Raw genomic sequence first — 57,671 nt, forward strand, 5'->3', positions numbered from 1 at the left:
GGATCAGCCCTTATGGACCTGCTGAACACGCTGGTGGACAAGGGGCTGCGGCGCGAGCTGCCGAGCCGTGAAGAAGCGCTCGCCGTATTGGCGACCTCCGACGACGAACTGCTCGATGTGGTGGCCGCGGCGGGCAAGGTGCGCCGTCAGTGGTTCGGGCGGCGCGTGAAGCTGAACTACCTCGTCAATCTGAAGTCGGGGCTCTGCCCCGAGGACTGCTCGTACTGTTCCCAGCGGCTCGGCTCGACGGCCGGGATCCTCAAGTACAGCTGGCTGAAGCCGGACGAGGCCTCGCAGGCCGCGGCCGCCGGTGTCGCGGGCGGGGCCAAGCGGGTCTGCCTGGTGGCGAGCGGCCGCGGTCCGACGGACCGGGACGTCGAGCGGGTCGGCAAGACGATCGAGGCCATCAAGGAGCAGAACGAGGGCGTCGAGGTCTGCGCCTGCCTGGGGCTGCTCTCGGACGGCCAGGCGGAGCGACTGCGCGAGGCGGGCGCCGACGCCTACAACCACAACCTGAACACGTCCGAGGGGACGTACGGGGAGATCACCACCACCCACACCTACGCGGACCGGGTGGACACCGTGCAGAAGGCGCACGCCGCCGGTCTGTCGGCCTGCTCGGGGCTGATCGCGGGCATGGGCGAGAGCGACGAGGACCTGGTCGACGTCGTCTACGCGCTGCGCGAGCTGGACTCGGACTCGGTGCCGGTCAACTTCCTGATCCCGTTCGAGGGCACTCCGCTGGCGAAGGAGTGGAACCTCACCCCGCAGCGCTGTCTGCGGATCCTGGCGATGGTCCGGTTCGTCTGCCCGGACGTCGAGGTCCGGATCGCGGGCGGGCGCGAGGTGCACCTGCGCTCGATGCAGCCGCTCGCGCTGAACATCGCGAACTCGATCTTCCTCGGTGACTACCTGACGAGCGAGGGCCAGGCCGGCCAGACGGACCTGGACATGATCGCGGACGCGGGCTTCGAGGTGGAGGGCGCGGGCACGACCACGCTGCCCGCCCACCGCGCGGACGCGCTCGCCGCGGCGGGCGTGACGGCCGGTGCGACGGCCGGCGGCTGCGGCTCGGCGGCGTCGGCGGGCTGCGGCTCACACGCGGAAGCGGGTGCGGGTGCGGCGGCCGGTGGCGGCTGCGGCTCGCACGCCGAGGCGGGCGGCGGCTGCGGTCCGTGCGGCGGCCACGCGGCGGTCGCCACGGAGGCCCCCGCCGAGGTGCCGGGCGCACGGACCGACCTGGTGGCCGTACGCCGTCGTGGCGCCGGAACGGACGTCGCGCCGAATGCGTAACGAGGAGCTGCTGGCCCTGGACCGGGCGCACGTGTGGCATCCGTACGGCCCCATGCCGGGCCGTGCGGAGCCGCTGGTCGTCGAGTCCGCGTCCGGGGTACGGCTCCGGCTCGCCGAACCGGCGCACGGGCAGGCCGAGTTGATCGACGGCATGTCGTCGTGGTGGTCCGCGATCCACGGCTACAACCACCCGGTGCTCAACGAGGCGGCGCGGGGGCAGCTGGACCGGATGAGCCATGTCATGTTCGGCGGGCTCACCCATGAGCCGGCCGTCCGGCTCGCCGCCCGGCTCGTGGAGATCACGCCCGAGCCGCTCCAGCACGTCTTCCTGAGCGACTCCGGTTCGGTGGCCGTCGAGGTCGCGATCAAGATGTGTCTGCAGCACTGGCGCTCCGTGGGCAGGCCCGAGAAGCGCCGGCTGCTGACCTGGCGCGGCGGCTACCACGGGGACACCTGGCAGCCGATGGCGGTGTGCGACCCCCAGGGCGGCATGCACGACCTGTGGTCGGGCGCGCTGCCGAAGCACTTCTTCGCCGACCCGCCGCCCGCCGCATACGAGGAGTCGTACGCGGAACATCTGCGGGAGCTGATCGGGCGGCACGCGGACGAGCTGGCCGCGGTGATCGTGGAGCCGGTGGTTCAGGGCGCGGGCGGCATGCGGTTCCACTCACCCGACTACCTGCGCGTGCTGCGGGAGGCGTGCGACGCCCACGACGTGCTGCTCGTGTTCGACGAGATCGCGACCGGCTTCGGCCGTACGGGCGCACTGTTCGCCGCGGACCACGCGGGGGTCTCCCCCGATGTGATGTGCGTGGGCAAGGCGCTGACCGGCGGCTATCTGTCGATGGCGGCGACGCTGTGCTCGGCGCGGGTCGCCGACGGAATCTCGCGCGGCGAGGTCCCTGTCCTGGCCCACGGGCCGACGTTCATGGGCAACCCGCTGGCCGCCGCGGTGGCGAGCGCCTCGATCGACCTGCTCCTGTCCCGGGACTGGGCGGTGGAGGTCAAGCGGATCGAGGCCGGTCTGCGCGAGGGGCTCGCGCCCGCGGCCGCGCTGCCGGGGGTTCGTGACGTACGGGTGCTCGGCGCCATCGGCGTCGTCCAGCTCGACCACGACGTCGACATGGCCGCGGCGACCGAGGCAGCGGTCCGCGCGGGCGTCTGGCTGCGCCCGTTCCGCGACATGATCTACACGATGCCGCCGTTCGTGACGGGCGACGACGACCTGGCGCGGATCTGCGCGGCGGTCCGCGCGGCGGCCGCGGCGGGCTGAGGCCGGCACACACCGCGGCGGGCTTGAGAGCGGCACACCACACGGCACGGCCACGACGGGCCGGAACAGAGAGGACACGCACACACCATGAGCGTCATCGTCGTCAGCGGTACGGGTACGGAGATCGGGAAGACGATCGTCACCGCCGCTCTGGCCGCCGTGGCCACGCTCCAGGGACGGTCCGTCGCCGTGCTCAAGCCCGCGCAGACCGGGCTCGCGCCGGGTGAGCGCGGGGACGCGGACGAGGTCGTCCGGCTCTCCGGGGCCGCCGCCTCGGTCGAACTGGCGCGGTTCCCCGAGCCGTTGGCGCCCGCGACCGCCGCCCGGCGGGCCGGGATGCCCCCGGTCGGCCCGCACGAGGTCGCCGAGGCGGCCGCGAAGCTGGCCACCGAGTACGACCTGGTCCTCGTGGAGGGCGCGGGCGGGCTCCTCGTCCGCTTCGACCACGAGGGCGGCACGCTCGCCGACGCGGCCCGGCTCCTCGGGGCGCCGGTCCTGGTGGTGACGCCCGCCGGTCTCGGCACGCTCAACTCGACGGCGCTGACCGCCGAGGCCCTCGCGGCGCGCGGCATCGAGCAGCTCGGCGTCGTGGTCGGCAGCTGGCCGGCCACGCCGGACCTCGCCTCGCGCTGCAACCTGGCCGACCTCCCGGAGGCGGCCGGTGCGCCGCTCCTCGGGGCCGTACCGGAGGGCGCGGGCGGTCTCGACCCGGCCGAGTTCCGGACGCGGGCGAGCGAGTGGCTGGCCCCCGCGCTCGGCGGGGTCTGGGCGGCCGGGGCGCTCTGATCTCCGTAGGCTGGTGTCATGCGCGCACAGGTAGCGGAGATCGTGTTCGACTGCGGTGACCCGGCTCGTCTGGTCCGGTTCTGGGCCGAGCTCCTCGGCGGCACCCCGGTCGACCGCAGCCCCGACTGGTCGTACATCGAGCCGCCCGGCTTCGTCCGGATCGCGTTCCAGCAGGTGCCCGAGGGCAAGGTCGCGAAGAACCGGCTCCATCTGGACCTGCACGCGCCCGACGTGAGCGCGGCGGCCGACGAGGCGACCACCCTCGGGGCCACCCGCTCGGGCGGGCTCGTCACCGACGACGAGGGGGACTTCCAGGTGATGCTCGACCCCGAGGGCAACGAGTTCTGCTTCGTGTCGGGCTGAACGGGTCGGAACGGGGCAGAATCACCCCGTCCGCGTGTCGGAGGAGGCCCCGATGTCATCACGTACCGCCCGGGTCCCCCGGGACGCCGTCCACCACCCCCTCTTCGCCCGCTTCTACGCCCGGTTCAGCGTCTCCGCCGATACCAAGGGCGGTGTCGGCCGCCTGCGCGCGGAGTTGCTGACGGGTCTGTCCGGCCGGGTCATCGAGATCGGCGCGGGGAACGGGCTGAACTTCGCGTACTACCCCGCGGCGGTGTCCGAGGTCGTGGCGATCGAACCGGAGCGCCATCTGCGCCAGTTGGCCGCCGAGGCCGCCCGGGGCACGGACGTGCCGGTGGATGTCGTGCCGGGCGCCGCGGAGGCGCTGCCGGTGAAGAGCGAGGCCTTCGACGCGGCGGTCGCCTCACTGGTGCTGTGCACGGTTCGGGACGTGCCGCGTGCGCTCGCCGAGACGCACCGGGTGCTGCGGCCGGGCGGCGAACTCCGCTTCTTCGAGCACGGGGTGGCCCCGTCGCCGGGGATGGCCCGGACCCAGCGGGCCCTGGACCGCACGGTGTGGCCGCTGCTCTTCGGCGGCTGTCACTCGGGCCGTGACCCGGTGGCGGCGATCGAGGCGGCGGGCTTCGAGAACGTCACGTACCGCAGCTTCGTCGTCCCGGAGAGCGGGCCGCGTCTGCCCAGCTCGTACTGCGTGCTCGGCACGGCGCGAAAGAGCTGAGCGAGACGGAGCCGGACGGGACGGAGCCCACGGGGGCGTGTCCCCTCAGCGGCTCCACTGGCGCAGTTCGTCGGCGATGGCCCGGACGTCCGCCTCGCCCTTCTTCACCAGCCGCGCCAGATCCCTGACCTGTTCCGGCGAGGTGACGACCTTCAGGCCGCTGGCGACGAGGTAGCCGTAGGCGACGGCCGAGGCGAACATGGCGTTGGAGTGCTCCAGGGCCGGGACGTGCAGCAGGAGTTGGAGCAGGGCGGCGGCGCGGGCGTGCGGGTCTCCGTAGACCGGCACGCCGAAGATCTCCGCGTCGTGCCGGCCGACCGCGGCGACGAGGGCGCCCCAGTCGGTGACCTGGGGGTCGCCGGGTGTCTGGTGTTCGGCCACCATGAGCAGCCAGGAGAGGTCGACCGTGAGGCTCATGCGGTGCGGTCGCGCTCCGTCCCGAACTCCTCGGTGAACACCGATTCGTACTGCTTCATGAAGTCGGCGGCCGCCTCGACGAAGGCGCGCCCGGACTCCCCTGCGTCCTGCTGGACGAGTTCCTCGATGTACCGGTTGACGCTCACGCCGCGCTGCTGCGCCCGCCGGCGGGCGGTGTCGGCGGTCGTCTCGTCCACGCGGACGTTCAGCTGGGTCTTGGCCACACGACCACGCTAGCGCCGGGGCGCTAGCACCGGCAAGCGATCCCCCGCGACTGTTACGCGCAGGCCGGGCAGAGCCCCCGGTACGTGACCTCGGCGGCCGAGACCGTGAAGCCGAAGCGCTCCCCCGCCGGGAGGTCGGCCAGCGGGTCGCCGTGCGGATGGACGTCCCGGATGGTGCCGCAGCGGGAGCAGACGAGGTGCTGGTGGGGGTGGTGGGCGTTCGGGTCGTAGCGCTTGGCCCGGCCGTCGGTGGAGACCTCGACGACCTCGCCGAGGGAGACCAGCTCGCCCAGCGTGTTGTAGACGGTCGCCCGGGAGATCTCCGGCAGCCGCTCGGCCGCGCGGACGTGGACCTCGTCGGCCGTCAGGTGCACGTGATCGCCGTCGAGGACCTCGGCCACGACACGCCGCTGGGAGGTCATCCGCCAGCCACGTCCACGCAGTCGCTCCAGCAGGTCGCTCATATCGGTTCACCCATTCAGCTTGGATTTCGGCGGGACACACGACGTTCACCCAGGGATGCCAGGCTGTCCGATCGGGTAGAGGGTTGGCGTGCTTCTTGACTTGGACTCTGTCCATCGTAGGATCGGTTCCGGCAATAGCCAAGGGACAACATGGCTCCGGTCGGGCGGCACAACCGCCCTCCCGGGCCACCCGCCCCGGCTGAGCAACGTGATCCGCCCCGTCCGGAAGGATTCCCATGTCCGAGAACCACGACGCCATCGTCACCGACGCGAAAGCCGAGGGCGCGGGTGGCTGCCCGGTCGCGCACACCGGGCGCGCCGCTCACCCGACCCAGGGTGGCGGCAACCGTCAGTGGTGGCCGGAACGGCTCAATCTGAAGATCCTCGCCAAGAACCCCGCCGTGGCGAACCCGCTGGGCGAGGAGTTCGACTACGCCGAGGCGTTCAACGCGCTCGACCTGCCGGCCGTGAAGCGGGACATCGCCGAGGTGCTCACCACCTCCCAGGACTGGTGGCCGGCCGACTTCGGCAACTACGGCCCGCTCATGATCCGGATGGCCTGGCACAGCGCCGGTACGTACCGCATCAGCGACGGTCGCGGTGGCGCCGGGGCGGGCCAGCAGCGCTTCGCGCCGCTGAACAGCTGGCCGGACAACGGCAACCTGGACAAGGCCCGCCGCCTGCTGTGGCCGGTCAAGCAGAAGTACGGCCAGTCCATCTCCTGGGCCGACCTCATGATCCTCACCGGCAACGTGGCCCTGGAGACGATGGGCTTCAAGACCTTCGGCTTCGCCGGTGGCCGTGCCGACGTGTGGGAGCCGGACGAGGACGTCTACTGGGGCCCGGAGACCACCTGGCTGGGCGACGAGCGCTACACCGGTGACCGCGAGCTGGAGAACCCGCTCGGCGCGGTCCAGATGGGTCTCATCTACGTGAACCCGGAAGGCCCCAACGGCAACCCGGACCCGATCGCCGCGGCCCGCGACATCCGCGAGACCTTCCGCCGCATGGCGATGAACGACGAGGAGACCGTCGCCCTCATCGCCGGTGGCCACACCTTCGGCAAGACCCACGGCGCCGGCCCGGCGGAGAACGTCGGCGCCGACCCCGAGGCCGCGCCGATGGACGCGCAGGGCCTCGGCTGGGCCAGCACGTACAACACGGGCAAGGGCGCCGACGCGATCACCAGTGGCCTGGAGGTCACCTGGACCACGACGCCGGCCCAGTGGAGCCACGACTTCTTCAAGCACCTCTTCGAGTACGAGTACGAGCTCACCCAGAGCCCGGCCGGTGCGCACCAGTGGGTGGCGAAGAACGCCGAGGCGATCATCCCCGACGCGTACGACGCGTCGAAGAAGCACCTCCCGACGATGCTCACCACCGACCTGTCGCTCCGCTTCGACCCGGTCTACGAGCAGATCTCGCGGCGCTTCTACGAGAACCCCGAGCAGTTCGCGGACGCCTTCGCCCGCGCCTGGTACAAGCTCACGCACCGTGACATGGGCCCGGTCGTGCGCTACCTCGGCCCGGAGGTCCCCGCGGAGGAGCTGCTCTGGCAGGACCCGCTGCCGGCGCGCCAGGGCGAGCAGATCGACGCCGCCGACATCGCCTCCCTCAAGGAGAGCGTCCTCGGCTCGGACCTCACGGTCACCCAGCTGGTCTCCGCCGCCTGGGCCGCCGCCTCCTCCTTCCGGGGCAGCGACAAGCGCGGTGGCGCCAACGGCGGCCGCATCCGTCTGGAGCCGCAGCGCAACTGGGAGGTCAACAACCCGGACGAGCTGGCCCAGGTCCTCCGTACGCTCGAGGGCATCCAGGAGTCCTTCAACGCCGCCGGCGCCAAGAAGGTCTCGCTGGCCGACCTCGTCGTGCTCGCGGGCTCCGCGGCCGTCGAGCAGGCGGCCAAGGACGGCGGCTTCGCCGTCGAGGTGCCCTTCACGCCGGGCCGTGTCGACGCCGCGCAGGAGCAGACGGACGTCGAGTCGTTCTCCGCGCTCGAGCCGGCCGCCGACGGCTTCCGCAACTACGTCGGCAAGGGCAACCGCCTGCCGGCCGAGTACCTGCTGCTCGACAAGGCGAACCTGCTGACCCTCAGCGCGCCCGAGCTGACGGTCCTCGTCGGTGGTCTGCGCGTCCTGGGCGCCAACCACGGCGGGTCCAAGCACGGCGTTCTCACGAACAAGCCGGGCACGCTGTCCAACGACTTCTTCGTGAACCTGCTCGACCTGGGCACCACGTGGAAGTCGACGTCCTCGGCGCAGGACGAGTTCGAGGGCCGCGACGCTGCCACGGGCGCCGTCAAGTGGACCGGCACCCGTGCCGACCTGGTCTTCGGCTCGAACTCCGAGCTGCGCGCGCTCGCCGAGGTCTACGCGAGCGACGACGCGAAGGCGAAGTTCGTGAAGGACTTCGTCGCCGCGTGGGTCAAGGTCATGGAGCTGGACCGCTTCGACCTCGTCTGATCCAGCCGGACGCCGTCCTGTCGTGACGTCCAGGCCCGCCCTCGGGGGCGGGCCTGGACGTCCGTCGTTCCGCGTCCGCCGTCGGTCCGCGTCCCTGCTCGTTCCGCATGCCGAAACGCGGTCGACGGGCCGCGGAAGCGGTGGTGGGATTCCGGTCATGACCGCACCGCACATCCGGGCCGCCGTGCCGGCCGACCTCGACGCCGTCCTCGCCTTCTGGAAGACCGCGGCCGAGGGCACGAGCATCAGCGACGACCGCGACGGGATCGAGCGCCTCGTCGCCCGTGACCCCGAAGCCCTGATCCTGGCCGAGCGCGACGGCGAGCTCGTCGGCACGGTGATCGCCGGCTTCGACGGGTGGCGCTGCCACCTCTACCGCCTCGCCGTGCACCCGGACCACCGTCGCAGGGGCGTCGGCGGCGCGCTGCTCGCGGCGGCGGAGGAACGTTTCGTACGCCTGGGCGGGCGGCGCGCGGACGCCATGGTGCTCGACCGCAACACGCTCGGGCAGCACGCCTGGCGGGCCGCCGCGTACGGCCCCGAGGAGCAGTGGACCCGCTGGGTGAAGCCGCTGGCCGACGCCCCTCGCCCCTGATCCGGCGTAAACCTTCCTTTGCGTCTCCTTTACGATGGGTGATCCCATCCCAGCACGATCGAAAGGTGTGAGCGTCCGCCCATGGGCGAGCCTCCCAGTACCAAGCGAGCGATCTCTCCGTCCCTGACTGATCATGGAACGGAGGTGAACCGATGATCGAAGTGCTTCTGCTCGTGGTGGCGCTCCTGCTCTCGCTCGCCTGCGGTGCCTTCGTCGCGGCCGAGTTCTCGCTCACCACCGTCGAGCGGTCCGATCTCGAACGGGCCGCGGAGCGCGGCGAGCGCGGCGCGGCGAGCGCCCTCAAGGCCGTCAAGTCGCTCACCTTCCAGCTCTCCGGCGCCCAGCTCGGCATCACGGTGACCAACCTGATCGTCGGCATGCTCGCCGAGCCCTCGATCGCCGCCCTTCTGCGCGGCCCGTTCGAGGCCCTCGGCCTGTCCGCCTCCGTCGCATCCTCGGTGGCCCTGGTCGTCGGCACCGCCCTGTCGACCGTCGTCCTGATGGTCGTCGGCGAGCTGGTGCCCAAGAACTGGGCCATCTCCTCGCCGCTGGTCATCGCCAAGCGGGTGGCGACCCCGCAGCGGATCTTCACCGCCGCGTTCAGGCCACTGATCAGCCACCTGAACAACACCGCCAACCGGATCCTGCGCCGGCTCGGCATGGAGCCGACCGAGGAGCTGGCGTCCGCCCGCTCCCCGCAGGAGCTGGTCGCCCTGGCCCGCCACTCCGCCAAGGAGGGCGCCCTGGAGGCGGACACCGCCGAGCTGTTCGTACGGACCCTCAACCTGGCCGAACTGACCGCGGAGAACGTGATGACCCCGCGCGTACAGGTCACCGCGCTCGAGGTGCAGGCCACGGCCGAGGACGTCGCCAACGCGACCCGGGCGACCGGCCTGTCCCGCTTCCCCGTCTACCACGGCAACCTCGACACCGTCGTCGGCATCGCCCACATCAAGGACGTCCTGGCGATACCGGCCGACCAGCGCCGCCTGCGGCGCATCGGCGACATGCTCCGCGAGCCGCTGCTCGTCCCGGAGACGCTGACCGTGGACCGGCTCCTCGACCGGCTGTCCGGCAAGCAGACGATGGCCGTCGTCATCGACGAGTACGGCGGTACCGCCGGCGTCGCGACGCTGGAGGACATCGTCGAGGAGGTCGTCGGCGAGGTGCGCGACGAGCACGATCCGCACGAGACCCCCGACCTCGCCCGGGCGGGCGTGGACGCGGACGGGCGCGAGCTCTGGTCCGCCGACGGCGCCGCCCGCACCGACCAGCTGGAGGCGATCGGGCTGCGGATCCCGGACGGCCCGTACGAGACGCTGGCCGGTCTCATCGCCAATGAGCTGGGACGGATCCCGTCGGTCGGCGACCGCGTGGAGCTCGCCGGCTGGCAGCTCGACGTCGTGGACGCCTCCGGGCGCCGGGCGGCGCGGGTGCTGATGCACATGCCGCCGCACGTCGAAGAGACCGGTACGACCCCGGAGGCCGGCCGATGATCGCCATCCAGTTGCTGATCGGCGCGCTGACGCTGGTCGTGAACGCCTTCTTCGTCGGCGCCGAGTTCGCCATGATCTCCGTGCGCCGCAGCCAGATCGAGCCTGAGGCCGAGGCCGGGAACCGGCGGGCGCGCAGCGTCATCTGGGGCCTGGAGCACGTCTCGGCGCTGCTCGCCGCGGCCCAGCTCGGCATCACGCTGTGCACCCTGGTGCTCGGCATCGTCGCCGAGCCCGCCATCGCGCACCTGCTCGAGCCGGTCTTCGACGCGGTCGGCGTGCCGCACGGCCTGGTGCACCCGATCTCGTTCGTCATCGCGCTGGCGCTCGCGACCTATCTGCACATGCTGCTGGGCGAGATGGTCCCGAAGAACATCGCGCTCGCCGAGCCGACCCGCTCGGCGCTCGCCCTCGGCCCGCCGCTGGTCGCGATCGCCCGGGCGCTGCGCCCGGTGATCTTCACGATCAACGCCTTCGCCAACACGCTGCTCAGGCTGATGAAGGTGGAGGTGAAGGACGAGGTCTCGGCCACGTACTCGGACGCCGAGCTGGCCCGGATGGTGACCGACGCGGGCGTCGCCGGCCTGCTCGACGACCGGGCGGCGGAGCGGCTGCACGACGCCCTCGAGCTGGGGCGCCGCCCCGTGCGGGACGTCGTCATGGCCGTCGACAAGGTCGTGTACGCGGCGGTCGGGACGACGCCTGAGCAGCTGGAGGCGCTCTCCGCCGAGTCGGGCTTCTCCCGCTTCCCCGTGGTCGACACGGGCCGCGGGATCCTGGGCTACCTCCATGTGAAGGACGCCCTGGACGTGACGCCGAGGGACCTCCCCTTCCCGGTCTCGGCGATGCGGCCGATCGCCCGTGTCCGGGCGGCCACGCCCATGGACGACGTCCTCACGGCGATGCGCCGCAGCCGTACGCACCTGGCGGCGGTCCTGGACGAGGACGGCAAGCTGGCCGGCCTCGTCACGATGGAGGACGTGCTGCGGGAGCTGGTCGGCAGGCCGGCGACGTAACGTTTCGCGAAGACGGTCGGACGGACAGATCGGACGGGCTGCCGGACCGACTGTCGGACGGGCGAGGGCCCCGGGGTGCGCTGTGCGCCCCGGGGCCCTCGTCGTCAGGAGCCCTCCCGGGCTGCGGCTGAGCGACCGCATACCGCACGGTATGATCGCTTCCGCCATGGAGATGAATGCCACCTACACCAGTCTTGTCGCCGTCGGCGACAGCTTCACCGAGGGCATGTCGGACCGGCTGCCCGACGGTACGTACCGGGGATGGGCGGACCTCCTCGCGGCCCGGCTCGCCGCCCGCGCCCCCGACTTCCGGTACGCGAACCTCGCCGTGCGCGGCAAGCTCATCGGCCAGATCGTCGAGGAGCAGGTGCCCCTGGCCGCCGCGATGAAGGCGGACGTGGTGACTCTCGTCGGCGGCCTGAACGACACGCTGCGGCCCAAGTGCGACATGGGGCGGGTACGGGACCTGCTCACCGAGGCCGTCGAGACCCTGGCGCCCGCCTGCGGGCAGCTGGTCCTGATGCGCAGCCCGGGCCGCAACGGCCCCGTCATGGAACGCTTCCGGCCGCGCATGGAGGAGCTCTTCGACCACGTCGAGGCGCTCGCCGCCCGCCACGGCGCCGTGGTCGTCGACCTGTACGGCGCGCCCGCGCTCGGCGACCCGCGCATGTGGGACGTCGACCGGCTCCACCTGACCGGCGAGGGCCACCGGCGGGTGGCCGAGGCCGTGTGGCAGACGCTCGGCCTGGACCCGGAGCAGGACTGGCGGACGCCGCTGCCGCCGACGGCGCCCCCGGCTTGGCTCGCCCGCCGCGTCGGCGACGCCCGGTTCGCCAAGGAGCACCTCGGCCCGTGGATCGGCCGCCGTCTGACCGGCCGCTCCTCGGGGGACGGCCGACCCGCCAAGCGCCCGGACCTGCTCCCGTACGAGCCGCCGGGGGTCCGACCGGCCGATCACGGCCGGGGCGTGACGGACGGGGCGTGACGGACGTCTCGTAGCGGTCTCGTAGTAAGAGACGAACCCGGCCCTGGCGCTGGCCTGCAGAAATCGCCAGTAGAATTCGGTCACGTGACTGCTGTGACTGCGAAGCCCCGCATCCCCAATGTCCTGGCCGGCCGCTACGCCTCCGCGGAGCTCGCCGTCCTCTGGTCCCCCGAGCAGAAGGTGAAGCTGGAGCGCCGGCTGTGGCTCGCCGTGCTGCGTGCCCAGAAGGACCTCGGGATCGAGGTTCCGGACGCCGCCCTCGCCGACTACGAGCGCGTGCTCGACCAGGTCGACCTCGGCTCCATCGCCGAGCGCGAGAAGGTCACCCGCCACGACGTGAAGGCGCGGATCGAGGAGTTCAACGCCCTCGCCGGGCACGAGCACGTCCACAAGGGCATGACCTCGCGCGACCTCACCGAGAACGTCGAGCAGCTGCAGATCCGGCTCTCGCTCGAACTGATGCGGGACCGCACGGTCGCCGTCCTCGCCCGCCTCGGCAAGCTGTCCGGCGAGTACGCCGAGCTGGTCATGGCCGGCCGCTCGCACAACGTCGCCGCCCAGGCCACCACCCTCGGCAAGCGCTTCGCGACCGCCGCCGACGAGCTGCTCGTCGCCCACGGCCGCGTCGAGGAGCTGCTCGCCCGCTACCCGCTGCGCGGGATCAAGGGCCCGGTCGGCACCGCCCAGGACATGCTCGACCTGCTCGGCGGCGACGCCGGCAAGCTGGCCGAGCTGGAGAACCGGATCGCCGGTCACCTCGGCTTCGCGCACGCCTTCACCTCGGTCGGCCAGGTCTACCCGCGCTCGCTCGACTACGACGTCGTCACCGCGCTCGTGCAGCTGGCCGCCGCGCCGTCCTCGGTCGCCAAGACCATCCGCCTGATGGCCGGTCACGAGCTGGTGACCGAGGGCTTCAAGCCGGGCCAGGTCGGCTCGTCGGCGATGCCGCACAAGATGAACACCCGCTCCTGCGAGCGCGTCAACGGCCTCATGGTCATCCTGCGCGGGTACGCGTCGATGACCGGCGAGCTGGCGGGCGACCAGTGGAACGAGGGCGACGTGTCGTGCTCGGTGGTCCGCCGGGTCGCGCTGCCGGACGCGTTCTTCGCCCTGGACGGCCTCCTGGAGACCTTCCTGACCGTGCTCGACGAGTTCGGCGCGTTCCCGGCGGTCGTCGCCCGCGAGCTGGACCGGTACCTGCCGTTCCTCGCCACCACCAAGGTCCTGATGGGCGCCGTCCGCGCCGGTGTGGGCCGGGAGATCGCGCACGAGGCCATCAAGGAGAACGCCGTCGCCTCCGCCCTCGCCATGCGCGAGCAGGGCGCCGAGCGCAACGAGCTGCTCAACAAGCTGGCCGCCGACGAGCGGATCCCGCTGGACCGCGCGCAGCTCGACGCGCTGATGGCGGACAAGCTGTCGTTCACCGGTGCCGCCGCCGACCAGGTCGCCGCCGTGGTCGCCCGTGTCGAGGAGATCGTCAAGCAGCACCCGGAGGCCGCCGCGTACACCCCCGGGTCGATCCTCTGACCCGGTTCACCCCGCAGGAGCTCCAGGCCGCCCGCGACCGCGTCATCCCCGACGTGGCCGCGGGCGGCCTTTCGGTCCTCTTCTGCGGGATCAACCCCGGTCTGATGTCGGCGGCTACGGGCCACCACTTCGCGCGCCCGGGCAACCGCTTCTGGCCGGTGCTCGCGCGGTCCGGTTTCACGCCCCGGCTGCTGAAGCCGGCGGAGCAGGACGAGCTCCTCTCGTACGGTCTCGGCATCACGAACGTGGTCGCGCGGGCGACGGCGCGGGCCGACGAGCTGAGCGACGAGGAGTTCCGGGAGGGCGGCCGGCTGCTGACCGGCCGGGTGGAGCGGCTGCGACCGAGCTGGCTGGCGGTGGTCGGGATCACGGCGTACCGGACGGCGTTCGGTGAGCGGCGCGCGGTCGTCGGTCCGCAGGAGCGCACGATCGGCGCGACGCGGATCTGGGCGCTGCCCAACCCCAGTGGCCTGAACGCGCATTGGACCCTGGAGACGATGGCGGAGGAGTTCGCGCGGCTGCGGGAGGCGGCGGGGGTGCCCGACCGGCGCGCGGACCTCTAGCCGACCCGTGCCCGGACCCGTTGCCGACTGGTGTCCGGGCGGGCCTCGCCGCACTCCTGTCCATTGAGTAACATCCGGCACACATGTGCACGAGCTGGGAGGACACACGGTGGGGCGGCTGACCGGCGGGGATCCGTCGCTGCTGCGGCGGATCAATTCCGCGGTGGTACTCCATGCTCTGCGGGGCGCCGACGCGCTCACGCTCACGGACCTGACCCGGATCACCGGTCTCTCCCGGCCGACCGTCGAGGGCGTCGTCGAGGGGCTCATCGTCGGGGGCCTCGTCGTCGAGGTCGCGCCCGAGGAGGGCGAGGCGAGGCGGCAGGGCCGGCCCGCCCGGAGGTTCCGCTTCCGCGCGGAGGCGGGCCATCTGCTCGGCATCGAGATCGGCCCGCACCGGGTCGCCGCCCTGCTCTCCGGTCTGGACGGCCGGATCATCGGCGCCGGTTCCCGCGAGGTCTCGGAGACGGCCCCCGAGGACGAGCGCCTCGAACGGGTCCGCACGGTCGTCGCGGACGTGCTGCGCAGGGCCGGGGTCGCCCGGTCGAACCTGCGGGCGGTCGGCGTCGGCACGCCCGGGATCGTCGAGGCGGACGGCACCGTACGGCTCGGCACGGCGCTGCCCGGCTGGACGGGCCTGGCCCTCGGGGAGCGGCTGCGCCGGTCGTTCAAGTGCCCGGTGCTCGTGGAGAACGACGCCAACGCGGCGGCGGTGGCCGAGCACTGGAAGGGCGCGGCGACCGACTCCGACGACATCGTCTTCGTCCTCGCGGGGCTGAGCCCGGGCGCCGGGTCCCTGATCGGGGGGCGCCTGCACCGCGGGTACGGCGGGGCGGCCGGCGAGATCGGCGCGCTGCACCTCCTGGGGCGCGGGGTCACCCCCGAGCACCTGCTCTCGACCACGGACGAGCCGCTCCACCCGCTGGACGAGCAGGCGGTGGCGGCGGTCTTCGCGCTGGCCCGCGGGGGCGACGCGCGCGCCGAGGCCGCGGTGGAGCGCTTCACGCAGCGCCTGGTCCACGACGTGGCGGCGCTGGTGCTCGCGCTCGACCCGGAGCTGGTGGTGATCGGTGGCTGGGCGGCGGGCCTGGACGGCGTACTCCAGCCGCTCCGCGACGAACTGGCCCGCTTCTGCCTGCGCCCGCCGCGCGTGGTCCTGTCGATGCTGGGCGAGGCCGCGGTGGGCACGGGCGCGCTGCGCCTGGCCCTCGACCACGTGGAGGAGCAGCTCTTCGCGGTGGAGGGCACGGTCACGGCTCGGCGCTGAGGGTGGGGACTCGCCCCCGGCCGGGGGGCTCCCCCGGCGCTCTGACGCGACGAGCCCGGAGTGTGCTGCCGTGGCAGCTCACTCCGGGCTCGTGCTTGGGGTCTTTCGGTGGAACCTCGGTCGTCAGGAGGCCATGACCAGGTCGCCCGAGTCGCCGAAGGTCAGGCGGCAGGTGTCGGCGCGGTACGTGGCGACGGAGACCGCGGCCGTGCGGCCCTCGGAGAGGTAGCGGGTCGTGACGACGAGGACCGGGGCGCCGGGGAGGCGGTCGAGTTCCTTGGCGTCGTCCGCGCGGGCCGAGCCGAGCTCCACGGAGCGGTCCTGGCCGTCGAGGGCGAGGCGCTGGAGTTCGCGCAGGACGCTGCGCGCGCGGGCCGGGCCGTTGGGGGTGTCGATCGCGGTCAGCTCGGGGACCGAGTCGGACGGCACGTACAGCAGCTCGGCGGCGACGGGCTGGCCGTGCGTGACGCGCAGCCGGCGTACGACGTGCACCTGCTCGTCGGGGGCGAGCTCCAGGGTCCGCGCGACGGCGGCCGGGACCGTGTCGAGGGTGGCGTCCATGGACTGCCAGGTCTCCTCGGCGACGCCGGGCCAGACGTGCTGGGTCGTGGAGACGTCCACACCCACGCGCGGCGGGGCGACGGTCGTACCGACACCGCGGCGGCGCTGCAGGCGGCCCTCCAGCTCCAGCTGCTCCAGGGCCTGGCGGAGCGTGGCCCGGGCGACGCCGAAGCGCGCGGCGAGCTCCCGCTCGTTGGGCAGGATCTCTCCGACCGCGAAGTCGGAGTCGAGCGCCTCGCCGATCACGGTCTTGAGGTGCCAGTACTTCGGCTCCGGCACCGATTCCAGCTGCGTGGTCCCCACCCTGATCCTCCGCAATTCGCCGTGTCCCGCGGCGGTTTTCCGCGCCCTTGTTTATTAAAGGTTCCTGCACTAACTCTGCGACCATAGGACGGCGCACCCACTTGGTCAAGACCAATCCTGACCCGGATGCCCCCGAATGCGGGCCTCTGACGTAGATCGTTCACAGGACGTTCGCACCGTTGTGTGCCCTGCGCAGCAAAGTGCCCCGCCTCCGGGCGGAGGCGGGGCGGCGCGGGTCACGGCGCAAGCGGAACCGGGTCAGGCGGGCGCGACCGCGTGGAGCTTGTCGGGGTTGCGCACGATGTACACGCACTGGATGCGTCCGTCACGCACCTCGATCTGGAAGACCGAGTCCGGCTTCCCGTCGGCGAGGACGACAAGGCCGGGCCCGCCGTTCACCTCCGCGAAGCGGAACTCGAAGGCCGACTCGGCGCCCTCGGAGACGGCGAGCAGGAAGCGGCCGACCTTGTCGGCGCTGTCGATGACGCGGAGCGGAGCCTTGGACTTGCCGCCGCTGTCGCCGACGAGCTTGACGTCCGGGGCGAGCAGGGCCAGAAGCCCGGCCAGGTCGCCGCCGGCCGCCGCCGCGAGGAACCGCTCGGTGAGGTCGTGGCGTTCGGTCGGGTCGACGTCGTAGCGCGGCCTGCCCTCGTCGACGTGGCGGCGGGCGCGCCCCGCGAGCTGGCGGACGGCGGCCTCGGAGCGGTCGAGCGTGGTGGCGATCTCCCCGTAGGGGAAGCCGAAGGCCTCGCGGAGCACGAAGACCGCGCGCTCCAGCGGGGAGAGGGATTCGAGGACGACGAGAACGGCGAGCGAGACGGAGTCGGCGAGCATGGCCTGCTCGGCGGTGTCGGGGACGGCAGGACCGTAGTCGGTGAGGACGGGCTCGGGCAGCCACGGGCCGACGTAGGACTCGCGGCGCGTCTGGACCTGGCGCAGCCGGTCGAGGGCGAGCCGCGTGGTGATCCGTACGAGATAGGCGCGGGGCGTCCGGACGTCCTCGCGGTCCGCGGCGGACCAGCGCAGCCAGGCCTCCTGGACCACGTCCTCGGCGTCGGCGGCGCGGCCGAGCATGCGGTAGGCCACTCCGTGGAGCAGGGGCCGGTGTTCCTGGAAGACGTCGGTCAGTGTTTCGGTCACCACTCCCCCATCCCAGCCGACCGGCCGGGTCCTGTCCACTTCCTTTCCGCCGACTCCTTGCCGGGGCCCTTGAACTCGCATCTACTGAGCGGTAATTCTTGCTGACAGGGTGTCTAAGTCAAGGAGCGCGCGTATGTCCGCACAGATCTCGTTCTCGTTCGAGACCCCCGGGGGTCCGCGCACGTCCTCCGTGACGTACGAGCGCAGGGGTGCGGGCGAGCCGCTCCTGCTGCTGCACGGCATCGGCCACCACTGGCAGGCCTGGGAGCCGGTCATGGACATCCTGGCCACCGAACGCGATGTCGTCGCCGTCGACCTGCCGGGGTTCGGGACCTCCCCCGCGCTGCCGGAGGGCTGCGCCTACGACCTGTCGACGGTCGTGCCGATGCTCGGCGCCTTCTGCGCGGCCCTCGGCATCGAACGGCCGCACGTGGCGGGCAACTCGCTGGGCGGGCTCCTCGCCCTGGAGCTCGGCCGGGAGAAGCTGGTGCGCTCGGTCACCGCGCTCTCCCCGGCCGGCTTCTGGTCGGAGGGCGAACGGCGGTACGCCTTCGGGACCTTGCGCGCGATGCGGTCGATCGCCCTGTCGATGCCGGTGCCGATGATCGAGAGGCTGTCCCGGAGCGCCGCCGGGCGGACGGCGCTGACGAGCACCATCTACGCACGCCCCGGGCGCCGTTCACCCGAGGCGGTGGTCGCCGAGACGCTCGCCCTGCGGGAGGCCACCGGCTTCCGCGAGACCCTGGAGGCCGGCCGGAGCGTGGTGTTCGGCGACGACATCACCGCCGTGCCCGTGACCGTCGCGTGGGGTACGCAGGACCGGCTGCTCCTTCGCCGTCAGGGCGTCCGGGCCAAGCGCACCGTCCCGGGCGCCCGGCTCGTACGGCTGCCCGGCTGCGGGCACGTCCCCATGAACGACGACCCGGCTCTCGTCGCGCGGGTGATCCTCGACGGCAGCGGTCGCTGACCGCTCACGCCTCTTGAAGAGTCCGGTCCCGAGGGCCGCTCCGGCACCCACGAGAAGGCTGCCGGCGGCCTGCGGGAGGCCGAAGCCGCCGGTCGCGACCAGCACGGCGGTCAGAGCGGCGGCGACCGGGATGGCGCCGGTGAAGAGGGTGGCCCGCTCCATGCCGATCCGCTGGACGCCCATGTAGAAGAGCACGAATCCGACGACCGTGGCGAGGACGGCCTGCCACACCAGGGCGCCCGTCTCCACGGCCGTCGGCGTCCGCAGGAACGCGCCGCCGTCCACGACAAGGCCGAGCACCGCCGACTCGACGGCCGCGATCCCGCAGACGGCGGCGGTCAGCAGCTTCGGCCCGAGCGGCCGGAGCACGGGTACGGCGAGGACGGTGAACCCGACTTCGCCGGCCAGTGCTCCTACGGAGTAGGAGAGACCCGCCAGGTCGGTACGCCCCCACCCCTGGACGGTGAAGGCCCCGGCGGCGACGAGCAGGGCTCCATAGAGCACGGGCCGCGAGGGCCTGCGCCCTTCGAGGAGCGGTACGAGGACGGCCACGACCACGGGGGCGCAGCCCACGAGGACACCAGGCACCGCGGGTTCGGCGGTCCGCTCCGCGGCGAGCACCGCAAGGTTGAACCCGACCATGCCCACGGCGGCGAGCGCACCGAGCCGCACCCAGTCCCGGGCGCCCAGTGCGCGCAGCGGGGCGAGCCCGCCGGCCCCGAGCAGGGGCAGCAGCAGGAGACAGGCGGCGCCGTAGCGCAGGGCCTGGCCGCCCGCGTACGGATAGTCGCCGAGCAGACTGTTGGCGGTGAAGGAGGCGCCCACGAGCGCGTAGGCGACGGTCACGAGGAGAGCCCCTCGCAGGGAGTTCGCGTTCATGGTCCCGACGCTAGGAAGCCCGCCGGACCGGTTTAAGGTCCACTTTCATGACGAGTTCGGGGACCACTTCTGACCCCGCGGGCGGGCGGCCGGAGCCTTCGGCGGCCTGGGAGTTGTTGGTGTCCGCGGCCGACACGCCGGCCAGGGGGCGGGGGCGAGCGTTGCAGGAGACGTTGCGGGAGGCGGTGCGGGCGGGGCGGTTGACGGCCGGGACGCGGTTGCCGTCGAGCCGGGAGCTCGCGGCCGATCTGGGCGTCTCGCGGGGGCTCGTGACGGAGGCGTACGAGCAGTTGACCGCCGAGGGGTATCTGCGCAGCGACCGCGGTTCGGGCACCTGGGTCGGGGAGACGGCGCGGGCCGCTACTGGGCGGGGCGTACGGGATCTGGCGCGGGGCGTGTCGGGAGCGCCGGGTGTGTCGGGTGGGTCGGGTGCGGCAGGTGCGCCCGGTGTTCAGGTGGACTTTCGGCCCGGGACGCCCGATCTCGCGCTCTTCCCGCGTGCGGCCTGGGCGGCGGCCCAGCGGTCGGTGCTGTCCGCGCTGCCCCACCCGGCGCTCGGCTATCCGGATCCGCGCGGGCTTCCGGAGCTGCGGAGCGCGCTCGCCGGGATGCTCGCGCGGCGGCGCGGAGTGGTGGCCGATCCGGAGCGTCTGGTGGTCTGCTCGGGGGTGGCGCAGGCGTCGACGCTGCTCGGTTTCGTGGCGCGGGCGCGGGGGATGCGGACCGTCGGCATCGAGGACCCCGGCAGCCCCGAGCACGGGCGGCTGTTCGCCTCGACCGGCCTCGACACGCGGTGGCTGCCGGTGGACGAGGAGGGGCTGCTGCCCGGTCCGCTCGCCGCGTCGGGGGTACGGGTGGTGGTCACGACGCCCTCTCACCAGTTCCCGACCGGCATCGCGTACTCGGCGGGGCGGCGTGCCGCGCTCCTGGACTGGGCGCGGGCGGTGGACGGGTACGTCCTGGAGGACGACTACGACGGCGACTTCCGCTACGACCGGGCTCCGGTGGGCGCCCTCCAGGGCCTCGATCCGGAGCGGGTCGTCTACACCGGCTCGGTGAGCAAGTCGCTGGCCCCGGGGCTGCGGCTCGGTTGGATGCTCGTACCGCGCGAGCTGCACGCGGAGGTCGTGGAGCGGAAGCGGACGATGGACCTCGGGAACCCGGCCCTGGACCAGGCGCTGCTGACCGAGTTCGTGACGCGCGGCGCCTACGACCGGCACCTGCGCCGGTGCCGGCGTGCGTACCAGGAGCGGCGGGACGCGCTGGTGGCCGCGCTGACGGAGGCCTTCCCGGGGACGACGGTGAGCGGGATCGCGGCCGGGCTGCACATCATCGCGCGCGTGGACGCCCGTTACGGCCCCACGGAGTACTTCGTGGAGCGGGCCGCGTCCGCCGGGGTGGCGGTGCGCCCGCTGGAGGAGTTCGGCACGTCCCGGCCGGCCGACGGCGCCGTCCGGCTGGTCCTCGGCTACGCCCATCTGAGCCCCTCCGCCATCGCGCGTGGGGTGCGGCTCTTGGCGGATGCCCGCGGGAGGGCAGGGGTGGGCTGAACGGGGGGCGGCTCCGGGGTGTTCACCCCGGGTTCGTGTGCGCGCCGCCCCCGGCCGTTAGGGATGGGACGGCACAACGACCGCATCCGGCACCGCACTTGGAGGCCCTTCGATGTCCCACTCCGTCCCCGGACCGAACCCCGCCCGCCGCAGCGTGCTGCGCGGTTCCCTGGCCGCGTCCGCGGCGCTCGCCGTCGGCGGTGGCGTCGTCGGTTCGTCCGCTCCCGCGCTCGCGCTGTCGGGGCGGCCCCGGGCCGCCTGGGGCGTGCAGACGGGCGATGTCACGGCCTCCTCGGGCCTGGTGTGGGTCCGTTCGGACCGGCCGGCCCGCATGATCGTGGAGACCTCGGCGAGCGAATCGTTCCGCCGCGCGCACCGCCACCACGGGCCGCTGCTCGGCCCGGGCAGCGACTTCACCGGGACGACGGCGCTGCGCGGGCTGCCCGCGGGCGAGCAGATCCACTACCGGGTCACGCTCGCGGACCCCGACGACCCGCGCCGTACCGGCGAACCGGTCGTCGGCACCTTCCGTACCGCTCCGGCGCGGCGGCGGGACGGCGTGCGGTTCCTCTGGTCGGGCGACATCGCCGGGCAGGGCTGGGGCATCAACCCCGACGTCGGCGGCTTCCGCGCCTTCGAGGAGATGCGCCGGCTGAACCCGGACTTCTTCCTCTGCAGCGGCGACACCGTCTACGCGGACGGCCCGCTGCAGCCGAGCGTCACGCTGCCCGACGGCCGGGTCTGGCGGAACCTGATGACCCCCGAGAAGGCGAAGGTCGCGGAGACCCTGGACGAGTACCGGGGCCAGTTCCGGTACAACCTGCTCGACCACAACGTGCGGGCGTTCAACGCGCAGGTCCCCTCGATCGTGCAGTGGGACGACCACGAGGTACGGAACAACTGGTACCCCGGCCAGATCCTGGAGGACGCCCGCTACACGGAGAAGAACGTGGACGTCCTCACAGCCCGCGCCTCCCGCGCGTTCGCCGAGTACTTCCCCGTGTCCACCCTCCACGCGCGCGGTGACGGCCTCGCCACGAAGGGCCGGATGCACCGCGTCGTGCGCTACGGCCCCCTGCTCGACGTCTTCGTCCTCGACATGCGCTCGTACCGCAACGCCAACTCCCCCGGCCGGCAGGCCGACGACACCGACGGCATCCTCGGCGCGGAGCAGCTGGCCTGGCTCAAGCGGGAGCTGAGCCGTTCGCGCGCGGTGTGGAAGGTGCTCGCGGCGGACATGCCGCTTGGACTCGTCGTCCCGGACGGCGCGGCGAACATCGAGGCGATCGCCCAGGGCGACCCGGGCGCGCCGCTCGGCCGCGAGCTGCAGATCGCGGAGCTGCTCCGGTTCGTCAAGCACCGCCGGATCACCGGCACGCTGTGGCTGACCGCGGACGTGCACTACACCTCGGCGCAGCACTACGCGCCGGAGCGCGCGGCCTTCAAGGACTTCGCGCCGTTCTGGGAGTTCGTCTCTGGCCCGCTGGCCGCCGGCGGCTTCCCCGCGAACGCGCTGGACGCCACGTTCGGCCCCGAGCGGGTCTTCGTCCGGGCGCCCGAGCGGGCGAACGTGTCGCCGATGGAGTCGCCGCAGTACTTCGGTGAGGTCGACATCGACGGCGGCAGCGGGGAGTTGACCGTCCGGCTGCGCGCCGAGGGCGGAACGGTGCTGTTCAGCAAGGTGCTCCAGCCGGGGCGCGTCGGGCAGTAGCGGCGCGGTTCTCCACAGGCCCGGAGGTCTCCGACGTCGATTGTCAGTGGCGGGTCCTAGCGTCTTGCCCATGACGCGATCCGTACAGGCGCTCGCCTACTCACGCCCGTCCGCCCTGCGCTCCTCCGGGGACGGGCGGCTCCTCGGCCTGGAGACCTCCGGTGGGCTCACGCCCGCCGGGGCCGAGGCCCATCCCCGGTTCTTCAGCGGGTTCCTGACGTCCCCGCAGATCGCCGCGCGGGGACTGCTCGCGGTGGCGGACGTGGCGGCGGCCCGCTACTACCAGCGGATACGGCCGGGCTCGCTCGACCCGGTCGTCACTGGGAACGGCGACCGGCTGCGGTTCGAGTCCTTCTCGGGCTGCGGCGGGGTGTACGCCCGGCTCGACGTGCTGAGCGAGGGCCTGGACGGCGCCGAGACCGGGCACGGCACGACGAACGTCGACGTCAACAACCCGCTGCGCGAGGCGCTGTCGCGGATGACCGGGAGCGATCCGCTGCATCTGCGGGTCGGCCCGGAGGAGCTGGCCGTGACGACGCTCGGGGGCGCGGTCGTGGAGAAGAAGGTTCCGCTGCCGGACCGCTGGCTGCGCGGTTTCGCGGAGGCCCAGGTGGCCTCGGCCGGCTTCGATCTGCGCGCCGAGCTGACGGGTCAGGAGGCGGTGCGGTTCCTGCGCTCGCTGCCGCGCTCGCAGGCGGCGGGGCGGCGTGCGCCGCTCTGGGTCGTCCAGGCGGGACGGACCCTGCGGCCCACCACCCGGCCGGTCCCGGGCGCCGTCTGCCTGCCGGGGCCCGATCGGCTGGTGGCCCTGGAGCGGGTGCTGCGCCACGCGACGGCGCTGCGGGTGTACGGGCCGGTTCCGGACGGCGTCGCCACGGCGAGCGCCTGGGAGGTGACCCTGCCCGGGATGCGCCTCACGCTCACCCTCTCGCCCGACTCCGCGCGCGGGTTCTCCGGCGAGGGCGGCGTCCTGGAGGCCCTGGCCACGGAGGAGGCCGCGCAGGACGCCGAGCTGATCTCGGTGCTGCTGGCCTGGGAGCCGAAGATCGACCCGGCGGAGCTGGCCGAGGAGTCGGGCCTTTCGGTGGACCGGGTGCGGGCGGCGCTGACCCGGCTCGGCACCGCCGGGCGCGTGGGGTACGACGTGGCCGACGCGGCCTACTTCCACCGGGAGCTGCCGTACGACGCGGACCGGGCGGAGCGGCACAATCCCCGGCTCGTGGCGGCGCGCGCCCTGGTCAACGAGGGGGCGGTGATTCTCGACGGGGAGCTCGCGACGGTCGCCTCGGGCGAACGCCGCTACCAGGTACGGGAGTCGGGCGGGGTGCTGAGCTGCACCTGCCAGTGGTGGGCGGACTACCGGGGCCGGCGTGGCCCGTGCAAGCACGCGCTCGCGGTGCGGATGACCCGGCGCGGTGCCGTGGCCGGCGTCGCGACCGGTGCGGGCGTCATGGACGGTGTCGTGGCCGCCGGGGGTGCGCGATGAGCGAGGAGAACGGGGTGGGGACCGTGGTGGAGAAGTTGCTGACCGCTGTCCGGCGCGGGTGGTTCGAGGCCGTCCCCGCGCTGCTGAAGGAGCTGGGTCCTGGCGAGCGGAAGGCGGCCCTCGCGGAGCTCAAGGCGCTGCGGACCGAGGTCCGCCGCTGGGGGTGGGAGCGCTGGAACGAGCAGGTGTCGATCCAGAAGGCGCTGCGGGTCGCCGGTGCCGGCTGTCACACGGGCGCGGCGGCGGCCGCCGCCTGGATCGGCGGCCGTGACCTGACCGACTGGGGCCGGGCCACGACCGCGCAGGTCCTGGAGGTCCTGGCCGATCGCGACCCGGCCTGGCTGGGCGATGTGGCGCAGCGGCTCGCCGAGCGGCCGACGGTGGCCGAGGACGAGTACGTGCTCGTGCACGAGCTGGTCGTCCGTTCGGGCTGCGCCGTGCCCACGACGGACGGCTACGTCGTCGGCTGGACGGCCGCGATGACCCGGCGACGGCTCGTGGAGGAGCTGCGAGCCGACCCGCAGACGCCGGTTCTGGTGCCCCGGGTCCTGGACCTGATCGAGACCCCGGACCGACTCACCTGGTCCGTGGGCCCCGAGGCGCCCACCCACTGGCCGACGGCGCTCGCGACGCTCGCGGCGGAGGGCGTGCTCGACCGGGCGTCCCTCGTGGACGGCTGCGTGGCGCGGCTGCTGCGCGGCGGCCGGCCCCGGGACCTGCGGTTCCCGCTGGCGCTGCTCCAGCTGCTCGATCCGACGCCCGAGGAGCGGCGCGGCCGCACGGCGGACTGGATCGGGATGGCCTCCGACGCGCCCTCGCCGGTCGCCGGGTACGCCCAGGACGTTCTGGCGGGGCTCGCCGCCGAGGGCGAGCTGGCGACGCCGGAGCTGGCGGAGATGTCCGCCCAGGTGCTGTTCCGTACGGAGAAGAAGCTCGTACGGGCCCAACTCGCGCTCCTGACGAAGGAGTTGCGGCGGGACCCGGGTGCGGCGGCCGAGCTGCTGCCCGTGGTCGCCGACGCGTTCGGCCACGAGGACACCGGGATCCAGGAGCGGGCCCTGAAGCTCGTGGGGCGGTACCTGCCGACGGTGGACGAGCAGGTGCGGGAGGAACTGGCGGGCGCCGCGACCGCGTTGAGCCCGGCGCACCGGCAGGCGGCCGAGGAACTGTTCGGCGCCGCGGAGTTCGCCGAGGACCTGCCGCACGAGGAGACGCTGCCGCCCGTTCCCGAGCCGAGGCGGGTGGCGGGTCCTGCCGCCACGGTCGCGGAGCTGGTCGCGGATCTGGTGAGCGTCTCCAAGGGCCGCCCGGAAGCCACGCCCGAGGAGTTCGAGCGGGCGCTCGACGGGCTCGTCCGTCATGCGCACCTGCACCGCGAGGAGCTGACGGCGGCGGTCACGGAGGCCTTCGCCGACGCGTGGTGGGCGGGCGATTACAGCGACCGGGGCGACGCGTTCGCTCTGGAGACGTACGGCGTGGACGTGGTGACGGCGGCGGTCATGGGCCGGGTGCGGCAGTCCCGGCTCCACGACGCCCGGGTGCGGGGCCACGCCCCCTCCTCCTGTGTGCACGGCGCCCTGGACGCGGTGGTCGACGCCCGTCTCTGGGAGGCGGCGGCCCTCATCGGTACGGACAGGCTGCCGTTCCTGCTCGCCGCGCCCACCTGGCACACCGGGGCGATCGAGCCGTCCGTGCTGGTGGAGCGGTTGCGTGCCTACCGGGACGCGGGCGTCGAGCCGGCGCCCGTCGACTTCGCGCAGGCCCTGCTGCGGCTCCGCAAGGGCGACCCGTCGGCGGCAGGGGCTGCCGCCGAGGCCGCCGCGCTCGGCACCCGGGCCGGGGAGCGGCTCGCGGACTGGCTCACGACGGACGCCTCCGTCGCCCCGGGGCTGCGGTTCCTCGCCGGGGGACAGGTGTCGAGCGGCCGCACCGGCCCACTGCGCGACCGGATCGTCCTGAAGATCCGTGAGCGTCGGGCCGTACGGGACGAGTTCCCGCCCGCGTTCCGCTGGCTGGGCGGTGCCGAAGCCAAGGCCGGGAGCCGGTGCCATCACTGGTTCGCGGAACGGCGGCACTGGTCCGCCGTCGTGCCGGACGATCGGGAGGCCCTGGCGACCTGGCTGCTGCCGGTCCTCGCCGGAGGCCTCGACTGGGACGAGCGCGGGGTCACCTGGGGACTGACGGCCCTGGCCGAGTCGGACGGGCCGGTCGGCGAGACGACCCACCTCGCCCTTGCCCTGGGGCTCGGCTGCCGGCACACGGAGGACCGGCTGACCGCCGTGGACACCCTGCTCGTCCTCGCCGCGCGGGGCGATCTGGACCCCAGCACGCTGGGCGCTTCGCTGACCCGTCTGGTCGGCGACGGCACGGTCAAGCCCAACCGGCTCGCGGACGCGGCCCGGACGGCGGCGGCCACAGGCGCGTACGGCACGACCTGGGCGGTCCTCGCGCCCGTGCTGCCCGCGCTGCTCGCCGCCGAGAAGCCGGTGCGCGGACTCGGTGAGCTGCTGGCCGTCGCGGCGGACTGCGTGGAGCGGTCCGGGGCGGCCGGGGAGATACCGGGCCTCGACGCGGTGGCGGACCGGCGCGGTTCCTCGCAGCTCGTCGTCCAGGCCGGGCGGCTGCGGAGGGCCCTGCGGACCGACTCGTAAGGAGACGTCACGGGAGCCGGTCAGGACTCGACACAACCGGTCGAAAGCGACCAGTAAACCCCCAGATCGGCGCTTAACCCGTCAGTCACAAAGCGTTCGTGATCACGCAACACCACTGAGTCACAGTGAGGTCATGACCGATGTGACATCCGCGAAGACCGCCCGCCGCCCCCACCACTGGCGGCGGGACCTGATCGAGCTCGCCGCCCTCTTCACGGCCGTGGTGGTGGCCGACACGATCGCCAAGACCGTGGTCCGCGGTGCCGACGGCCCGTACATGCTCGTCTTCTCCGCGATCGCGCTGATCGCCACGGCGACCTTCCACACCTGGTGGGCCAGGCGCCACAGCCATGCACCGCCCGCCGGTGATCCCGGCGGCAGCGGGTCCGCCCCGCTGCCGCCGACCACCGACACCGACCCGGAAGGCGGCGCGTCCGACAGCCCCGTCGAGACGGCCCTCTGGCGGATGCGGACCACGGTCCGCGACGCCCCGGGCAGCCTCGCCGCGCTGTGCACCGCGCTGGCCCACCAGCGGGTCGACATCCTGACCCTGCAGACCCACCCGCTCGCCGAGGGCACCGTCGACGAGTTCCTGCTGCGTGCCCCCGCCGCCCTCCAGGCGGCCGAGCTGACCCGGGAGATCGCCGCGGCCGGCGGCCGGAACACCTGGATCGAGCGCGCCGACGCCCACGACCTGGTGGACACCCCCACCCGGCTGCTCGGCCTCGCCACCCGGACCGCCCTCGACGCGGCCGAACTCCCCCTCGCCCTGCGCCAGCTCCTCGGCCGCTGCCGGATCCACTCCCTCCCCGCCGTCTCGCTGACCGGCCGCCCCACCGGCGAGACCGCTCCCGTCGAGGGCGTCCTGGAGGAGACGGTGATGCGGCTGCGCGACCCGAACGGCGGCGTGCTCACCATCGAGCGGCCCCATCTGCCGTTCACCCCGACCGAGTTCGCCCGCGCCCGGGCGCTCGTCGAGCTCGACGCCCGCCTCGGCCCGCGCATCCCGCGCAGCCAGGACGTCCTCACCCTGCCCGAGGGCAACGAGATCACCGTCCGCCGCGCCGACCAGCGCGACCTCGCGGCCGCGCGCGCCATGCACGACCGCTGCTCGGCCCGGACGCTCGCCCTGCGCTACCACGGCCCGGTCGGCGACGCCGACCGCTACCTCGACCACCTCCTCAGCCCCCGCTTCGGCCGCACCCTCGCCGTGCAGACGACCTCCGGCCGGCTGGTCGCCCTCGGCCATCTGCTCTGGGACGGCGACGAGACGGAGGTCGCCCTCATGGTCGAGGACGACTGGCAGCGCCGGGGCATCGGCGCCGAACTCCTCGGCCGGCTTGTCGCGATGGCCGAAGAGGCGGGCTGCGCCAGCGTCTACGCCGTGACACAGTCGTCCAACACCGGCATGGTGGCCGCGATGCGCGCCCTGAACCTCCCCCTCGACTACCAGATCGAGGAAGGCACCCTGGTCATCACCGCCCGCCTCGCCACGAAGCCGGCCCCCGCCGCGCTCCGCCGCCTGCAGCTGGGCGAGCGCTGAGGCGGACCGGCGACGGCTGGGAGGCGGCGGTCGACGGCCGGACCACGGGTCCACGACGCCCGGACGGCGACCGGACGACGGCCGGACCACGGCCAGAAGTTGGCCGGATCCTTCGTACCCCCGCCCGGCCAGTCCGCCCCGTCCCCGCCTCCCGGGCAACGGCGCCCGGGAGGCCGACCGCGAGCCCACCCCCGAGGTGGGCGTGGCGCCCCGGGCCCGCCGGGGAACCCCCTCCGTCGGGATCCGGCCAAACTCGGCCTGGGGCTTGATGCTCGGCCGCCGGTCATGCCGTACCCGTACCGGCGCGAACTGTTCGGCCCGTCCATCGAGCGCATGCGCGAAGTGACCCGCGTAGACCCCGCGCGGGCGCTCGCTCCGGGGGCGCGCGGGCCCTCTCTCCGCGCGCTCATTTGTCAGCCTCATGAGATCGATTGAGGATGACGCGAGGACCGTGGAGGCACGAGGATGACCCCCATGCCAGAGACTTCCAGCAGCCCGCTGCCCCGCCAGGTCGCCGACAGCTACGTCGACGCACTCATCGCACTCGACCCGATCACCGGTACCTACCTGGGAGTCGAAGCGAGCGCAGGCCTCCTTCCCGACTTCTCGCCGGCCGGTCAGGAGGAGGTGGCCGACCTCGCCCGCCGCACCCTCGCGCGGCTCGAGGAGGCCGAGCGGCTCCCGGGCGCGGACACCGACGCCGAGCGGCGCTGCGCCCGGCTGCTGCGGGAGCGACTGACGGCCGAACTCGCCGTACACGACGCCGACGAGGGCCTCTGCGCGGTCGGCAACATGCGCTCCCCCGCGCACAGCGTGCGGATGGTGTTCACGGTGGCGTCGACCGAGACCGAGGCGGACTGGGAGGCCGTCGCGCAGCGGCTGCGCGGGGTACCGGCGGCGCTCGACGGCTACCGCGAGGCCCTCGCGCTCGGCCTGGAGCGCAAGCTCCTGGGCGGTCCCCGTGCGACGACCACCTTCGTCGGCCAGCTGACGGAGTGGGCGGGCGGGGACGACGACGATGCGCGGGGCTGGTTCGAGGAGTTCGCGGCCACGGGTCCTGAGTCCCTCAGCCCCGAGCTGCGGACGGAGCTGGCCTCGGCGGCCCGGGGCGCGACGGACGCGGTCGTCGCGCTGCGGGACTGGATGCGCGACGTGTACTCCCCCGCCGTCGCGGGCGCGCCCGACACGGTGGGCCGCGAGCGGTACCGGCGCTGGTCGCGGTATTTCAACGGCACCGACCTGGACCTCGACCAGGCGTACGCGTACGGCTGGTCCGAGTACCACCGTCTCCTCGGCGAGATGCGCACCGAGGCCGACCGCATCCTGCCCGGCTCAGGACCGTGGGAGGCGCTCGCCCACCTCGACGTCCACGGCACCCACATCGAGGGCGTCGAGGAGGTACGGGTCTGGCTGCAGGGCCTGATGGACGAGGCGATCGAGGCGCTGGACGGCACCCACTTCGAACTCGCCGAGCGGGTACGGAAGGTGGAGTCGCACATCGCCCCGCCGGGCGGCGCCGCCGCCCCGTACTACACGGGCCCGTCGGAGGACTTCTCCCGGCCGGGCCGCACCTGGCTGCCGGTCGACGGCCAGACCCGCTTCCCGGTGTACGACCTGGTGTCGACCTGGTACCACGAGGGTGTGCCGGGCCACCACCTGCAGATCGCCCAGTGGGTGCACGTCGCCGACCAGCTCTCCCGCTACCAGGCGACGATCGGCGGGGTCAGCGCCAACGCGGAGGGCTGGGCGCTCTACGCGGAGCGGCTGATGGACGAGCTGGGCTTCCTGCCCGACGCCGAGCGGCGCCTCGGCTACCTGGACGCGCAGATGATGCGCGCCTGCCGGGTGATCGTCGACATCGGCATGCACCTGCGTCTGGAGATCCCGGCGGACTCGCCGTTCCACCCGGGCGAGCAGTGGACCCCCGAGCTGGCCCAGGAGTTCTTCCAGCGGCACAGCAGCCGGCCGCCGGCCTTCGTCGAGAGCGAGATGACCCGCTATCTCTCCATGCCGGGGCAGGCGATCGGCTACAAGCTGGGCGAGCGGGCCTGGCTCCTCGGCCGCGAGAACGCGCGGGCCGCGCACGGTGAGGCGTTCGACGCGAAGGCCTGGCACATGGCGGCGCTCTCGCAGGGCCCGCTGGGTCTCGACGACCTCGTGGAGGAGATCTCACGGCTCTGACCAGCCGGGATCTCCCGCCCGTCGCGCGTTCCGGACGGTGAGAACTCCCCGGGGATCGCTTGATCGCCCGGGGATTCTTCTGCACCATCACGGTCATGACCGCCTTGACCGGATACACCCCGGACGCCACCGACTGGCGCATCCTCGACGCCCTGCAGAGCCAGGGCCGGGCCAGCTTCACCGAACTGGCCCGCGCCGTCTCCATGTCCGCCTCCGCCGTGACGGAGCGGGTCCGCCGGCTGGAGGAGGCCGGTGTGATCACGGGCTACGCGGCCGTCGTCGACCCGGAGCGGCTCGGCCTTCCGATCCTCGCCTTCGTCCGGCTTCGCTACCCGAACGGCAACTACAAGCCGTTCCACGATCTGATCGCCGCCACCCCGGAGGTCCTGGAGGCGCACCACGTGACCGGCGACGACTGCTTCGTCCTGAAGGTCGCCGCGCGCTCCATGAAGCACCTGGAGGAGATCTCCGGCAAGGTCGGCACGCTGGGTTCGGTGACGACGAGCGTGGTGTACTCCTCGCCGCTCCCGCGCCGCGCGATCGGCCGCTGATCCCGCCGCCGACTCACCGGCCTGACGCGTCAGGCGCCCGCCCCCTTCTGGCGTACGGCCGACCCCGTGCGCTCCTTGACGACCTCCAGCTGGGCGGGGATGCGGCGGCGCAGGTCGGCGACGTGGCTGACGATGCCGACGCTGCGGTCGCGTTCGCGGAGGGAGTCGAGGACGTCGAGGACCTCGTCCAGGGTCTGGTCGTCGAGGCTGCCGAAGCCTTCGTCGATGAAGAGGGTGTCGAGGCGGACGCCGCCGGCCTCGTCGGTGACGACGTCGGCGAGGCCGAGGGCGAGGGACAGGGAGGCGAAGAAGGTCTCGCCTCCGGAGAGGGTGGCGGTGTCCCGCTCGTTGCCCGTCCAGGCGTCGACGACGTGCAGGCCGAGGCCGGCCCGCTTGCCGCCGGAGCGGGCGTCGGAGTGGACGAGGGTGTAGCGGCCGGAGGACATCCGCTGGAGCCGGGCCGTCGCCGCGGCCGCGACCTGTTCGAGGCGGGCGGCCAGAACGTAGGACTCCAGGCGCATCTTGCGTTCGTTCTCCGCGGAGGTGCCCGCGGTCAGTCCGGCGAGCCGGGCCACCCGGTCGTACTCCGCGCGCAGCGGTCCTAGGCGACGGGCCTCGGTGTCGGCCTGCCGGGAGAGGCCGGCCAGTTCGGCGCCGCGCTCGCGGACGGCGGCGAGGGCCGAGGTGGCCTCGCGCAGGGCGCGTTCGGCGGCGGTGTGCGCCGCGTCTGCGGCCTCCGGGTCGGCGGGCGGGTGCTCGGCGGCGGCCCGGGTCTCCGGCTCGGCGAGCCGGTCGGCGACGGCGGCGGCCTCCGCCTGCCAGGCGTCGAGCCGGTGCTGAAGCGTGCGGTGCTCGCCGTCCTGGAGGAGGGCTGCGGCGGCCTCGTCGGGGGTGTCGAACCCGGCGCGGAACGCGGTGTCGGCGAGCTTGCCGTCGGCCTCCTTGAGGCGCCGGGCGGTCAGTTCCACGGAGCGTACGGTCTCGGCCGCCTCGATGAGGACCGCGATGTTCCGCTCAAGGCGTGAGGCCTGTTCGGCGACGCTCGCGGACGCGCCGCGCCCCCGGGCGACTTCGGCGTCCAGGGCGGTCTGTTCCCGGTCGAGCGCCTCCCGCTGCGAGGTCCGCGCGGCGACGCGGCGCTCGGCGTCCCGCTGCGCGGCGACCCGGCTCTCGTACTCGCGCTCGGCGCGCGCGAGGGTCTCCCGCGCGCCGTGCGTCTGCGCGGCGAGCGCGTGCGCCTCGGCGTGCCGGACCGCCAACTCATCGACCTCGGCGGCGAGTTCGCCCACCGAGGGCTCGGGGCCCGAACCCTCCCGGACCTCCTCCCGGGCCGCAGCCCAGGCCTCGGCGGTGGCGGCCATGTCGCGCTCCGCCGCCGTACGGTCCTCCTCCGCGCGCGTGAAGGCGGCGTACGCGGCGTCCTCGGTGGCCCGGTCGACATGGTCGGCGCCCGTCCGGGCGGGGGCCGGATGGTCGGCGGAGCCGCACACCTGGCAGGGGTCGCCGGGGCTGAGCGCGGCGGCCAGTTCGGCGGCGATGCCCTGGAGGCGGCGGGACTTGACGTCGAGCCAGCTCTCGTGGGCTTCGTTGCGCCGCTCCCGGGCGGCCGTCAGGCGGGATTCGGCGTCGGCCGTCCGCTCGGCGAGCGCGTCCCGGCGCCGGGCGGCCTCCAGCCGACGGCGGGCCGGTTCGAGCCGGCCCGCGAGCTGTTCGGCGCGGGCAGCGGCCTCCTGGGCGGCTTCGATACGGGCCGCGAGCTCGGCCCTGCGGGGCTCCCAGCCGCTGAGCCAGCCGCCCGCGTCCTGGAGGATGTCGTCGTCCGCGCGGGCGTGCCGGTCGAGGTCCGCGCGCTCCCGCGCGATCTCGGCCGCGCGCCGCTCGGCGCGCCGGGCTGACTCGAGGCCGCCCAGCTCCTCGGTCAGCCGCCGCTCCCGGGCGGACAGCTGCTCCGCGCCCTCGTCGGCCAGTTCGGCGGGCAGGAGGCCGAGGCTCTGCTCCCGGGCCGTCCGCGCCGCCGCGTGGTCGCGCTCGGCGTCGGCGCGCAGGCCGAGGGCCGGGGCCACGAGGTCGGCCTTGCGCGAGCGGTCGAGGACCGCCTGGACGCGGTCCCGCTCGGGCCTGCCGGACTCCAGCGCCTCCTTGCGGCGCACGGTCTCCGCGTACCGCGCCTGACGGGCCGCCAGGTCCCGTTCCCGGTCCAGGGTCCTGCGGGCGGCGGCCTGCCGGGACTCGGCGGCCGAGACCGCCGCGTCGGCGATGTCGAGGGCCTCGCGCGCCTCGGAGCGGGCGACGGCCGCCTGGGTCAGGACGGCCTCGGCGAGACCGGGCTCGCCCGGCCGCTCGTCGACGACCGCGCCGCCGGTGACCTGCGCCGTCCGGTGGGCGAGCGCGAGCAGCCGCTCGTCCCCCTCCCGTACCTGCTGCTCGGCGGCGCGCCGCAGATCGGCGAGGCGCTCCTCGACGGCCGCGAACCGGCGGGTGTCGAAGAGCCGGCCGAGCAGCTTGCCGCGCGCCTCCGCGTCCGCCCGCAGGAAGCGCGCGAAGTCGCCCTGCGGCAGGAGCACGACCTGGCAGAACTGCTCCCGGCTCATGCCGACGAGCTGGGTGATCTCCTCGCCGATCTCCTGGTGGGAGCGGGAGAGCGCGGCCCATTCACCCGTGCCGGAGTCGTACTCGCGCAGCCAGCTCTGGGCCTTCTCGGTGGTGAAGCCGCCGCCCCGCTTCTTGGGGCGCGGCTGCGCGGGCCGCCGGGTGATCTCCAACCGCCGCTCGCCGACGGTCAGTTCGAGCAGGACCTCGGTGTACGTGCCGGCCGGGGCGTGGTCGCTGCGGAGCGAGGTCCCGGGCGACTGCCGGGCGCCGGGCACGGCTCCGTACAGGGCGTAGCAGACGGCGTCGAGGACGGAGGTCTTGCCCGCGCCGGTGGGGCCGTGGAGCAGGAAGAGGCCGGCGTCGGAGAGCGCGTCGAAGTCGACCTCCTGGGTGGCGCCGAAGGGGCCGAAGGCGGTGACGGAGAGGCGGTGCAGTCTCACCGGGCGCCCACCTCGCGCTCCGTGGCGGCCGCGTCGACCCGTACGTCGTCGAAGGCGCCGTACAGCACGGTCCGTTCGGTGTCGTCGGGTCCGGCGCCGCCGCGCACATGGGCCACGAAGTCCTCCGCGATCTGCTGGTCGCTGCGGTCGCGCAGCCGCTGGGCGTACGAGGCGGACGGGTCGTCCTCGGTGCGCTCGGGGTCGAAGACCAGGTGCAGGGTGTGCGGGAAGCGCTCGGCGAGCCGGACCATGGGCTCGGCGGGCCGCACCGGGTCGGTGAGCGTCGCCTCGACCCACGCCTCCTCGTGCCGTACGAGCGCGGGGTCGGCGAGCAGGTCGTCGAGCCGGCCGCGGATGCGGGCGAGGGCTCGGGGCGCGGGGCAGTCGATCCGCTCGGCCGCCTCGATCGCGCCGTCGGGGCCGAGGTCGATCAGCCACATGGTCTTGCGGTGGTGGACCTCGGAGAAGGAGTACGCGAGGGGGGAGCCGGAGTAGCGGACGCGCGGGGTGACGGTCTGGCTGCCGTGCAGATGGCCGAGGGCCACGTAGTCGACGCCGTCGAAGACCCCGGCGGGCACGGCGGAGACGCCGCCGACGGTGATGTCCCGCTCGCTGTCGCTCGGTTCGCCGCCCGCGACGAAGGCGTGCGCGAGGACGATCGAGCGGGTGCCGGCGGGCCGGGCGGCGAGGTCGGCGCGGACCCGGTCCATGGCGGCGGAGAGCACGGACTCGTGGCCGGCCTTGGCGGCGCCGAGCCGCTCGCGCACGAGGGCCGGTTCCAGATACGGCAGGCCGTAGAGCGCGACGTCGCCGTGGGCGTCGGCGAGCACGACGGGCGTGCCGATGCCGGCCGGGTCCGTACGGAGGTGGATGCCGGCCCGCTCGATGAGACCGGCGCCGACGCCGAGGCGGCGGGCCGAGTCGTGGTTGCCGGAGATCATGACCGTCGGCACCCCGGCCTCGGCGAGCCGATGCAGGGCGGTGTCGAAGAGCTCGACGGCGGAGAGCGGCGGCACGGCCCGGTCGTAGACATCCCCGGCGACCAGGACCGCGTCCACGTCACGCGCGCGCACCGTGGCCACGAGGTGGTCCAGGAACGCGGACTGGGCGTCGAGCAGGCTCACCCGGTGGAACGACCGCCCCAGGTGCCAGTCCGACGTGTGCAGGAATCTCATGATCCAGGAGCGTATCGGTGGGGTCGGACAACGGCCGTGGCTTCGGAAAATCGGACCACGTCCGGGAGCATCCGCTCACGCATCGCCGTACGCCTCGCCGCCCAGTTCCAGGGTCGCGGTGCCGGCCGTCACGTCGGCGAGCCAGGCCCTGAAGGCGTCGACGTCGGCGTCCGGGAGCCCGATCTCCAGGGCGACGGCCTCGCCGTACCGGACGTCGCGCACGTTCCGGCCGGTCGCCCGCAGGTCGTTCTCCAGCTTGCCCGCGCGCTGGTGGTCGACGGTCACCGTGGCGAGGCGGTAGCGCTGCCGGGTGAGGGTGCCGAGCGCGTCAAGGGCCTCGCCGACCACGCCGCCGTACGCCCGGATCAGTCCGCCCGCGCCGAGCTTCACGCCGCCGTAGTAGCGGGTCACGACGGCGGCGACGTACCGCACCTCGCGCCGCAGGAGCATCTGGAGCATGGGGACGCCGGCCGTGCCGCCGGGCTCGCCGTCGTCGCTCGCCTTCTGGACGGAGGCGTCGGCGCCGATGACGTACGCGAAGCAGTTGTGGCTGGCGGTCGGGTGCTCCTTGCGGACGCGTGCGACGAAGTCCTGCGCCTCCTGCTCGGTCGCCACCGGGGCGAGGGCGCAGATGAAGCGCGAGCGGTTGATCTCGGTCTCGTGCACACCCTCGCGGGCGATCGTGCGGTACTGCTCCTGCATCCCGCCACCCTATGCGCCCGGGAACGCGCCCCTGTCCCCCGCCGTCCGCTCCTGCTCGTCGCCGAGGTCCGCGAGCGGCAGGGCCCGCAGGGCGAGGGCCCAGCCGAGGCGGGTCTCGCCCGATTCGCTGGAGCGGCCTGTGAGCTCCGCGATACGGCTGATGCGGTTGAGGACGGTGTTGCGGTGGCAGTAGAGCCGCTCGGCGGCCCGGGCGGCGGAGCAGCCGCAGTCCAGCCAGACCCGGAGGGTCTCCAGGAGGGCGGCGCGCTCGCCGGTGGTGGCGAGGACCGGTCCGAGGTGGACGGCGACGATCCGGTCCATGATGTCGCCCCGCCCGCTGAGCAGCACCTCGGTGAGCCGGTCGTCGAACGCGGCGGCCTCGCCGCTGCCGGCGGGGAGGGTACGGAGGGTCTGTTCGGCCAGCCGAAGGGCCCGGCCGGCCTGGGCGAGCCGGTCGAACTCCGGGGAGACCCCGGCGGTGGTCCCGGTCTGCCTGCGGAGCAGGTCGAGCAGGTCGCGCGGGGCGTCGGCGCCGCGCGGCAGCCGGACGATCCCGGCGTAGCGGCCGGCGCGCGGGCGCCAGAAGGACCACAGCCCCGCGGCCTCGAGGACCGGCGCGGGGTGGGGCGGGGCGGCCGGGTTCTGGGCGGCGACCACGACGACGTACCGGTCGCTCAGGGGGACGCCGAGGGCGGCGGAGGCGGCCGCGGCGACGGCCGGGTCGTCGGCGCGGCCGTCGAGCAGGGCCTCGAAGAGGGCGACGCGGCGGGTGTCCTGGCGGCTCCGCAGCTCCAGCTGGGTGAGCCGGTAGGCGTCGGCCATGGCGACGGAGTAGCGGTCGATGGTCTCCCAGAGGGCGCCGGCGACGTCGAGTTCGGTGTCCCTGGTGTCGGTGTCACGGCCGGGGCGGACGCGCAGGTACTCCGCCATGACCTGCCAGAGCACCCGGCCGCCCCGGCGGTAGGCGCGCAGGACGGTGTCGAGCGGCACGTTCTGCTCGGCGCGGCGACGGCCGGTCTCGCGGGCGGCCTGCTCGAAGTCGACGCCGGTGGGGGCGAGCCCGCCGAAGTCCTGGAGGGCCCGCAGCAGGTTGTCCCGGCAGATCTCCCAGAGGTCCTCGCGGGTGACCGGAGTACCGGAGGCGTACGTACCGGAGTGGGCGCGGATGTCGTCGACGGCGCGGTCGGTGAGGCGGGCCAGGTCGCCGATGAGGGAGGTGGCGAGGGTGCGGCGCAGGGTGGCACCGGCGTTGGCACCGGCGGCCGTGGCGGGCGCGCCGGGCGCGGGGGCCGCGGCCGGGCGGCCGGTGCCGGGGCCGGGGCCCGTGCCGGGGCCGGTCCGGGGGCCGCGGCCGGGCGTCGGCGCCGGAGTGAGGGTCATGGGCGCACCGTAACGCCGCCGTTTGGCGGATGCCACGTCCTGGACACCTCGGAGAGGCCGCTGCCCACTCCGCGACGTCACATGGTGGGCAGACGCACATGGTGCCGGACCCGTGACAGGAACGATTCTTTGCCGTGTCGGGCCCGTCAACGCAGCGTTTCCTGGAGCGTGCCATGTCACTGAGCGTCGCCAATGTCCTGGGCGAGTCCGCCCGCCAGTTCCCGGACCGGATCGCGGTCGTCGAAGGGGCGGTCCGGCTGACCTACCGGGAGCTGTGGCACGACGCCCTGCGGTGCGCCGCCGGGCTGCGGGCCGCGGGGGTGGGGCCGGGCGACCGGGTGGCCGTGCTGCTGCCGAACACGACGGATTTCCTGCGGGTGTACTACGGCGCGCTGGCCGCCGGGGCCACGGTCGTCCCGGTCCACGCGCTGCTGGTCGCCGAGGAGGTGCGGTACGTCCTGGAGCACAGCGGCGCGGTCGCTCTCGTGAGCGGCGGCCCTCTGTGGGCGGTGGCCGAGGAGGCGGCGCGCGGCGCCGGGGTGCGCGCGCTGCAGGGCGCGCCGATGGCGGCGGAGCCGCTGCGGGCCGCCGAGCCGGCCGGGCCGAGCGACACGGCGGTCATCCTCTACACGAGCGGGACGACGGGCCGCCCGAAGGGCGCCCGCCTCACCCATCTCAACATCGTCCTCAACGCGTCCGTGACCTCGCAGGACCTGCTGGGCATGGGCGCGGAGGACGTCGTCCTCGGCTGTCTGCCGCTCTTCCACAGCTACGGGCAGACCTGCGCGATGAACGGGACGCTGCGGGTCGGGGCCACGCTGGTCCTGATGCCCCGGTTCAGCGGCCCGGCGGCGCTGGCGGCCCTGGCCGACGAGGGCGTCACCGTCTTCATGGGCGTACCGACGATGTACCACGCCCTGGTGGAGGCGGCGGCCTCCGACGCCCGGCGGCCCGCGGCGCTCCGGGCGGCCGTCTCGGGCGGCGCGGCGCTGCCGGTCGCTGTCCTCGAACGCTTCGAGGAGACGTTCTCGACCCAGGTCCTGGAGGGGTACGGCCTCACCGAGACCTCGCCGGTCGCGACCTTCAACCAGCCGCACATCGGGACGCGGCCCGGCACCGTGGGGCACCCGGTGTGGGGCGTGGAGATCGGGGTCGCGGACGCGGCCGTCGAGGACCGGATCGAGCTGCTCGCGGACGGCGAGATCGGCGAGGTCGTGGTGCGCGGGCACAACGTGTTCGCGGGGTACCTCGACGATCCGGAGGCGACGGCCGCGGCGGTGGTGGACGGCTGGTTCCGCACCGGGGACCTGGGCGTCCGCGACGAGGAGGGCTTCCTGAGCATCGTGGACCGGAAGAAGGACCTGGTGATCCGGGGCGGCTTCAACATCTACCCGCGCGAGGTCGAGGAGGTCCTGGTCCGGCACCCGGCGGTCTCCGAGGTCGCGGTGATCGGCGTCCCCGACGAGGCGAAGGGCGAGGAGGTCTGCGCCGTGGTCGTCCTGCGCCCGGGCTCCGGATGCGTCGGGGCGGCGGAGCTGGTGGAGTGGTCGAAGGAGCGCCTGGGCCGGCACAAGTACCCACGGCTCGTGCGGTTCGTGGACGCGATGCCGCTCGGCCCGACCGGCAAGGTCCTCAAGCGGGCGCTGGTCGCGGCGGGTTCGGGAACGTCGGGAACGGAGGGCTGAGCGGTGCCCGAGGTTCGTGAGCCCGTGGTGTCCCTGCGGGGTGGGGAGCTGCGGGGGTTCCTGGTCGAGGGGGCGCTGAGTGACAGGGCGCTGAGTGACGGGGCGCTCGTCGGTGGGTCGCTGGGTGGCGAGCCGCCGGTCGGTGGGTCGCTCGTGGACGGGTCGCCGGTCGAGGGCGCGCTCGTCGACGCGTCCCCGGCGCGCCGCGTCGCCGCCTTTCTGGGTGTGCCGTACGCGCAGGCGCCCGTGGGGCCGTTGCGGTTCCGGGCGCCCGAGGCCGTCGAGGCGTGGGACGGTGTGCGGGACGCCCTCGCCTTCGGGGCGACGGCGCCCAAGCGCCCGTACGCGGCCCCGCTGGACGCGCTGCTCCCCGACCCGGACGTGGCGGGGCCGAACTGTCTCAACCTCAACGTCTGGGCGCCGTGGCCGCCACCCGTGGGCGAGCCGGAAGCCACGGGCCGGCCCGTCATGGTGTGGATCCACGGCGGTTCCCTGGTCCACGGCTCGTCGGCCGTCCCCGTCTACGACGGGGAGGCGTTCGCGCGCGACGGTGTCGTTCTCGTCTCCCTCAACTACCGGCTCGGCGTCGAGGGGTTCGGGGTCTTCCCCGACGCCCCGGCCAACCTGGGCCTTCGCGACCAGCTGGCCGCGCTGACGTGGATACGGGAGAACATCGGGGCCTTCGGCGGCGACCCGGAGCGGGTCACCGTCTTCGGCGAATCGGCCGGCGCGATCTCCCTCGCGGCGCTGCTCGCCTCGCCGCTCGCCAAGGGCCTGTTCCGCCGGGCCGTGCTCCAGAGCGGGGCGCCGATGGCGCTGCCGCTCGACCGGGCCCGCCGGACGACGGAGGCGATAGCCGCACACCTGGGTGTGCCGGCGACGGCGCGGGCGCTGTCCGCCGTACCGGCGGAGCGGCTGCTCGACGCGCAGACCGAGGTGACGGGGAAGGGTTCGCCGCTGACCGGCGGGCACTCGTTCCAGATAGCCGTGGACGGCGAGGTCCTGCCCCGCGATCCGTTCGAGGCGCTGCGCGAGGGCGCGTCGGCGGACGTGGACCTGCTGATGGGCACGAACACGGAGGAGTACCGCCTGTGGTTCGTACCGAGCGGGCTCACCGAGCGCATCGGCCGGCTGGCGCTGCGCGCCGCGGCCTGGAAGACCAAGGTGCCGGCGCGGACCGTACGGACGTACCGGGCGCGCCGCCCCGGCGAGAAGCCGGGCGAGTTGTTGGGCGCGCTCGCAACGGACAAGCTGCTGCGGGTGCCGCAGATCCGGCTGGCGGACGCCCGGGCGGCGGGCCCGGGCGCCACGTACGTCTACGAGTTCGGCTGGCGCTCCCCGGTCCTCGGCCTGGGTGCCTGCCACGCCCTGGAGATCGGCTTCGTCTTCGACACCCTCGACCGGCCCGGGACGGAGGGCCTGACGGGTCCGGACGCGCCGCGCCCGCTCGCCGCCGCGATGCACTCCGCGTGGGTGCGGTTCGCGGCGACGGGCGATCCGGGCTGGCGGCCCTGGGACGGGGCGCGGCCGGTCATGACCTTCGGCCGCCCCGGCGACGACGAGCCGACGGTGGTCGAGTCGCCGCGCGAGGAGGAGCTGCGGGCCTGGGGCGTCTGAAGGGCCGGTGCGCCTACGACGCGACGGGGGCGCCGAGGGGCGCCTCTTCGATCTCCGGTTCCCGCGGCGGTTCGCTGAGCTGTTCGCGCAGGTAGTTCCAGACGACCGCGATCAGCGCGGCAATCGGTACGGCGAGCAGGCTGCCGACGATGCCGGCGAGGCTGCCGCCGAGCGTCACCGCCAGCAGGATCACGGCGGCGTGGAGGCCGAGCCCCCGGCTCTGGATCATGGGCTGGAAGACGTTCCCCTCCAGCTGCTGCACCACGACGATGATGGCGAGGACGATCAGCGCGTCCGTCAGACCGTTGGACACCAGCGCGATGAGGACGGCGACCAGGCCGGCGAACAGGGCTCCCACGATGGGCACGAAGGCCGACACGAAGGTCAGCACCGCCAGCGGGAGCACCAGGGGCACTCCGAGGATCCACAGGCCGATGCCGATGAAGACGGCGTCGAGCAGGCCGACGAACGCCTGCGACCGCACGAACGCGCCCAGGGTCTCCCAGCCGCGCGCGGCGACGACGGGGACGTCGACGGCGAGGCGGCCGGGGAGCTGACGGGTCAGCCACGGCAGGAACCGCGGGCCGTCCTTGAGGAAGAAGAACATGAGGAAGAGCGCGAGGACGGCGGTGACGACCCCGTTGAAGACGGTGCCCACACCCGTACCGACGGCACTGACCAGGCTTCCGACACTGTTCTGGACGCGGTCGACGGCCGTGTCGAAGGCGCCGGAGATCTGCTCGTCGCCGATGTTCAGCGGCGGTCCCGCCGCCCATTCGCGCAGCTTCTGGATGCCCTCCACCACGCCGTCCGCGAGCTCCCCCGACTGGGACGAGACGGGCACCGCGATCAGCGCCACGATGCCCGCGGCCACGAGGAGGAAGAGCACGGTCACGGCCGAGGCCGCCAGCGCGGGGGGCCAACCCCACCGGCGCAGGTGGCGGGTGAGGGGCCAGGTCAGGGTGGTGAGGAGAAGGGCCACGATGAGGGGCCAGACGACCGACCACATCCGGCCGAGGAGCCACAGGGCGACCGAGGCCATGACGAGGACGACGAGCAACTCGGCGGAGACACGGGCGGATCGCCGGAGCGCGGCGGCGGCCTTCGTGGAACTGAGCGTGGCAGGCATGGGGATCACCCTATGGGTGCCCGGCGGTGGTTCGGGAGCCCGGTCGGCGTGGACGCCTGAGGTGGGGACGATGGTGTGAGTGGTCTGCGTCACACCCCTCACAGTGGAGGAACTTCGCCCCCAGCCCGTGATCGAAGCCCTCGCGCCGGCCATCGAGTTCGGCGAGTACGGCGAGTAGCCCCGGGCTCTCCGACAAGTCGACGGCGGCGCCATTCACGGCGCCGCCGTTCGCTGTGCGCGGGCGTCAGCCGACCCGGCCGTACAGGTTGGGGTTGTAGGAGCTGAAGGAGGAGACCCGTACGTTCCTGCCGGGGCGCGGCGCCTCCAGGTACTTCCCGTCGCCGAGGTAGATGGCGACGTGGTGGACACCGGAGACCGAACCGCTGTCCGTCCAGAACACGAGATCCCCTCGGCGCAGTTGGCCGCGGGTGATGGGCGTGGAGGCGCGGTACTGGTCGACCGCGACGCGCGGCAGGGTGACGCCCGCCTTGCGGTACGCCTCCTGCACGAGGCCCGAGCAGTCCCAGCCGTTGGGGCCCTCACCGCCCCAGACGTACGGTTCGCCCACCTGGGCCTGGGCGAAGGCGATGGCCCTCTCAAGTCCTCGGGGCGGCGCGACCGTTCGCGGACCGGTGGTGTCCTTGTTGGGCTTGCCCGTGGAGTCGCTCGCGGTGTCGCTCGTCGAGCGGTTCACGGTGGCGCGGCCGGTGGGTTTGGGGGGCGCTGGAGTGTCCGTGGAGCCGCTTGGGGTGGTGGACCCGGTCGGGGTGTGGCGCTGCTCGAACTTCGAGCGGTGGCTCGTCCATCGCCAGCGGCCGGTCTCGTCCCGGTACCAGTACACCCGGTCCACCGGGTCCCACCCGGAACGCCCTCGGAACACCGGCTCCCCGCGCCCCGCCGAGGACGTGTCCCCGGCTTCGCGAGCCGGGGCCTGGGTCCGCGCCTGGTACTTCGCATGATGTCGAGTCCAACGCCACCAACCGGTCTCGTCCTTGTACCAGTAGCGCGTACCGTCCCAGCCGGCCCGCGCGGGGGCCTCTTCCGCCTGGGCGTTGGCCGCGCCGACGCCGGTCAGGACCGCGGCGCCGACGGCGACCGCCGCGGCGCGCGCGGCCCAGGCGCGGGTCCCGGGAACGGTAGGTGCGGCGGGCGCGGCGGGTGCGGTGAGTGCGGGTGTTCCGCCCTGGCGCTCCAGGTGCCTGCGGCGCCGTGCCGCGCAGAAGCTCAGCACCACCTGGGCCAGTCTGTCGTCCATGGTCATCTTCATCACTCTTTCCCGTAGGTCGGTGGATCGAAGGGGACGCTCAGAGGTTGAGGAGGAGCACCGCGGACTCCGGTGAGCGTGCGGGCCGCACGCTCAACACCCGTACGCTGCTGCGCAGTTCGGCGCGGTCCCGTACGTCGGCGAGGGCACCGGGCCGGCGGCCGGGCACCCTCCGGCGCAGCTCCATCAGCCGCGGGGCGAGCCGGACGATCTCCAGTGCGCTGCGGATGCGGTGCCACTGGTGATGGGCGCGGTCGACGCAGGCCTCGACCTCTGCCGCGTCGCAGCCCTCGCCCCGGTCCAGGCGCGTCTCGGCCACGGTCAGCCAGGCGGCGCAGCTGCGTACGGGGTCCGCCGCCAAATGGGCCAGTTCGGCGCGGACTTCCATCCACAGGAGGGTCTCGGGCGTGAGCCGGCCATCGACGTCGAGCGTGCGGGCGTGCGCGACGGCCGCGGCCTCGGAGGCCTGTTCATGGCGGCCCACTCGGGCGGCGGCGAGGATCGCGTCGAGCGAGTCGAGTCCGTACGCGACGGGGGCGTCCTCGGCCGGGGCGTACTCGGCCGGAGTCTCCTCGACCGTCGTGTCCGCCGGCTCCTGTACGCCACGCGGCGTCGGCGTCGGCGTCGGCGTCGGCGTCGGCCCACCGGACACCGCCAGGACGCCCTCCTCACCCGCGCAGGCCAACGCCAGCCGATGCAGCTCCTCGGGTTCCGGCCTCCCCGTCCTGCCCCACAGCGTCAGGCACGCGTTCAGATAGTCCGGAGTCGCGGTGCGCCCGCGCTGCGGCGGCCCCATCACCCGGCCGTACAGGCCCACGTCCTGGCCGAGGGACAGTGGGGACCGCTGAACCTGCCGCCAGGCCAGGGGGTCGGCCACGAGGTCGACCAGTGCGGTCACGCTTCCCGTCGCCCCCTCGACGGCTGCGGCGAGCTTCCGCCACGGCACGGCGGTGTGCCGGACCGTGCGCGGTGTGGAGAGGGCAAGGGCCAGATACGGCTCCTGCGTCTTGCGGTCCAAGTGCAACTGCCCCGCGAGGACGACCGTGAGCGGCCCCGCCGACTGTGCGGCGGCGCGGACCCGCTCGAGGACGAGCCGGGGTTCCACCGGATCGATCATCTCGATGACGGTGGCCTCCCGCGTGCCGGTCAGCTCGCTGGGAGACACCGCGGCGCACACCCGGGAGACCGGAGCCACATCCATCAGCCGCCACCGGCCGACCGGCGCCGCCGCGAGCAACAGCACAGATCCACGCCCACCCGCTGCCGTACCCGTACTCGTACCCATCGCCACCCCCTCCTCCTGTCTCACACCACACCTCTACGGACTTCGATCACCCGGGGTTCAAGCGCGGCCGAGATGCACAGGGCCTCCCTCGTCGGCGCGTTCCTCGTCGCGACCGACGCGAACCCGACCCGCGAACCGTCCGTAGTAGGGCGCGAAACGACGTCTGGACTCCACGGCTCCTATTGATCGGGGAAGACGTGCAAAGCGCCGCAATACGCTTCGGGCTTCTGGGACCTGTCGAGGCCTGGTCGGGTGACACGCCCGTCGACCTGGGCCCGCGCAAACGCCGGGTCCTGCTGGCCCGGCTGCTCCTCGACAGCGGGCGCCCGGTGTCGGTGGACCGCCTGTGCCGGGACCTGTGGCCCGCCGACCGCCGGCCGGCGGGTGCGGTCTCGACGGTGCACGCGCACATCAGCCGGCTCCGTACCGCACTGGAACCGCGGCGCGCCGCGGGAGAGCGGGCCACGCTCCTCGTCCGCGAGTCCTCCGGCTACACCCTCCGCGCGCCCCTGGAGACGCTGGACACCGCGGTGTTCGAGAGCCGCCTCGTCGAGGCGACCGACCTCTTCCGTATCGGGCAGGCGGCGCCCGCGCACCGGGCGGTCGACGAGGCCCTACGGCTCTGGCGCGGACCCGCGCTGCACGAGGCGGCCGAGCACGTCTTCGCCGCGCCCGAGGTCAACCGCCTCCAGTCGCTGCGTCAGACGGCTCAGGAGCTGAAGGTCGCCGTGCTCCTGGATTTGGGTGAGGCGGCGAGCGCGGCCACCCTGGCGGAGGCTCTCACGGTCTCCGCTCCGCTGCGCGAGGCCTCGTGGGCGCTGCTGCTGAAGTCCCTGTATGCCGCGGGTCGTTCGGCCGAGGCCCTCCAGCAGTACGAACGGTTCCGTGTGTCGCTGGCCGAGGAACTCGGCGTCGACCCCGGGCCCGCGCTGCGCGAGCTCCATCTGGCGCTCCTCAACGAGGACTCCGACGCGATTCTGCCCCAGCGGTCCCCCGCCCCCGTCGCGGGCGTCACGGCGTCCGCCCCACAGCCCTGCGCCGCGCCCGACGGCCGCCTGCCGATGGTGGGGCGCCGGTCCGAACTGGAGCTGCTGCACCGGTCGATCGCCCGGGCGGCGGCCGGTGGGGTGCGCTGGGCCGTGGTCACCGGGCCGCCCGGCTCGGGCAAGACACGCCTGTTGGACGAGGTGGCTCAGCATGCGACGCGGCAGGGGTTCACCATCGCCCGCCTTCGCTGCTGCGGGAGTGTGGACAACCGCCGGAGCAGCGCCGTCTTCGGACCGGCGGCACGGCTGCTCGCACAGCTCGGCGGCGAGGCCGAGGTTTCCGTGCACGCTCGGGCCGGTGAGGAGTGGTCCGAGGAGTCGGCGCTGACGGCGGTGCTCCGGAAGCTCCGTGCCGGGACCACGCTGTGCCTGATCGACTCACTCGACACCTACTGTCCCGCCTGCCGCCACCTGGTGCGTCATCTCTCCGTCCTACTGAGTGATGAGCGGGTGGCGCTGGTGTGCGCCGTCGGCGACGTGGACGAGGCGGAGACGGCCGCGCTCCTCGCCGGTCTCCCCCGCGACCACGCGACCCGCCTGCCGTTGCCTCCCTTGGCCCCGGATGATGTGGCGGCCCTGTTGACCGACGCGTACGTCGGCGGCGTCGAGGACGTCGCGGAGCACGCGCGGGCCCTGTGCGAGAGAAGTGACGGCAATCCGTTCATGGTGACCGAATTGCTGCACCTTCCGCCGGCCGCCCGCGTGGGTTCGGCCACCCGTGTTCCCGCCGCCGTCGCGAGCGTCGCCCAGGCCCGCCTCGACACTCTGCCGCCGCAGGTGCGCACGCTGGTCGAGCACGCGGCCGTGAGTGGTGAGCGGGTGGACGTCGACCTCCTGGTCGCGGTGATGGGCCTGTCCCGACAGGAGGTGCTCAAGCTCGTCGACCAGGCGGTGCGCTCACACCTGATGTGTTGGGAGGAACCGGCCGAGGCGCCCCGGCGTACGGACGCCGTCGGCGCGGACACGGCGGGCCTTGGCCACTACCGGTTCCACGGCATGCTCCGTGACGCCGTGCTCTCCTCCCTCACCTTCGTCTCCCGTCAGCTGCTGCACGCGTCGGTGGCCACCGCACTCGGCGTCCTGCCGGGCCGCCACCCCGCCGAGATCGCGAGCCACATGCTTCAGGCGGGTCCCACGGTCTCCAGCGAGGACCTCGCGCCGGCCTGCCTCCGGGCCGGCATCGGCTGCGCCCAGGAGGACCGGGCCGAGAGCACGTGGTGGTTCCGGATCGCGGCGGACCTCGCGGGCGACCGGAATCCGCAGGTGCGCCGGGAGGCCCTGCGCGGGCTGCGCACCGTACAGCGCCAGGCGGCGGACGCGCCGTCGGGCCGTCCCGGCCCGGAGCGCTCCCTCCGCGCTCCGCTGCGCGGTGCTGTCGTCCTACCGCACCGGACCTGCGCGTAGTCTGCTCCGGCGGTCGGTCACCCATGGATTCGAGCACGAACGAAAGAGGCTGAGGCATGTCCGAAGGCATAGGGATCGCGCTGTCCGTCGTCGCCGCTGTGGTGCTGCTCGGCGCCGCCCTCCAGGACGGACTCACGGTGCGGCGATTGCGCCTGCACGGAGTACGTACGCACGGCCTGGTGGTCGACAACGTACGCGCCGACACCGAGGCCCCCATGTGGATACCGGTGATCGAATTCACCGATCAGCAGGGCTACCAGGTGCAGTTCACGCCGAAGGGGCAGGGAACCGGCATGGGCATTCCGACCGGGCGGCGCGTGGAGGTCCTGTACATGGCCGACAACCCTCAGATCGCGCGGGTGCTCCAACGGCGGCACATGCAGGGGACCGTGTGGTCCCTGCTGGCGGGAGGGCTGATCTTCGCGGGCGTCGCGGTGTGGGTCATCCTCAAGTGAACACGGACGGGAAGCCTGATCCGGCCGCGATCAGCGGAGGCCGGCCGCCTCGAGGGCGTGCTGCAGGGCCCTGAGGGCGTAATGAGAGCGCGACTTGACGGTGCCGAGCGGCAGACCGAGCTCCTGCGCGGTCTCCAGACCGGTCAGGGACCTGAAGTGGAGACAGTGGATGACGGCGCGGTGCTCCTCCGAGAGCGAGGCGAGCGCGTCGCGGACCAACTCGACTTCCAGGAGCCGCTCGTAGCCGCACTCGGGCTCGGGTATGAGCGCGAGCACCGCCTCGTCGCACTCCTGGGGCCGCGCCCTGCGCGCCCGCTCGGCGTCGATCGAGATCCGTCGGGCGACCGTGAACAGCCACGGCCGGAACGAGTCGAACCGGTGGCTGTCCGCCATGGCCTGCGGGTTCTTCCAGGCCCTGATGAGGGTCTCCTGCTTGATCTCCTCCGCCCGCGAGCGGTCGCCGCGCGTCAGCGACAGGCAGTAGCGGTGCAGGGCGGTGCCGTGCAGCTTGACGACCTCCTCCACCTGGGCGGCGGTCGCCTTCGGCGGGACAGCCTTGGGAGGCTTCTCCGTATGGCGCGTGAGGGTGCCGGTGGCCGCGCGGTGGGCGCGGGCCGGGAGCCGGGCGGGGGCGGGGGCGGGGGCGTGGAAGTGGGTGTCGCGGTGGCGGGTGAGGAGCGCGGTTGCCATGGTGATCCCCTTCGCTGACGGGCGATCTGCTGTCCTGGAACAGGCTGCTCCGGCCGGTTCTCAGGAACATCGGCCACCTGACGTACGTCATGGCGCGGTGCGCGGCCGCGAACGTACGCCAGGTGGCCGTCACCAGGGCTCCATCACCCCTCCGTCACCCCTCCGTCACCGCTCCGTCCCCTCAGTCAGCGCTCGACGAAGGCGACCTCGAGGCGGGTCGGCCATGCCCCGTTCCCCTGGTGCTGCCATGTGACGGCGCCGTCCCCGTCGACCGGTCGGAGCGCCCCGCAGCGATCGAGGAGCGCGCCGAGCGAGACGGTCAGCTGCGTACGGACGAGCCCGGCGCCGAGGCAGTAGTGCAGCCCCTGTCCGAAGGCAAGGTGGGGGTTGGGGGCGCGGCGCGGGCACAGCCGGGCCGGTTCGTCGAAGACGGCCGGGTCGTGATCGGCCGCGGCGAGGTCGAGGAGGACGAGGTCGCCGGCGGCGACGGCCACGCCGTCGATCTCCAGGTCCTCGGCGGCGAACCGCACCACGGCATCCTCGCCGACCGACGTACGTCGCAGGAGTTCGTCGACCATCGGGGCGACGTCCGGACACGGGGCAGTGGTGGGTGCGGCCGCGAGCCGGGCGCCGAACTCCTTGTCGGCGAGCAGCTGCCAGACGGCGCCCGCGGTCAGGGCGGGGAGCGTGTGCGTGCCCGCGATGAGGAGCAGCTGGGCGACATCACAGATCTCGTCGTCGGTCAGCGGAGCGTCGCCGGTCCGCGACGCCGCCAGGTTCCGCAGCAGATCGGTGTCTCCGCGCCCACCGCCGCTCCCCTCACCCGCCCGCTTTGTGGCGATCAACGCGGCGAAGTAGTCCCGGAGTTCGACGAGGTGTGCTTCCCGCGCCGGGTCCGTGAGGGCGCCGCCCAGAACATCGGCGGTGAGTCGTTCGTGGTCCTTGAGGGGGACTCCCAGGAGCTCCATGGTGGTGGCGACGGCGAGTGGCCTGGCGTACTCACTCACCAGCTCCACCGAGCCGCGCTTGGCGAATCCGCTGAGGAGCCGGTCCGCTTCGTCCTGGGAACGCGCCCGCAGGCGCAGCAGCACGCGCGGTGTGATGGCCCGGCCCAGCGTGGTGCGCAGCCTGGCGTGCGCGGGCCCGTCGAGTTCGATGAGGGACGCCCGTCGGCCCGATGCCCCGCCGGCACCGAACATCTCGGGGCACCGGGCGCGCAGTCCTGCGGGGGCGGCGGTGCGCGCCGAGGTCAGGCGAGGGTCGGTGAGGAGGAGGCGGATTCGACGATGGCCGGTGACGTACCACCCGGAGACGCCCTGCTGGACGAATCGGCGTACCTGTCCCGTGGCGCCGCCGTGGCTCGTCCCGCCGCCGCCCGGACCGCGCTCTCCGTGCCCGCCGCCCTGCCCTTCGCCGAGCAAACCACCGTCGAACCAAGCGAGTTCATGCATCTTGTGCCCCCATTGCCTCGGCGCCCCAGCCGTCCGCCGGAGCCGTGTGCGCCCTGCACTCCCCGTTCGGGCTACGCGGGCGCGAGGCATGGAGTTCGAACCGCGAGGGGTGGCCGATCAACGGCTGAACAAATCAGGCCTGTCGGCCGATGTGGCTTCGGTTGCGGTACGGGCGAGCCCATCACCGAGTAAGCGCTCTCTCACGCACCGTTGGATCTCCGTCCCGTGATTACCGGCCGGTCGGTCCACCGGCGACGCTACGCTCTGCGCAAGTCGGTGCGGACTTGCGGGGAGTGGGGAGTACAGGTGGAGCAGGGCTGGGTGGGGCGGGCTGCGGAACTTGACGAACTGCGGGGGCTGTTGACCGATGTGGAGAACGGCCGAGGTGGGGCGCTGCTGGTGGAGGGCGCACCGGGGATCGGCAAGAGCGATCTGATCGCCCGGGCGACCGAGGGCCTGCGGGACGACCGGGTCACGGTGCTGCAGGGCCGGGCCGACGAGTTCTGTTTGAACCTGCCGTTCCAACTGATCACCGATGTCCTGCGGCCGGTGCGCCGGGGTGCCGCGGATGTGACGGCGACAGGCCCGCGCTCGCTGTGGGCGGCCGGTGCGGGTGACCGGTTCGCGGCAGGTGTGGAGGCCGCCGTCGCCGAGTTCGAACGGGCCTGCGCGGTGCGTCCGGTGGTCGTCGTGGTGAGCGACCTGCAATGGGCCGACGAGGCCAGCCTCGCGGTCCTGGCCGCGCTGGTACGCCTGACCGAGCAGATACCCCTGCTGCTCCTCGCCGATCAGGTCCCCGGGCGCGAGGAGGTGGGGCAGTTGCGGCGCACGATGCTGGGGCGCGGCGGACGCATGCTCGCCCTCCAGCCGCTGTCCGCCGACGACTCGGCCCGTCTGGCGGGTGAGTTCCTCGCGGCCGAGATCGGCCCCGTACTGCGCGGGCAGATCGAGCGGGCGGGCGGAAACCCGCTCTACATACGTGAGTTGGCCCTGGCGCTGCGCCGCGAGGACCGCATCCAGGTGCGCGCGGGAACGGCCGAACTGCTTCCCCACCCCGACCGGGATCACCCGTTGCCCGGTTCGCTGAGCGCGGCCATCGCCGACCGGATCGGGTTCCTGAACAAGGACACCCTTGAGGTGTTGCGTACCGCCAGCGTCCTCGGCACCACCTTCTCCCTCACCGAACTCTCCGCCGTCCTCGACTGGCAGCCCCAGAAGGTGATCGAGGCCCTTCAGGAGGCGGTGGCGACCGGGATCCTCGCCGACACCGGAGAGGGGCTGCACTTCCGCTCGCCCCTGGTCCGCAGCGCGCTGTACGAGTCGATGCCGATGACCGTACGCGGCTTGCGCCATCAGCAGACCGCCCATGTCCTCGCGAACACCGGCCTCGCACCCGAACGCGTCGCCGCCCAGCTCCTCCAAACGACCGGTGCTCTCGACGCCTGGACACTCGACTGGCTCGGCGAAGCGGCCACCACCCTGCTCTACCAGGCACCCCACCTCGCGGTGGACCTCCTCGGACGCGTCCTCGGGGATCCCTCCTCGTACGCCCAGGGGGAGCTGGCCCGGGACGATCCGCGGCGCGAGCCGCTGGAGCCGGTGCTGGCGATGGCCGCCTTCCGGCGGGGCGAGTTCGAGCAGGCCGAGGAGATCGCCACCCGGATCCTGGCCCGTACGGGCAGCGTGGAGCGGGCCGGTGAGATGACCTGGTTGCTCGGCTACACCCTGCTCTGCGTGGACCGCCACACCGAGGCCATCGAGGTCGTGTCCTCGGCCGGCCGGCGCTGGGATCTCGACCCGGTGTGGGACGCCCGGATCCAGGCGCTCCACGGCCAGCTGCTCTATCACGCCGGCATCGCGGAGCAGAGCAGGGCGGTCAGCGAGAAGGCGCTGGAGCTCGGCCGCGAACTCGGTGACGCCCCGACCATCACGCGGGCGGCGTCGATGATGGCGACCGAGGCCCGCATCGTGCTCGAATCCGAGCAGGTCCTTCCCTACCTCGAGGAGGGGATCGCCGCGTCCGCCGATGTCCCCGAGCTGTCCGACGTCCGCATCTCGCTGCTCGTCAACAAGATGCTGACGCTGATCGAGCGGGACGAACCGGCCGAGAAGATCGACGCGACGATGCGCTCGGTCCGTCGGCTGGCGGAGCGGACCGGCTCGGCGCGGCTCGGCATCGTTCTCGTCTCCGCCTCGGACTTCGCCTATCGCAGGGGACGCTGGGACGACGCGGTCGCCGACCTCAACGCCTCTCTCGAACTGCCCGACACGACGAAGCTGGCGGTACTCCAACACGGGACCAGTGCCCTGATCGCCATCCACCGTGACCAGCTGGACACCGCGCGCGAGCATCTCGCCCAGGTCCCGGACGACCTCGCCACCATGGACCAGCACGCCCGCGCCAACGCCTCGGACCTGCTGCGGGCCAGGGCCCTGCTCGCAGACCGCGAGGGCCGGCGGGACGAGGCTCTGGCCATGCTGGCGGAGACCACCACCGACGCCTACGCGTCCTTGGTCCTCGACCGTCACGACTGGATGCCGTTCCTGACCCGCACCGCGCTGGCCGCCGGCCGCGACGACCTCGCCGAGGCCGCCATGGCGGCCGTGCGCCAGGACGTGACCAGGTACCCCCGTCCCGAGAACCAGGCTGCCGCCAAGCAATGCGAGGGCCTGATCACCCGCAACCCCGAGCTCCTGCGCCAGGCCCTCGCCTACCAGCGGAGCACCTCACGCGTCCTCGGCGCCGCGAGCTGCGCCGAAGACCTCGCTGTCGTCCTCGCCGCCACCGGCAACCTCGACGACGCCCGTACCGCCATGCACGAGGCCGCCACCGCCTACCTCAGCCTCGACGCCGCCGGCGAACTCGCCCGCGCCGACGCCCGCTGGCGCGAAGCAGGACTCCGCCGAGGCATCCAAGGCACCCGCAAACGGCCCACCACCGGCCTCGCCTCCCTCACCCCGACCGAACACCGCATCGCCCAACTCGTCGCCGAAGGACTCTCCAACCCCGACATCGCCGAACGGCTCTACTCCTCCCGACGCACCGTGCAGACCCATGTCTCCCGCATTCTCGCCAAGCTCGGCCTCCACTCACGCGCCGAAATCATCCGTCTCCTCACCGCAGCCTGAGGGGGCGGGCGCTCGCGGTTCATCCGCCGGTCGGGCCGCTCGGCAGGGCGACGTCGTCCGGGAGGGCGATGCCGTCCGGGAGGGCGGTGTCGTCCGGGAGGGCGACGTCCTCCACCGCGGGCCGCGACGGGCCGGCCGCCGGAGGCGTGGTGGCTGTGTCCCAGGCCGGGGCGGCGGACTCGGTGGGGCGGACGGGCGCGGCCTCGACCTCGTCGCTCTGGACACCGGCGTCCTCCTCGCCCCGTACTCGCATCCCGGCCAGCGCGTCGAGCAGGGTCTCGACCTCGACGACGACGCTGACGGGCGCGGTCGGGCTGAGGAAGTACACGTCGTAGCGCTCGGCCGTCAGGTCCAGCAGCTCGGGCAGGTCCATGCGCGTGTGCGGATGGGTCGTCCCGTCCACCTCCACACCCGCCGTGGAGACGCTCACCACATCGGTTCCGTCGGGCGCCTTCGACACGGCCGGCGCCCCGTTCCCGTCCACGAACACCAGTAGGTGGGCGGCGGCGAGCTCACGGGCCACGACGTCCTCGTCCCCGTGCCCGGTGGCCGAGAGCTGGACGGCCGCGTCCAGCGCGTCGAGAGGTTCGGGCCAGCCGAGGGCGCGGGGCGTGGGGCGGTACTCCTCGTTGATCTCGCCCTCGACGATGTTGCCTTCGGAGTCGGTCCGCCAGGCGCCGCCGACGGCCCAGTCGGGCGGCTCGCCCTCCTCGCCGCGCCAGGCCGGGTCCACGATCCGGATGACGTGGTCGGGCGCCAACTTGCCCATCTTGACCAGCTCTTCGGGCCACGGCGCGGTGTCCGTGCCGGTCTCCGTTGCTTGCTCCTCGCTCACCTTGATCTCCGATCCGATCCGATCTGATCCGTTTCCGACCTGACTTAGGTGTCGGCGCCCGCACCTTCGCCGGTGAGATGGATGGCGGGGAACTCCTCCGGACCATGTGAGGTGAGGGTCGCCTCCCGCTCCTGCCGTCGCCGCGTGAGGGAGAGTCGTACGCGGAACTCCTCGGCGATGGCGCGGGCCATGAAGTCCTGCATGGCGTCGTCCCAACGCTGGAGCTCCCGGCCCTGCTGGAGCAGGAGCTGGAAGGCCTGGAGGCGCGTGAGGCCCAGTCCACCGGCGGTCGTCGTCCCACCCATCAGCTCGGCCGTGGTGCTCGCCGCCATGAGCCCGATCGCCGCCAGATCGCCGGCCGAGACGAGCGCGTCGTCGGCCAAGGTGGGCGCGTCGGCGGGAAGATCGGCATCGGTGTGGCGACCGCGCAGCCAGTCGACCAGAGCGGAGGCCGAGAGCGCGTCCCCCGATGCGGACACCGTGGCGAGCCCCGACGACGTACCCCGTGCCTCGGGGGCCACCGTCCGCAGCCCTTCGGCGACGGCGGCGAGGAACCCTGTGCCGTCGTCGCTCGCCGCATCGAGCCGGTAGCCGGCTTCGTACGTGGCGGGGCGGCCGGCCCGGCCGCCGAGGGAGAGGTCGAGGTCGAGGTCGAGGTCGAGGTCGTCGACAAAGTCCAGGACATCCAGCTCGACGTCCAGACCCGCGCCGCTCGCCGCACTCTCCTCTGCCCCGCGCTGCCTGCCGCCGGTGGCAGCGGCGGCGATCGTCTCCGGAGTGAGCGGTGCTTCGCCACCGCTCGCACGACGTGCCTCCTTGGCCGCCTGCCACAGCCGCTGGATGTCGGTGGCCTGGTCCGTCGGCCGGAACAGCCGTTGTACGCCGGCCAGCGCGCCGTTGCCGTCGGAGATGCCGGCCCGCCGCGCCAGCCGGTGGAGGTCCTCCTGGCTCGCGGGCCCCGCGAAGGGCCCCTCGTGTGCCAGCCGGTCCAACTCCCGTGCGGTGGCCAGGTCTTCCGGGGCGACCGGCGCGTCCGCTGCGAGGCCGAACGTACGGCGTACCCGCTCCGCCACGGCCGCCTCACCGCCGCCGGCGGGGCCGATCTCCTGCCCGAGCCGGACGGTGAACGCCGGGGGCGCGTCCTCGTCCGTCCGCTGGGAGGCGGCGAACGCCTGCAGGTCCGTGACCAGTTGCTCCGCCTCCTCACGGGTCATCGCCGGGCCCTGTTGCTCCGGCAGGGGTTTGAAGAAGTCGCCCCAGTTGACCACTACGTGGTCGACGTCCCGCCAGTTCAGGTCACCGTGGATCTGCGCCTCCAGGTACCCCCAGGGGTCGAAGGCGCCGCTGTCGATGCGCTGCTTCAGTTCGGGGTCGTAGCGGAAGTCGGTGGCTTCGGCGAGGGCGAGCCGTACGTTCTCGTCGTGTCCGTAGGCGAGCAGAGGGAAGCGGTGCCTGCCGTCGGTGTACGAGAGCACGCCCTGTTCGGACCACTCACGGAGGCTGTCCCTCGGGGTGTACGTGGTGCGGTCGCCGGTCGCCTTCTTCCAGTGGATCACGACGTTGCCGTACCGGGAGGAGCTGCCCGCGTGCTGGGCGTCGGAGACCAGTGCGCCGTACTTGGGCTGTTCACTCCGGCTGAGGGGATCGAACCGGTGGTCGTCACCGACGCGCCTCCGGTCTCCGCCGACGCGCCGCAGTGAGGAGGCGTAACCGAAGAGTTCCTCCGTCCAGCCGCGGCCGGCCGGCGAGGCCGCCGCCTGCGAGGTCCCGGTCTCCCAGAAGTTCTGGAAGCGGCCGTCCGGTGCGGTGAGGTGGTCGGCCAGGGTGCGCGAGGGTCCGCCGTCGGCGCGCGTGATCCGCCGCGTCAGGAAGTAGTTCGTCGCGACATGCCAGGTGTCGAGGGTGTCGTGGGCGGCCCGCACGATCTCCCCCATGGCGTCGGCATCGGCCACCGGATACGTCGTACCGGCCTCGGAGTTGATCTGCCCGATCCGGTCCAGGGCGGCCTGCCTGTCCCGCTCGTGATGGAGCGCCCCACGGGTTTCGGCAGCCATCAGGGCCCAGGCCTGGTTGGGGCTCAACTGAGCCCATTCCGCGCGGTATTCGGGGCTCTCCGGGTCCAGCGCGGCGTGCAGCCGCTCGATGTCCTGGGCATCCGGGACCATCCGGCGGTCCTCGGCCGGGTCCGCCGTGGCCCTCTCGCTGCCGTGCAGGGTGAGGGGGAGACGGCGACCGGGGCCGAGCGGGGCGCTGATCCTCGGCGCGTTGCGGTTGTCGGGCGCCGCGCGGTCGGGTGCGGGTGTGGCTTCCTCCGTGGTGGAGGGAGTCTCCTCGTCCTCCGTGATCGCCGTGAGGCGGGTGCCTCCGCGGATGGTCGGCGTCCTCATGGTGGACATGCGGGCGGGCGGGACTTCGTACGCGGCGGGGGGCAGCTCCCCCTCCTCCGGAACCACCGGAAGCGGGGCCCCACGTCGAACGGTGGGCGCCCGCCTCGGCCGAGGAGCGGGCCGCCGGGCGGTCCCGGGGACGGGGGTGGGGGTGGGTGCGGGCGTGGGGGTGGGACTCGGGGACTCCTCGGGAGTCGGCTCGGGCTTGGGACCCGGCTTGGGCGCGGGCTTGGGATCCGGCTTGGGCTTGGGGTCGGGCTTGGGCTTGGGATCCGGCTCGGAATCCGGCTTGGGGTCCGGCTTGGGCGCCGTGGCGTCAGGAGTCGGGGCGGGCTGAGGGGTGGTGGAGCGGGGGATGGCGATCAGGAATTCGGTGCCGCGCATGACGAGAACGACGGTGCGGTCCGGGGTCGCGGTGGTGGTGGGCGTGTGGACGGTGTGGGTGCCGTCCTCGGCGACGAGAACGACCCGGCTGTGACTCACATCGGCGCCGAGCTGGGCGGCGATCTTGGCGGTGTCGTGGTTCCAGATCCGGCCCGACTTGAGGTGCCAGCGCAGGAGCGCCTCCTCGTTGGCCCGGTTGCCGGTGTAGACGGCTGCGGGGACGCGGCCGCCGGTCCGCCCGAGCTCGGCGGCGAGCGCCCTGGACGTGGTGCCCGCCGGCAGTGTCAGGCCGAGGCTCAGGACCTCGCGGAAGTGGAACTGCGCATCGGGGTCGAGTGCGGCTTCCGCGGGCAGGGGCCGGTTGGTGAAGATCTCCATCGCGATGGCCCGGCTGCCCCGGGTCCCACGACGAGGCTCGGGCGCGGGTGCGACCACCTCGGGGGCGGGCGCGGGGGCTTCGGTGGGGGCGGGCGCCGCCACCTCGGACGCCGCAGCCACGACGGCTACCTCGGCCACGGCCCCGTCGGTTCCCTCGGCCCCGCCGGCCGCCTCAGCCACCTCGGGGGTGGGCGCGGGTGCAGCCTCCTCGTCCGCCGCGGCTCCGTCGGTCACCCCGGCCGTCCCCGCCGCGGCCCCGCCCGTCGTCTCCGCGGCCGGCTCCGGTGCCGGTGTGTCCGCCGCCGGCCCTGCCTCCTCGTCTGCCGCTGCGGTGTCCGCGGCCTTCAGGCCGTCGGCCAGGGCTGGGTAGAAGCCGTTGCCTTCGCCGCGGGGGCCGTGCAGGTCGTAGATCTGGCCGTCCGGGCCCGTCGTGGTCCGGTGGCTGGTCGACGTGTCGAAGCGGTTGGCCGCCGCGGCCTTGCCGGCCTTCCACGGCATGGAGGTGTGGGCGGGTACCTTGCCCGTCGCCTCGTCCGCCTCGTCCTCCGCGTCCGCGCCCCCCGGCCGCACGCCGCTCTCGGCGTTCGCCTTGCCCTTGCCCTTGTCCATGGCGGAGTCGGGCAGGTTCCAGGGGTCCACCCCGGTCGGGATCGCCGCCCGGTACCGCTGAGCGGTGCGGTCGAGGTAGAGGACGACGTCGGTGTCCGGCAGCGGCGGTCCGTCGGTCGGCTCGAAGGTCTGGAAGCGGCCGGCGTTGTCGACGACCGTCACCTTCATGCCGGCCATGCGCGCGACGAGGGCCGCACGCAGATCCGCCGCCGCGGTGTCCCAGCCGCCGTCGCGGTCGGCGTCCCCGGGGCGCATGGTCTGCTCCAGCGCGAGAGCGAGCTTCTGCGACGGGCTGAGCTCGGCCCAGTGGTGCACGGTGCCGATGCCTTCGAGCTCACGCTGATGCTTGGTCCCGGCCCCGAACTGCACATTGGCCGACGCGAGTTCGGCCGCAGTGAAGGCGTCCGTCTCGTCGGGCGCGAAGAATTCGAGGAGGTCGGCGTTGGCCGGGTCGGCGAGCCTGTTGGCGATCGCCAGACGCAGCGAGTCCGCGTCGGGAAGGTCCCGCGCGAGGTGCGGCGCGGCGACCGCCAGTGCGGCGCGCACGGCGTGGAGGAAGCCGTCGCCGTCGTTCCGTACCGCGTGGACTGTATAGGCCTCGCCGTCGGGTGAGGTGATCCCCAGCCCGTCGGGGCCGGACTGCACGGTGAACACCGGCAGCGCGGGGG

42 protein-coding genes and 1 pseudogene (1 of these 43 only partly in view) are annotated in these 57,671 nt (G+C 73.5%); 26 read left to right on the forward strand and 17 right to left on the reverse strand.

What is annotated here, in order from left to right:
- Positions 1–12: 12 nt before the first annotated feature.
- From bioB to ACWCO8_RS09750, 5 genes are all read left to right on the forward strand, one after another.
- Positions 13–1,293, forward strand: a complete 1,281-nt coding sequence (gene bioB, locus ACWCO8_RS09730) for a biotin synthase BioB (RefSeq protein ID WP_451031787.1) — start codon at positions 13–15, stop codon at positions 1,291–1,293.
- Entirely contained in the window at positions 1,286–2,566 is a 1,281-nt protein-coding gene (locus ACWCO8_RS09735; protein WP_451031788.1) for an adenosylmethionine--8-amino-7-oxononanoate transaminase, read from the forward strand. Before bioB ends, ACWCO8_RS09735 begins: the two co-directional genes overlap by 8 nt.
- Positions 2,567–2,653: 87 nt before the next feature.
- On the forward strand, positions 2,654–3,352 hold the full coding sequence (gene bioD / locus ACWCO8_RS09740) for a dethiobiotin synthase (RefSeq protein ID WP_451031789.1): 699 nt from the start codon (positions 2,654–2,656) through the stop codon (positions 3,350–3,352).
- Positions 3,353–3,370: 18 nt separating this feature from the next.
- Positions 3,371–3,715 carry a VOC family protein gene (locus ACWCO8_RS09745; protein ID WP_362009819.1) on the forward strand — a complete coding sequence of 115 codons (345 nt, stop codon included), beginning with the start codon at positions 3,371–3,373 and terminating at the stop codon, positions 3,713–3,715.
- 52 nt (positions 3,716–3,767) lie between these two features.
- Entirely contained in the window at positions 3,768–4,433 is a 666-nt protein-coding gene (locus ACWCO8_RS09750; protein ID WP_362009816.1) for a class I SAM-dependent methyltransferase, read from the forward strand.
- 45 nt (positions 4,434–4,478) lie between these two features.
- Here the strand turns inward: ACWCO8_RS09750 and ACWCO8_RS09755 are convergent, their stop codons facing one another.
- The 3 genes from ACWCO8_RS09755 to ACWCO8_RS09765 are packed head-to-tail and all read right to left on the reverse strand — an operon-like array spanning position 4,479 to position 5,538.
- Positions 4,479–4,850 (reverse strand): fic family toxin-antitoxin system, toxin component, encoded by a 372-nt coding sequence (locus tag ACWCO8_RS09755; RefSeq protein WP_451031790.1) that lies wholly within the window; start codon positions 4,848–4,850, stop codon positions 4,479–4,481.
- Entirely contained in the window at positions 4,847–5,074 is a 228-nt protein-coding gene (locus ACWCO8_RS09760) for an antitoxin (protein ID WP_362009811.1), read from the reverse strand. Before ACWCO8_RS09760 ends, ACWCO8_RS09755 begins: the two co-directional genes overlap by 4 nt.
- Before the next feature lie 53 nt (positions 5,075–5,127).
- On the reverse strand, positions 5,128–5,538 hold the full coding sequence (locus tag ACWCO8_RS09765) for a Fur family transcriptional regulator (RefSeq protein ID WP_451031791.1): 411 nt from the start codon (positions 5,536–5,538) through the stop codon (positions 5,128–5,130).
- Positions 5,539–5,774: 236 nt separating this feature from the next.
- On the opposite strand from ACWCO8_RS09765, the gene katG reads away from it, so the two are divergent.
- From katG to ACWCO8_RS09805, 8 genes are all read left to right on the forward strand, one after another.
- A complete protein-coding gene (gene katG, locus ACWCO8_RS09770) occupies positions 5,775–7,997 on the forward strand; it encodes a catalase/peroxidase HPI (protein ID WP_451031792.1) in 2,223 nt (740 codons plus the stop codon).
- A gap of 157 nt (positions 7,998–8,154) precedes the next feature.
- Entirely contained in the window at positions 8,155–8,592 is a 438-nt protein-coding gene (locus ACWCO8_RS09775) for a GNAT family N-acetyltransferase (RefSeq protein ID WP_362009803.1), read from the forward strand.
- A gap of 152 nt (positions 8,593–8,744) precedes the next feature.
- Positions 8,745–10,088: a hemolysin family protein gene (locus ACWCO8_RS09780; RefSeq protein WP_451031793.1), complete on the forward strand. Its 1,344-nt coding sequence runs from the start codon at positions 8,745–8,747 to the stop codon at positions 10,086–10,088.
- On the forward strand, positions 10,085–11,101 hold the full coding sequence (locus tag ACWCO8_RS09785; RefSeq protein ID WP_451031794.1) for a hemolysin family protein: 1,017 nt from the start codon (positions 10,085–10,087) through the stop codon (positions 11,099–11,101). The genes ACWCO8_RS09780 and ACWCO8_RS09785 overlap by 4 nt, the downstream gene beginning before the upstream one ends.
- A gap of 166 nt (positions 11,102–11,267) precedes the next feature.
- The gene (locus ACWCO8_RS09790; RefSeq protein WP_451031795.1) at positions 11,268–12,086 is read left to right on the forward strand and encodes an SGNH/GDSL hydrolase family protein; all 819 of its coding nucleotides are present in this window, start codon (positions 11,268–11,270) and stop codon (positions 12,084–12,086) included.
- 84 nt (positions 12,087–12,170) lie between these two features.
- Entirely contained in the window at positions 12,171–13,613 is a 1,443-nt protein-coding gene (gene purB, locus ACWCO8_RS09795; protein WP_451031796.1) for an adenylosuccinate lyase, read from the forward strand.
- A complete protein-coding gene (mug, locus tag ACWCO8_RS09800) occupies positions 13,610–14,176 on the forward strand; it encodes a G/U mismatch-specific DNA glycosylase (protein ID WP_451031927.1) in 567 nt (188 codons plus the stop codon). The genes purB and mug overlap by 4 nt, the downstream gene beginning before the upstream one ends.
- A gap of 109 nt (positions 14,177–14,285) precedes the next feature.
- Entirely contained in the window at positions 14,286–15,443 is a 1,158-nt protein-coding gene (locus ACWCO8_RS09805) for an ROK family transcriptional regulator (RefSeq protein WP_384510936.1), read from the forward strand.
- A 123-nt stretch (positions 15,444–15,566) separates the two neighbouring features.
- Here the strand turns inward: ACWCO8_RS09805 and ACWCO8_RS09810 are convergent, their stop codons facing one another.
- A complete protein-coding gene (locus ACWCO8_RS09810; RefSeq protein WP_362009788.1) occupies positions 15,567–16,307 on the reverse strand; it encodes a GntR family transcriptional regulator in 741 nt (246 codons plus the stop codon).
- Positions 16,308–16,565: 258 nt separating this feature from the next.
- Positions 16,566–17,450, reverse strand: coding sequence for an RNA polymerase sigma-70 factor (locus tag ACWCO8_RS09815; RefSeq protein WP_451031797.1), 885 nt, complete (start codon positions 17,448–17,450; stop codon positions 16,566–16,568).
- Between the two features lie 130 nt (positions 17,451–17,580).
- Between ACWCO8_RS09815 and ACWCO8_RS09820 the strand changes: the two genes are divergently transcribed.
- Complete coding sequence (locus ACWCO8_RS09820) at positions 17,581–18,414, forward strand: alpha/beta fold hydrolase (RefSeq protein WP_451031798.1); 834 nt, start codon at positions 17,581–17,583, stop codon at positions 18,412–18,414.
- Positions 18,415–18,456: 42 nt separating this feature from the next.
- Here ACWCO8_RS09820 and ACWCO8_RS09825 read toward each other — a convergent pair.
- A pseudogene (locus ACWCO8_RS09825) lies at positions 18,457–19,293 on the reverse strand (EamA family transporter); the annotation flags it as partial.
- 47 nt (positions 19,294–19,340) lie between these two features.
- On the opposite strand from ACWCO8_RS09825, the gene pdxR reads away from it, so the two are divergent.
- The 7 genes from pdxR to ACWCO8_RS09860 all read left to right on the forward strand — a co-directional run bounded on the left by pdxR (position 19,341) and on the right by ACWCO8_RS09860 (position 30,966).
- Entirely contained in the window at positions 19,341–20,843 is a 1,503-nt protein-coding gene (pdxR, locus tag ACWCO8_RS09830) for a MocR-like pyridoxine biosynthesis transcription factor PdxR (protein WP_451031799.1), read from the forward strand.
- A gap of 112 nt (positions 20,844–20,955) precedes the next feature.
- The gene (locus ACWCO8_RS09835) at positions 20,956–22,554 is read left to right on the forward strand and encodes an alkaline phosphatase D family protein (RefSeq protein ID WP_451031800.1); all 1,599 of its coding nucleotides are present in this window, start codon (positions 20,956–20,958) and stop codon (positions 22,552–22,554) included.
- Between the two features lie 70 nt (positions 22,555–22,624).
- Complete coding sequence (locus ACWCO8_RS09840; RefSeq protein ID WP_451031801.1) at positions 22,625–24,040, forward strand: SWIM zinc finger family protein; 1,416 nt, start codon at positions 22,625–22,627, stop codon at positions 24,038–24,040.
- Complete coding sequence (locus tag ACWCO8_RS09845; protein ID WP_451031802.1) at positions 24,037–26,691, forward strand: DUF7824 domain-containing protein; 2,655 nt, start codon at positions 24,037–24,039, stop codon at positions 26,689–26,691. Before ACWCO8_RS09840 ends, ACWCO8_RS09845 begins: the two co-directional genes overlap by 4 nt.
- 133 nt (positions 26,692–26,824) lie before the next feature.
- Positions 26,825–28,234, forward strand: coding sequence for a GNAT family N-acetyltransferase (locus ACWCO8_RS09850; protein ID WP_451031803.1), 1,410 nt, complete (start codon positions 26,825–26,827; stop codon positions 28,232–28,234).
- Positions 28,235–28,708: 474 nt separating this feature from the next.
- Complete coding sequence (locus ACWCO8_RS09855; RefSeq protein WP_451031804.1) at positions 28,709–30,415, forward strand: DUF885 domain-containing protein; 1,707 nt, start codon at positions 28,709–28,711, stop codon at positions 30,413–30,415.
- Between the two features lie 104 nt (positions 30,416–30,519).
- Positions 30,520–30,966 (forward strand): Lrp/AsnC family transcriptional regulator, encoded by a 447-nt coding sequence (locus tag ACWCO8_RS09860; RefSeq protein WP_362010303.1) that lies wholly within the window; start codon positions 30,520–30,522, stop codon positions 30,964–30,966.
- Between the two features lie 29 nt (positions 30,967–30,995).
- Here ACWCO8_RS09860 and ACWCO8_RS09865 read toward each other — a convergent pair whose 3' ends face one another.
- The 4 genes from ACWCO8_RS09865 to ACWCO8_RS09880 all read right to left on the reverse strand — a co-directional run bounded on the left by ACWCO8_RS09865 (position 30,996) and on the right by ACWCO8_RS09880 (position 37,255).
- Positions 30,996–33,998 carry an AAA family ATPase gene (locus tag ACWCO8_RS09865; RefSeq protein ID WP_451031805.1) on the reverse strand — a complete coding sequence of 1,001 codons (3,003 nt, stop codon included), beginning with the start codon at positions 33,996–33,998 and terminating at the stop codon, positions 30,996–30,998.
- Positions 33,995–35,173 (reverse strand): exonuclease SbcCD subunit D, encoded by a 1,179-nt coding sequence (locus ACWCO8_RS09870; protein WP_451031806.1) that lies wholly within the window; start codon positions 35,171–35,173, stop codon positions 33,995–33,997. The genes ACWCO8_RS09865 and ACWCO8_RS09870 overlap by 4 nt, the downstream gene beginning before the upstream one ends.
- Before the next feature lie 75 nt (positions 35,174–35,248).
- A complete protein-coding gene (locus ACWCO8_RS09875; protein ID WP_451031807.1) occupies positions 35,249–35,875 on the reverse strand; it encodes a YigZ family protein in 627 nt (208 codons plus the stop codon).
- 9 nt (positions 35,876–35,884) lie between these two features.
- On the reverse strand, positions 35,885–37,255 hold the full coding sequence (locus tag ACWCO8_RS09880) for a PucR family transcriptional regulator (RefSeq protein WP_451031808.1): 1,371 nt from the start codon (positions 37,253–37,255) through the stop codon (positions 35,885–35,887).
- 173 nt (positions 37,256–37,428) lie between these two features.
- Between ACWCO8_RS09880 and ACWCO8_RS09885 the strand changes: the two genes are divergently transcribed.
- Together ACWCO8_RS09885 and ACWCO8_RS09890 are read left to right on the forward strand one after the other, a co-directional pair.
- Positions 37,429–38,940 carry a long-chain-fatty-acid--CoA ligase gene (locus ACWCO8_RS09885; protein WP_451031809.1) on the forward strand — a complete coding sequence of 504 codons (1,512 nt, stop codon included), beginning with the start codon at positions 37,429–37,431 and terminating at the stop codon, positions 38,938–38,940.
- A 153-nt stretch (positions 38,941–39,093) separates the two neighbouring features.
- Positions 39,094–40,557 (forward strand): carboxylesterase/lipase family protein, encoded by a 1,464-nt coding sequence (locus ACWCO8_RS09890; protein WP_451031928.1) that lies wholly within the window; start codon positions 39,094–39,096, stop codon positions 40,555–40,557.
- A gap of 13 nt (positions 40,558–40,570) precedes the next feature.
- On the opposite strand, the gene ACWCO8_RS09895 is transcribed toward ACWCO8_RS09890, so the two are convergent.
- The 3 genes from ACWCO8_RS09895 to ACWCO8_RS09905 form a co-directional block, all read right to left on the reverse strand.
- Positions 40,571–41,686, reverse strand: coding sequence for an AI-2E family transporter (locus ACWCO8_RS09895; protein WP_451031810.1), 1,116 nt, complete (start codon positions 41,684–41,686; stop codon positions 40,571–40,573).
- A 244-nt stretch (positions 41,687–41,930) separates the two neighbouring features.
- Positions 41,931–42,941 carry a C40 family peptidase gene (locus ACWCO8_RS09900; protein WP_451031811.1) on the reverse strand — a complete coding sequence of 337 codons (1,011 nt, stop codon included), beginning with the start codon at positions 42,939–42,941 and terminating at the stop codon, positions 41,931–41,933.
- Between the two features lie 49 nt (positions 42,942–42,990).
- Entirely contained in the window at positions 42,991–44,235 is a 1,245-nt protein-coding gene (locus tag ACWCO8_RS09905; protein ID WP_451031812.1) for a hypothetical protein, read from the reverse strand.
- 197 nt (positions 44,236–44,432) lie between these two features.
- On the opposite strand from ACWCO8_RS09905, the gene ACWCO8_RS09910 reads away from it, so the two are divergent.
- The gene (locus ACWCO8_RS09910) at positions 44,433–46,685 is read left to right on the forward strand and encodes a BTAD domain-containing putative transcriptional regulator (protein WP_451031813.1); all 2,253 of its coding nucleotides are present in this window, start codon (positions 44,433–44,435) and stop codon (positions 46,683–46,685) included.
- 56 nt (positions 46,686–46,741) lie between these two features.
- Positions 46,742–47,140 (forward strand): DUF3592 domain-containing protein, encoded by a 399-nt coding sequence (locus ACWCO8_RS09915; RefSeq protein WP_451031814.1) that lies wholly within the window; start codon positions 46,742–46,744, stop codon positions 47,138–47,140.
- 30 nt (positions 47,141–47,170) lie between these two features.
- On the opposite strand, the gene ACWCO8_RS09920 is transcribed toward ACWCO8_RS09915, so the two are convergent.
- The gene (locus tag ACWCO8_RS09920; protein WP_451031815.1) at positions 47,171–47,830 is read right to left on the reverse strand and encodes a sigma-70 family RNA polymerase sigma factor; all 660 of its coding nucleotides are present in this window, start codon (positions 47,828–47,830) and stop codon (positions 47,171–47,173) included.
- Between the two features lie 185 nt (positions 47,831–48,015).
- Positions 48,016–49,281 (reverse strand): cytochrome P450, encoded by a 1,266-nt coding sequence (locus ACWCO8_RS09925; RefSeq protein WP_451031816.1) that lies wholly within the window; start codon positions 49,279–49,281, stop codon positions 48,016–48,018.
- A 306-nt stretch (positions 49,282–49,587) separates the two neighbouring features.
- On the opposite strand from ACWCO8_RS09925, the gene ACWCO8_RS09930 reads away from it, so the two are divergent.
- Positions 49,588–52,410, forward strand: coding sequence for a helix-turn-helix transcriptional regulator (locus ACWCO8_RS09930; RefSeq protein ID WP_451031817.1), 2,823 nt, complete (start codon positions 49,588–49,590; stop codon positions 52,408–52,410).
- Between the two features lie 19 nt (positions 52,411–52,429).
- Here ACWCO8_RS09930 and ACWCO8_RS09935 read toward each other — a convergent pair whose 3' ends face one another.
- Both ACWCO8_RS09935 and ACWCO8_RS09940 read right to left on the reverse strand, forming a co-directional pair.
- A complete protein-coding gene (locus tag ACWCO8_RS09935; RefSeq protein WP_451031818.1) occupies positions 52,430–53,245 on the reverse strand; it encodes a type VII secretion system-associated protein in 816 nt (271 codons plus the stop codon).
- 44 nt (positions 53,246–53,289) lie between these two features.
- Positions 53,290–57,671, reverse strand: partial view of a DUF3626 domain-containing protein gene (locus ACWCO8_RS09940; protein WP_451031819.1) — the 3' portion only. Its footprint extends 18,814 nt past the window's final position; 4,382 of the gene's 23,196 nt are visible here — the last part of the coding sequence; its start codon lies off the right edge, out of view; the stop codon is at positions 53,290–53,292.

It is taken from the genome of Streptomyces sp. NPDC001927, assembly GCF_053594455.1.

Coding starts and splice junctions, on each gene's coding strand:
- bioB (WP_451031787.1), top strand. CDS start 13: ATGGACCTGCTGAACACGCTGGTGGACAAGGGGCTGCGGCGCGAGCTG.
- ACWCO8_RS09735 (WP_451031788.1), top strand. CDS start 1,286: ATGCGTAACGAGGAGCTGCTGGCCCTGGACCGGGCGCACGTGTGGCAT.
- bioD (WP_451031789.1), top strand. CDS start 2,654: ATGAGCGTCATCGTCGTCAGCGGTACGGGTACGGAGATCGGGAAGACG.
- ACWCO8_RS09745 (WP_362009819.1), top strand. CDS start 3,371: ATGCGCGCACAGGTAGCGGAGATCGTGTTCGACTGCGGTGACCCGGCT.
- ACWCO8_RS09750 (WP_362009816.1), top strand. CDS start 3,768: ATGTCATCACGTACCGCCCGGGTCCCCCGGGACGCCGTCCACCACCCC.
- ACWCO8_RS09755 (WP_451031790.1), bottom strand. CDS start 4,850: ATGAGCCTCACGGTCGACCTCTCCTGGCTGCTCATGGTGGCCGAACAC.
- ACWCO8_RS09765 (WP_451031791.1), bottom strand. CDS start 5,538: ATGAGCGACCTGCTGGAGCGACTGCGTGGACGTGGCTGGCGGATGACC.
- katG (WP_451031792.1), top strand. CDS start 5,775: ATGTCCGAGAACCACGACGCCATCGTCACCGACGCGAAAGCCGAGGGC.
- ACWCO8_RS09775 (WP_362009803.1), top strand. CDS start 8,155: ATGACCGCACCGCACATCCGGGCCGCCGTGCCGGCCGACCTCGACGCC.
- ACWCO8_RS09780 (WP_451031793.1), top strand. CDS start 8,745: ATGATCGAAGTGCTTCTGCTCGTGGTGGCGCTCCTGCTCTCGCTCGCC.
- ACWCO8_RS09785 (WP_451031794.1), top strand. CDS start 10,085: ATGATCGCCATCCAGTTGCTGATCGGCGCGCTGACGCTGGTCGTGAAC.
- ACWCO8_RS09790 (WP_451031795.1), top strand. CDS start 11,268: ATGGAGATGAATGCCACCTACACCAGTCTTGTCGCCGTCGGCGACAGC.
- ACWCO8_RS09820 (WP_451031798.1), top strand. CDS start 17,581: ATGTCCGCACAGATCTCGTTCTCGTTCGAGACCCCCGGGGGTCCGCGC.
- pdxR (WP_451031799.1), top strand. CDS start 19,341: ATGACGAGTTCGGGGACCACTTCTGACCCCGCGGGCGGGCGGCCGGAG.
- ACWCO8_RS09835 (WP_451031800.1), top strand. CDS start 20,956: ATGTCCCACTCCGTCCCCGGACCGAACCCCGCCCGCCGCAGCGTGCTG.
- ACWCO8_RS09840 (WP_451031801.1), top strand. CDS start 22,625: ATGACGCGATCCGTACAGGCGCTCGCCTACTCACGCCCGTCCGCCCTG.
- ACWCO8_RS09845 (WP_451031802.1), top strand. CDS start 24,037: ATGAGCGAGGAGAACGGGGTGGGGACCGTGGTGGAGAAGTTGCTGACC.
- ACWCO8_RS09850 (WP_451031803.1), top strand. CDS start 26,825: ATGACCGATGTGACATCCGCGAAGACCGCCCGCCGCCCCCACCACTGG.
- ACWCO8_RS09855 (WP_451031804.1), top strand. CDS start 28,709: ATGCCAGAGACTTCCAGCAGCCCGCTGCCCCGCCAGGTCGCCGACAGC.
- ACWCO8_RS09870 (WP_451031806.1), bottom strand. CDS start 35,173: ATGAGATTCCTGCACACGTCGGACTGGCACCTGGGGCGGTCGTTCCAC.
- ACWCO8_RS09875 (WP_451031807.1), bottom strand. CDS start 35,875: ATGCAGGAGCAGTACCGCACGATCGCCCGCGAGGGTGTGCACGAGACC.
- ACWCO8_RS09880 (WP_451031808.1), bottom strand. CDS start 37,255: ATGACCCTCACTCCGGCGCCGACGCCCGGCCGCGGCCCCCGGACCGGC.
- ACWCO8_RS09885 (WP_451031809.1), top strand. CDS start 37,429: ATGTCACTGAGCGTCGCCAATGTCCTGGGCGAGTCCGCCCGCCAGTTC.
- ACWCO8_RS09895 (WP_451031810.1), bottom strand. CDS start 41,686: ATGCCTGCCACGCTCAGTTCCACGAAGGCCGCCGCCGCGCTCCGGCGA.
- ACWCO8_RS09900 (WP_451031811.1), bottom strand. CDS start 42,941: ATGGACGACAGACTGGCCCAGGTGGTGCTGAGCTTCTGCGCGGCACGG.
- ACWCO8_RS09905 (WP_451031812.1), bottom strand. CDS start 44,235: ATGGGTACGAGTACGGGTACGGCAGCGGGTGGGCGTGGATCTGTGCTG.
- ACWCO8_RS09915 (WP_451031814.1), top strand. CDS start 46,742: ATGTCCGAAGGCATAGGGATCGCGCTGTCCGTCGTCGCCGCTGTGGTG.
- ACWCO8_RS09920 (WP_451031815.1), bottom strand. CDS start 47,830: ATGGCAACCGCGCTCCTCACCCGCCACCGCGACACCCACTTCCACGCC.
- ACWCO8_RS09925 (WP_451031816.1), bottom strand. CDS start 49,281: ATGCATGAACTCGCTTGGTTCGACGGTGGTTTGCTCGGCGAAGGGCAG.